This is a genomic window from Cupriavidus taiwanensis, assembly GCF_900250115.1.
Classification (GTDB): domain Bacteria; phylum Pseudomonadota; class Gammaproteobacteria; order Burkholderiales; family Burkholderiaceae; genus Cupriavidus; species Cupriavidus taiwanensis_B.
Genome location: NZ_LT984804.1, coordinates 1,330,849 through 1,385,806, shown reverse-complemented (window position 1 = coordinate 1,385,806; position 54,958 = coordinate 1,330,849). Strand labels below are relative to the sequence as shown.

At 69.8% G+C, this 54,958-nt stretch carries 54 protein-coding genes and 3 pseudogenes (2 of these 57 running past the window's edge); 36 read left to right on the top strand and 21 right to left on the bottom strand.

Annotation, left to right across the window (positions count from 1 at the left end):
- From CBM2586_RS23105 to ampC, 3 genes are all read right to left on the bottom strand, one after another.
- On the bottom strand, window positions 1-1,219 hold the 5' portion of the coding sequence (locus CBM2586_RS23105; RefSeq protein ID WP_115690005.1) for a YncE family protein. 170 nt of this gene lie to the left of the window's left edge; only the first 1,219 of its 1,389 coding nucleotides appear in the window; its start codon is at window positions 1,217-1,219; its stop codon lies beyond the left edge, outside the window.
- Window positions 1,220-1,271: 52 nt separating this feature from the next.
- Window positions 1,272-1,712, bottom strand: a complete 441-nt coding sequence (gene copM, locus CBM2586_RS23100; RefSeq protein WP_115664460.1) for a CopM family metallochaperone — start codon at window positions 1,710-1,712, stop codon at window positions 1,272-1,274.
- A 675-nt stretch (window positions 1,713-2,387) separates the two neighbouring features.
- Complete coding sequence (gene ampC / locus CBM2586_RS23095) at window positions 2,388-3,581, bottom strand: class C beta-lactamase (RefSeq protein WP_115664463.1); 1,194 nt, start codon at window positions 3,579-3,581, stop codon at window positions 2,388-2,390.
- Window positions 3,582-3,776: 195 nt separating this feature from the next.
- On the opposite strand from ampC, the gene phnC reads away from it, so the two are divergent.
- From phnC to CBM2586_RS23075, 4 genes are all read left to right on the top strand, one after another.
- Window positions 3,777-4,631: a phosphonate ABC transporter ATP-binding protein gene (phnC, locus tag CBM2586_RS23090; RefSeq protein ID WP_115690003.1), complete on the top strand. Its 855-nt coding sequence runs from the start codon at window positions 3,777-3,779 to the stop codon at window positions 4,629-4,631.
- Window positions 4,632-4,683: 52 nt separating this feature from the next.
- Window positions 4,684-5,685, top strand: a complete 1,002-nt coding sequence (gene phnD, locus CBM2586_RS23085) for a phosphonate ABC transporter substrate-binding protein (RefSeq protein WP_115664468.1) — start codon at window positions 4,684-4,686, stop codon at window positions 5,683-5,685.
- 104 nt (window positions 5,686-5,789) lie between these two features.
- Window positions 5,790-6,602 (top strand): phosphonate ABC transporter, permease protein PhnE, encoded by an 813-nt coding sequence (gene phnE, locus CBM2586_RS23080; RefSeq protein WP_115664470.1) that lies wholly within the window; start codon window positions 5,790-5,792, stop codon window positions 6,600-6,602.
- A gap of 4 nt (window positions 6,603-6,606) precedes the next feature.
- Entirely contained in the window at window positions 6,607-7,068 is a 462-nt protein-coding gene (locus CBM2586_RS23075; protein ID WP_115690001.1) for a GNAT family N-acetyltransferase, read from the top strand.
- 1 nt (window position 7,069) lies between these two features.
- Here the strand turns inward: CBM2586_RS23075 and phnN are convergent, their stop codons facing one another.
- The 3 genes from phnN to phnF all read right to left on the bottom strand — a co-directional run bounded on the left by phnN (window position 7,070) and on the right by phnF (window position 9,243).
- Window positions 7,070-7,660 (bottom strand): phosphonate metabolism protein/1,5-bisphosphokinase (PRPP-forming) PhnN, encoded by a 591-nt coding sequence (gene phnN, locus CBM2586_RS23070; RefSeq protein WP_115689999.1) that lies wholly within the window; start codon window positions 7,658-7,660, stop codon window positions 7,070-7,072.
- The gene (locus CBM2586_RS23065) at window positions 7,657-8,382 is read right to left on the bottom strand and encodes a DUF1045 domain-containing protein (RefSeq protein ID WP_115664477.1); all 726 of its coding nucleotides are present in this window, start codon (window positions 8,380-8,382) and stop codon (window positions 7,657-7,659) included. The genes phnN and CBM2586_RS23065 overlap by 4 nt, the downstream gene beginning before the upstream one ends.
- Before the next feature lie 126 nt (window positions 8,383-8,508).
- A complete protein-coding gene (phnF, locus tag CBM2586_RS23060; protein WP_115664479.1) occupies window positions 8,509-9,243 on the bottom strand; it encodes a phosphonate metabolism transcriptional regulator PhnF in 735 nt (244 codons plus the stop codon).
- 178 nt (window positions 9,244-9,421) lie between these two features.
- Between phnF and phnG the strand changes: the two genes are divergently transcribed.
- The 7 genes from phnG to CBM2586_RS23025 are packed head-to-tail and all read left to right on the top strand — an operon-like array spanning window position 9,422 to window position 15,358.
- Complete coding sequence (gene phnG / locus CBM2586_RS23055; RefSeq protein ID WP_115689997.1) at window positions 9,422-9,922, top strand: phosphonate C-P lyase system protein PhnG; 501 nt, start codon at window positions 9,422-9,424, stop codon at window positions 9,920-9,922.
- Window position 9,923: 1 nt separating this feature from the next.
- Window positions 9,924-10,541, top strand: coding sequence for a phosphonate C-P lyase system protein PhnH (phnH, locus tag CBM2586_RS23050; protein ID WP_115689995.1), 618 nt, complete (start codon window positions 9,924-9,926; stop codon window positions 10,539-10,541).
- Window position 10,542: 1 nt separating this feature from the next.
- Entirely contained in the window at window positions 10,543-11,703 is a 1,161-nt protein-coding gene (locus CBM2586_RS23045) for a carbon-phosphorus lyase complex subunit PhnI (RefSeq protein WP_115689993.1), read from the top strand.
- Window positions 11,700-12,602: an alpha-D-ribose 1-methylphosphonate 5-phosphate C-P-lyase PhnJ gene (locus CBM2586_RS23040; RefSeq protein WP_115689991.1), complete on the top strand. Its 903-nt coding sequence runs from the start codon at window positions 11,700-11,702 to the stop codon at window positions 12,600-12,602. Before CBM2586_RS23045 ends, CBM2586_RS23040 begins: the two co-directional genes overlap by 4 nt.
- Complete coding sequence (gene phnK / locus CBM2586_RS23035; protein WP_115689989.1) at window positions 12,599-13,375, top strand: phosphonate C-P lyase system protein PhnK; 777 nt, start codon at window positions 12,599-12,601, stop codon at window positions 13,373-13,375. Before CBM2586_RS23040 ends, phnK begins: the two co-directional genes overlap by 4 nt.
- Before the next feature lie 5 nt (window positions 13,376-13,380).
- Window positions 13,381-14,112 (top strand): phosphonate C-P lyase system protein PhnL, encoded by a 732-nt coding sequence (phnL, locus tag CBM2586_RS23030; RefSeq protein WP_115664491.1) that lies wholly within the window; start codon window positions 13,381-13,383, stop codon window positions 14,110-14,112.
- A 28-nt stretch (window positions 14,113-14,140) separates the two neighbouring features.
- Window positions 14,141-15,358: an alpha-D-ribose 1-methylphosphonate 5-triphosphate diphosphatase gene (locus CBM2586_RS23025; protein ID WP_115664493.1), complete on the top strand. Its 1,218-nt coding sequence runs from the start codon at window positions 14,141-14,143 to the stop codon at window positions 15,356-15,358.
- 57 nt (window positions 15,359-15,415) lie between these two features.
- Here CBM2586_RS23025 and CBM2586_RS23020 read toward each other — a convergent pair whose 3' ends face one another.
- Window positions 15,416-16,249 carry an IclR family transcriptional regulator gene (locus tag CBM2586_RS23020; protein WP_115689987.1) on the bottom strand — a complete coding sequence of 278 codons (834 nt, stop codon included), beginning with the start codon at window positions 16,247-16,249 and terminating at the stop codon, window positions 15,416-15,418.
- Between the two features lie 179 nt (window positions 16,250-16,428).
- Here CBM2586_RS23020 and CBM2586_RS23015 point away from each other — a divergent pair.
- Window positions 16,429-17,423 (top strand): annotated as a pseudogene (locus CBM2586_RS23015) (Bug family tripartite tricarboxylate transporter substrate binding protein).
- 87 nt (window positions 17,424-17,510) lie between these two features.
- A complete protein-coding gene (locus tag CBM2586_RS23010; protein WP_115689985.1) occupies window positions 17,511-19,853 on the top strand; it encodes a cytochrome P450/oxidoreductase in 2,343 nt (780 codons plus the stop codon).
- A gap of 9 nt (window positions 19,854-19,862) precedes the next feature.
- Here the strand turns inward: CBM2586_RS23010 and CBM2586_RS23005 are convergent, their stop codons facing one another.
- Window positions 19,863-20,369 (bottom strand): GNAT family N-acetyltransferase, encoded by a 507-nt coding sequence (locus CBM2586_RS23005; protein WP_115664500.1) that lies wholly within the window; start codon window positions 20,367-20,369, stop codon window positions 19,863-19,865.
- Between the two features lie 166 nt (window positions 20,370-20,535).
- On the opposite strand from CBM2586_RS23005, the gene CBM2586_RS23000 reads away from it, so the two are divergent.
- On the top strand, window positions 20,536-21,099 hold the full coding sequence (locus CBM2586_RS23000) for a hypothetical protein (RefSeq protein ID WP_115664502.1): 564 nt from the start codon (window positions 20,536-20,538) through the stop codon (window positions 21,097-21,099).
- 10 nt (window positions 21,100-21,109) lie between these two features.
- Here CBM2586_RS23000 and CBM2586_RS22995 read toward each other — a convergent pair whose 3' ends face one another.
- Complete coding sequence (locus CBM2586_RS22995; RefSeq protein WP_115664503.1) at window positions 21,110-22,015, bottom strand: LysR family transcriptional regulator; 906 nt, start codon at window positions 22,013-22,015, stop codon at window positions 21,110-21,112.
- Between the two features lie 196 nt (window positions 22,016-22,211).
- Between CBM2586_RS22995 and CBM2586_RS22990 the strand changes: the two genes are divergently transcribed.
- From CBM2586_RS22990 to CBM2586_RS22965, 6 genes are all read left to right on the top strand, one after another.
- Window positions 22,212-24,203, top strand: coding sequence for an FUSC family protein (locus CBM2586_RS22990; RefSeq protein WP_115689983.1), 1,992 nt, complete (start codon window positions 22,212-22,214; stop codon window positions 24,201-24,203).
- A 24-nt stretch (window positions 24,204-24,227) separates the two neighbouring features.
- Window positions 24,228-24,446: a DUF1656 domain-containing protein gene (locus tag CBM2586_RS22985; protein ID WP_115689981.1), complete on the top strand. Its 219-nt coding sequence runs from the start codon at window positions 24,228-24,230 to the stop codon at window positions 24,444-24,446.
- Window positions 24,443-25,351: an efflux RND transporter periplasmic adaptor subunit gene (locus CBM2586_RS22980; RefSeq protein WP_115664505.1), complete on the top strand. Its 909-nt coding sequence runs from the start codon at window positions 24,443-24,445 to the stop codon at window positions 25,349-25,351. The genes CBM2586_RS22985 and CBM2586_RS22980 overlap by 4 nt, the downstream gene beginning before the upstream one ends.
- On the top strand, window positions 25,348-26,811 hold the full coding sequence (locus CBM2586_RS22975; RefSeq protein ID WP_115689979.1) for an efflux transporter outer membrane subunit: 1,464 nt from the start codon (window positions 25,348-25,350) through the stop codon (window positions 26,809-26,811). Before CBM2586_RS22980 ends, CBM2586_RS22975 begins: the two co-directional genes overlap by 4 nt.
- Window positions 26,812-26,992: 181 nt before the next feature.
- Complete coding sequence (locus tag CBM2586_RS22970; RefSeq protein ID WP_115664508.1) at window positions 26,993-27,334, top strand: hypothetical protein; 342 nt, start codon at window positions 26,993-26,995, stop codon at window positions 27,332-27,334.
- Window positions 27,335-27,458: 124 nt separating this feature from the next.
- Window positions 27,459-27,794, top strand: a complete 336-nt coding sequence (locus CBM2586_RS22965) for a cupin domain-containing protein (RefSeq protein WP_115664510.1) — start codon at window positions 27,459-27,461, stop codon at window positions 27,792-27,794.
- A gap of 18 nt (window positions 27,795-27,812) precedes the next feature.
- Here CBM2586_RS22965 and CBM2586_RS22960 read toward each other — a convergent pair whose 3' ends face one another.
- Window positions 27,813-28,697, bottom strand: a complete 885-nt coding sequence (locus CBM2586_RS22960) for a LysR family transcriptional regulator (protein WP_115664513.1) — start codon at window positions 28,695-28,697, stop codon at window positions 27,813-27,815.
- Window positions 28,698-28,822: 125 nt separating this feature from the next.
- Between CBM2586_RS22960 and CBM2586_RS22955 the strand changes: the two genes are divergently transcribed.
- Window positions 28,823-29,254, top strand: a complete 432-nt coding sequence (locus tag CBM2586_RS22955; RefSeq protein ID WP_115689977.1) for a VOC family protein — start codon at window positions 28,823-28,825, stop codon at window positions 29,252-29,254.
- Window positions 29,255-29,276: 22 nt separating this feature from the next.
- On the opposite strand, the gene CBM2586_RS22950 is transcribed toward CBM2586_RS22955, so the two are convergent.
- Entirely contained in the window at window positions 29,277-29,600 is a 324-nt protein-coding gene (locus tag CBM2586_RS22950) for a thioredoxin family protein (RefSeq protein ID WP_115689975.1), read from the bottom strand.
- 124 nt (window positions 29,601-29,724) lie between these two features.
- Window positions 29,725-32,070 (bottom strand): ATP-dependent DNA helicase, encoded by a 2,346-nt coding sequence (locus CBM2586_RS22945; protein ID WP_115664521.1) that lies wholly within the window; start codon window positions 32,068-32,070, stop codon window positions 29,725-29,727.
- Window positions 32,071-32,255: 185 nt separating this feature from the next.
- Here CBM2586_RS22945 and CBM2586_RS22940 point away from each other — a divergent pair, with 185 nt between their 5' ends.
- The gene (locus tag CBM2586_RS22940) at window positions 32,256-33,863 is read left to right on the top strand and encodes a fatty acid--CoA ligase (protein WP_115664524.1); all 1,608 of its coding nucleotides are present in this window, start codon (window positions 32,256-32,258) and stop codon (window positions 33,861-33,863) included.
- A 7-nt stretch (window positions 33,864-33,870) separates the two neighbouring features.
- Here the strand turns inward: CBM2586_RS22940 and CBM2586_RS22935 are convergent.
- A pseudogene (locus tag CBM2586_RS22935) lies at window positions 33,871-34,343 on the bottom strand (RES family NAD+ phosphorylase).
- A gap of 123 nt (window positions 34,344-34,466) precedes the next feature.
- Complete coding sequence (locus CBM2586_RS22925; protein WP_115689973.1) at window positions 34,467-35,426, bottom strand: DNA-binding protein; 960 nt, start codon at window positions 35,424-35,426, stop codon at window positions 34,467-34,469.
- A gap of 112 nt (window positions 35,427-35,538) precedes the next feature.
- Between CBM2586_RS22925 and CBM2586_RS22920 the strand changes: the two genes are divergently transcribed.
- A complete protein-coding gene (locus CBM2586_RS22920) occupies window positions 35,539-36,660 on the top strand; it encodes a site-specific integrase (protein ID WP_115689971.1) in 1,122 nt (373 codons plus the stop codon).
- 242 nt (window positions 36,661-36,902) lie between these two features.
- Window positions 36,903-37,328: a hypothetical protein gene (locus CBM2586_RS22915; RefSeq protein ID WP_115689969.1), complete on the top strand. Its 426-nt coding sequence runs from the start codon at window positions 36,903-36,905 to the stop codon at window positions 37,326-37,328.
- Window positions 37,329-37,380: 52 nt separating this feature from the next.
- On the opposite strand, the gene CBM2586_RS22910 is transcribed toward CBM2586_RS22915, so the two are convergent.
- The 4 genes from CBM2586_RS22910 to cls all read right to left on the bottom strand — a co-directional run bounded on the left by CBM2586_RS22910 (window position 37,381) and on the right by cls (window position 40,498).
- Entirely contained in the window at window positions 37,381-37,560 is a 180-nt protein-coding gene (locus CBM2586_RS22910; protein WP_115664533.1) for a hypothetical protein, read from the bottom strand.
- Between the two features lie 77 nt (window positions 37,561-37,637).
- On the bottom strand, window positions 37,638-37,967 hold the full coding sequence (locus tag CBM2586_RS22905; RefSeq protein WP_115689967.1) for a hypothetical protein: 330 nt from the start codon (window positions 37,965-37,967) through the stop codon (window positions 37,638-37,640).
- Window positions 37,968-38,292: 325 nt separating this feature from the next.
- Window positions 38,293-38,937 (bottom strand): TetR/AcrR family transcriptional regulator, encoded by a 645-nt coding sequence (locus CBM2586_RS22900; RefSeq protein ID WP_115664539.1) that lies wholly within the window; start codon window positions 38,935-38,937, stop codon window positions 38,293-38,295.
- A gap of 124 nt (window positions 38,938-39,061) precedes the next feature.
- Window positions 39,062-40,498, bottom strand: a complete 1,437-nt coding sequence (cls, locus tag CBM2586_RS22895; RefSeq protein ID WP_115664541.1) for a cardiolipin synthase — start codon at window positions 40,496-40,498, stop codon at window positions 39,062-39,064.
- Window positions 40,499-40,928: 430 nt separating this feature from the next.
- Between cls and CBM2586_RS22890 the strand changes: the two genes are divergently transcribed.
- Entirely contained in the window at window positions 40,929-41,684 is a 756-nt protein-coding gene (locus CBM2586_RS22890; RefSeq protein ID WP_115664544.1) for a response regulator transcription factor, read from the top strand.
- An 8-nt stretch (window positions 41,685-41,692) separates the two neighbouring features.
- Here CBM2586_RS22890 and CBM2586_RS22885 read toward each other — a convergent pair.
- Window positions 41,693-43,103, bottom strand: a pseudogene (locus CBM2586_RS22885) (diguanylate cyclase); the annotation flags it as partial.
- 246 nt (window positions 43,104-43,349) lie between these two features.
- Between CBM2586_RS22885 and CBM2586_RS22880 the strand changes: the two are divergent.
- From CBM2586_RS22880 to CBM2586_RS22870, 3 genes are all read left to right on the top strand, one after another.
- Complete coding sequence (locus CBM2586_RS22880) at window positions 43,350-44,975, top strand: methyl-accepting chemotaxis protein (RefSeq protein WP_115689965.1); 1,626 nt, start codon at window positions 43,350-43,352, stop codon at window positions 44,973-44,975.
- Between the two features lie 185 nt (window positions 44,976-45,160).
- Window positions 45,161-45,757, top strand: a complete 597-nt coding sequence (locus CBM2586_RS22875; RefSeq protein WP_115664548.1) for an HAD domain-containing protein — start codon at window positions 45,161-45,163, stop codon at window positions 45,755-45,757.
- A 153-nt stretch (window positions 45,758-45,910) separates the two neighbouring features.
- The gene (locus CBM2586_RS22870) at window positions 45,911-46,279 is read left to right on the top strand and encodes a 5-carboxymethyl-2-hydroxymuconate Delta-isomerase (RefSeq protein WP_026163988.1); all 369 of its coding nucleotides are present in this window, start codon (window positions 45,911-45,913) and stop codon (window positions 46,277-46,279) included.
- A 245-nt stretch (window positions 46,280-46,524) separates the two neighbouring features.
- Here CBM2586_RS22870 and CBM2586_RS22865 read toward each other — a convergent pair whose 3' ends face one another.
- Entirely contained in the window at window positions 46,525-46,983 is a 459-nt protein-coding gene (locus tag CBM2586_RS22865; protein WP_026163989.1) for an HU family DNA-binding protein, read from the bottom strand.
- Between the two features lie 337 nt (window positions 46,984-47,320).
- Between CBM2586_RS22865 and CBM2586_RS22860 the strand changes: the two genes are divergently transcribed.
- The 3 genes from CBM2586_RS22860 to CBM2586_RS22850 are packed head-to-tail and all read left to right on the top strand — an operon-like array spanning window position 47,321 to window position 49,721.
- Entirely contained in the window at window positions 47,321-47,671 is a 351-nt protein-coding gene (locus CBM2586_RS22860) for a PepSY domain-containing protein (RefSeq protein ID WP_115664550.1), read from the top strand.
- Between the two features lie 16 nt (window positions 47,672-47,687).
- Window positions 47,688-48,362, top strand: coding sequence for a response regulator transcription factor (locus tag CBM2586_RS22855; protein ID WP_115689963.1), 675 nt, complete (start codon window positions 47,688-47,690; stop codon window positions 48,360-48,362).
- Entirely contained in the window at window positions 48,363-49,721 is a 1,359-nt protein-coding gene (locus tag CBM2586_RS22850) for a sensor histidine kinase (protein ID WP_115689961.1), read from the top strand.
- On the opposite strand, the gene CBM2586_RS22845 is transcribed toward CBM2586_RS22850, so the two are convergent.
- Complete coding sequence (locus CBM2586_RS22845; protein WP_115664553.1) at window positions 49,722-50,219, bottom strand: DUF962 domain-containing protein; 498 nt, start codon at window positions 50,217-50,219, stop codon at window positions 49,722-49,724.
- 214 nt (window positions 50,220-50,433) lie between these two features.
- Here CBM2586_RS22845 and CBM2586_RS22840 point away from each other — a divergent pair, with 214 nt between their 5' ends.
- The 5 genes from CBM2586_RS22840 to CBM2586_RS22820 form a co-directional block, all read left to right on the top strand.
- Window positions 50,434-51,123, top strand: a complete 690-nt coding sequence (locus tag CBM2586_RS22840; protein WP_115664554.1) for a Crp/Fnr family transcriptional regulator — start codon at window positions 50,434-50,436, stop codon at window positions 51,121-51,123.
- 26 nt (window positions 51,124-51,149) lie between these two features.
- A complete protein-coding gene (locus tag CBM2586_RS22835) occupies window positions 51,150-52,016 on the top strand; it encodes an arylamine N-acetyltransferase family protein (RefSeq protein ID WP_115689959.1) in 867 nt (288 codons plus the stop codon).
- A 237-nt stretch (window positions 52,017-52,253) separates the two neighbouring features.
- Window positions 52,254-53,018, top strand: a complete 765-nt coding sequence (locus CBM2586_RS22830) for an SDR family oxidoreductase (RefSeq protein WP_115664558.1) — start codon at window positions 52,254-52,256, stop codon at window positions 53,016-53,018.
- A 97-nt stretch (window positions 53,019-53,115) separates the two neighbouring features.
- Window positions 53,116-54,864, top strand: coding sequence for a class I adenylate-forming enzyme family protein (locus CBM2586_RS22825; protein ID WP_115689957.1), 1,749 nt, complete (start codon window positions 53,116-53,118; stop codon window positions 54,862-54,864).
- 91 nt (window positions 54,865-54,955) lie between these two features.
- Window positions 54,956-54,958, top strand: partial view of an acid phosphatase gene (locus tag CBM2586_RS22820; RefSeq protein WP_115689955.1) — the beginning only. The gene runs 798 nt beyond the window's last position; 3 of the gene's 801 nt are visible here — the first part of the coding sequence; the start codon lies at window positions 54,956-54,958; the stop codon falls past the right edge of the window.

The following is a 54,958-nucleotide window of genomic DNA, read 5'->3' as shown; positions in this document are numbered from 1 at the left end:
CCACCGGCGCCTTCTGCCCGCCCACGTAGACGCTGTATTGCGTTTCCGGCTTCAGCTTGAACAGCGACACCTCGAGCGCGTCGACCACGCCCAGGTTGCGCGCCACCACAAAGCCCTTGGCGTCGCCGCGGACTGGCCTGAGCGCAAGGTTGAGCGGCTCGGTGTTGGCTCTCGGCACCAGGTTGCCGGTGCCGGCGCCGCCCGGCACCGCGTTGCTGACATAGACCAGCGCCTGCGGCGCCTGGCCCACCGGCACGCGTGCGATCACGCGGTGGTCGGCGGTGTCGATCACATCCACCGCGTCGCCGTTCTCCAGGCCGACATAAATGCGCGTGCCGTCGTCGGCCGCCCAGATGCCGTGCGGCAGCGCGCCGACCGGAATGGTCGCGAGCAGCGTGGGGGTGGCGTCGGTGGTGAACACCTTTACCACGTTCTCGCCACCCACGGTCACATAGGCGAGCGTGCCGCGCCCGGTGCGGGCAAAGGCCAGGTGGTTGGTGATGAAGCCGGTATCGAACACGCCCTTCACGGCCAGCTTGTCGGTGTCGATGCGCGTGACCTTGCCCACGTCCTTGTGCGTCATCCAGACTTCCTTGAAGTCCGGCGTGAATTGCAGGAAGGGCGAGAACGGGCTGGCCACGTCCAGCCGCTTTACCACCTTGCGGGCCCTGACGTCGATCACGTCGACCACCGGATTGAAACTGGACACGACGAAGGCAAGCTTGCCCGCCGGGTGGAACAGCACCATGCCCGGTCCCGCCGTGGTCGGGATGCGGCGGGTCTCGCGGTACGTGGCGGGGTCGATGACCGAGATGTAGTCCTCGCCGCGCACCACCACCCAGACTTCCTTGCCATCGGCGGTAAAGAAGCCCTCGTGCGGCGAGCGGCCGATATAGGCGATGCCCTTGACCCGGTTGGTGGCGGTATCGATAAACGCAACCGAGTTGGAGCCATTGGAGATGGCGATCAGGGTCCGGTGGTCCGGGGAAAAACCCAGGCCGTGTACGTTGAGTTCGCCCTTGTACAGCGGCGACAGCACGTCGGGCCGTGCGTTGCCGAGCCGGATCTGGCCCAGCAGCGTGTTGGCGGCGGGGTCGATCACCGACACGGTGTTGCTGTTCTGGTCCGCGGTGTAGACGCGGTCCTGCGGTTGCGGGGCGGCGCTGGCCAGTGGGGCGCCGAGTGAAATGGCCAGGGCGACAAGCGTGTTCTTCTTCATGGCGGCAAAGGAGTTGGATGAGGTTGGCAAGAGGCGCGCGAGCGGCATGGGGTCAGCGCGGCGGGTTGGCCTGGGACGGCTGGGCCTGGTGGCGCTGCAGCCACGCCTGCATCAGCCGTATCTCGTTCTGCTGCTCGGTGATGATGCCCTGCGCCAGGTTGCGCAGCGCCGGATCCTTGCCGTATAGCAGCAGCGCCTTGGCCATGTCGATCGCGCCCTGGTGGTGCGGGATCATCATGGCGACGAAGTCATGGTCGGGAATGCCGTTGGTGGGGGCCTGCGTCATGCCGTGGTGCATCACGCCCATGGCGTCATCGATCAGGCCGGCGTAGGGTTTTGCGGTGCTGGCCACAAAGGGCGGCGGTGCCGCCGCGTGGGCGGGGTGCTGGTGGGCGTTCTCGGCCGGTACGGCAAAGCTGGCGGCCGACAGGCACAGCGCCGCCACGGCGCGTGCCGCGGTGCCGGCGCCATGGCGTGAGGAACTCTGTTGCATCGCGGGTCTCCGGTTGGCCCGGCGCCTGGCGTGTGCCTGGGCTCGGGCGGTTACCTTGCGTATACACGCGGGACGCGGCGATTATTCCCGTCACGGAGGAAAAAAAATTGGTTCGGGTTTTGGGGGGATTTGGTTGTCGTGCTGGGCGGGCGTGCCTGTTTCGCCGGCGTAGCCGGCCACCTACTTCTTGTCCGACAAGAAGTACGCAAGAAACGCGTTGCCTGAGCGGCCGGCTAAGGCGGCGTTGGTGGTTCGAGCGGTGGTGACTTGCGGTGAGGCGGTTGGTGGTTCCACCCCTGCTGACGCTACCTGGAGGTGCCTGGCGTTCGGGGGCGGATGGACGAACCCGACTTTAGGTCGGTGGCAACCTGCTAAGCACGTTATTGGTGGGACGCCTTCGGCTGCTCTGCGCGCGCTCCCGATCGCAGGTCTACTGCTCTGGCACCGAGTGCGTCGCTGCGCTAGCACGGCCTTGTCGCGGGCGAGCCCAACAGTCTATCTCCGCCCGCATGTTTTCTCCCCTCTCCCGCGTGCGGGAGAGGGGCGAGGGGAGAGGGCCGGCGCATCCACGAAGTCGGCCGCATCAATTCTTCGGTCCCTGCACCGTCCCCGGAATTCGGCGATGAACCAAATTTTTGGCGTTGCGGAGCCTGGGCCGCTACCGGCAAGACCCTGTCATGGCTTTCGGTCCCGCGCGGCCTGGCCGTCCAGGTATGTCAGCACCTGGAACGCCGCCTTCACCCGCTCCGCGACCGGGTAGTTCTTGTTCGCCAGCATCACGATGCCGATGCGCTGCGACGGCACGTAGGCGACATAGGCGCCGAAGCCATTGGTCGAGCCGGTCTTGTTGACCAGCATGTCGCTGCGCGCCGCCTGCGGCGGCTGCAGCCGCGCCACCGCATTGGCCTCGAACACCACCTGCGGCGAACTGCCCGCCAGCACGCTGTCGCGCTGCGCCGGCCAGGGGTACATTTCCCAGGCCAGCCCCTGCACCATGTCGCCGACCCTGAAGTAACCGGTGCGGGTGGTGGCCAGCGCGCGCCGCAGGGTCGGGTCCAGCCCGCTGCCGTCGATATTGGCCATGACGAAGCGCATCATGTCGGCCGAGGTGGTCTTGACGCCGTAGGCCTCGGCATCCAGCACGCCGGGCGTGACGCGGACCGGCTTGCCGTCCTTGCCGTAGCCATAGGCATAGTCGCCCATGCGCGCCTTCGGCACCGTGAGGTAGGTGCTGCGCAGCCCCAGCGCGGGGTACAGCGTCTGCTCCATCAGCACCTCGAACGGCTGCCCCATGCTGCGCGCGGCCAGGTAGCCGAACAGCCCGATGCTGGGATTCGAATACTGCCGGTGGCTCCCGGCGGCGTAGCGGGGGCGCCAGTTGCGGAAATAGTCGACCATCGTGCCGGTGTCGGTGACGGTCGCCGGAAACTGCAGCGGCAGCCCGCCGGCCGCATACGTGCCCAGGTCCAGCAGGCTGGTCGCGCCCACGCTGCTGCCGGCGAGCGCGGGCAGATACTTCGCCGCATGGTCGGCCAGCGACAGGTCGCCGCGGGCCTGCGCATAGGCGGCCAGTGTCGCGGTGAAGGTCTTGCTGACCGAGCCGATCTCGAACAGCGTGTCGGCGTCGACCTTGCGGCCGCTCGCCCTGGCGGCGACGCCGTAGTGGAAGTCGTACTGCCTGCCGCCGGCCGTAACGCTCACGGCCATGCCCGGCACGTCGTGCGCCTGCATCACCGGCTGGATCGCCGCGTCGACGACACGCTTGAGCGTGGCCGCATCGACACGCTGCGCGGCATGGGCACCAGCGCCGCACAGCAGCGCCGCGGCGGCGGCAACGGCTGGCACCCTCTTCTCAAGAATCCTGTTCATATCAGCCCGTGGAAGACCTTGATGCGCCGGCAAACAGCGCCGCCGGCGCGGAGAAATAAAACGAGACTTTACCGGCTTCCCGGCCGCGCCCGCCGAAACCGGTGTCCGATGACCGTGCCGGATCGGTCGGCCGGTCATCGTTCTGTCATCCACCCCCGCCAGAATGCGCAGGTCATTCAAGTCAGGGGAGTCGACATGACGCACGCAATTGAAGTCCGCGGGCTGAGCAAATCGTTCCGTGCGGACCGCAAGGCGCTTGACGATGTCACGCTGCACGTCGCACCGGGCGAGATGGTCGCGCTGCTGGGCGCATCCGGATCCGGCAAGTCTACGCTGCTGCGCCACGTGGCCGGCTTTGTCACCGGCGACGCCGGCGCCGGCGAGATCCTGGTCAACGGCCGCCACGTGCAGCGCAACGGCCGGCTGGCGGGCAACGTACGCCAGGTGCGGCGCGAGATCGGATTCGTGTTCCAGCAGTTCAACCTGGTGGGACGCCTGCCGGTGATCACCAATGTGCTGGTCGGCATGCTGGCGCGCGTGCCCAAGTGGCGCGGCCTGCTGCGCATGTTCAGGGCCGACGAAATCCGCAGCGGGCTCGACGCGCTTGCGCAAGTTGGTATAGACGACTATGCCTTTCAGCGGGCCTCGACGCTGTCGGGCGGCCAGCAGCAGCGCGCCGCGATCGCGCGCACGCTGGTGCAGAACGCCAGCGTGATCCTGGCCGATGAGCCGATCGCCTCGCTCGATCCGGAATCCTCGCGCCGCGTGATGTCGCTGCTCAGGCAGATCAACCGCACCCGCAAGGTGTCGGTGGTGGTGTCGCTGCACCAGGTCGACGTAGCCATGCGCTACTGCCCGCGCGTGGTGGCGCTGCGTCATGGCAAGGTGGTCTATGACGGCCCTTCGGCCGCGCTGACGCCGGCGATGCTGCGCGACCTCTACGGCACCGAAGCCGACGAACTGCTGCGCGACGCCGTGCCTGAAGACGAAGGCAGCGCCGCGCCCATGCCGGCGCCGGCGCTGGTCACGATGAACCTGGCCGCCGCCTGAGCGGTTGCCGCAGCCCCGTTCCACCCAAAACCGCTTGCCACCGGAGTTGCCCATGCTTCGCAGAACCTTCATCGCCATCGCGGCCTCGGCCGCGGTTGCCCTGCCCGCCCTGCCCGCCTTTGCCCAGGACGCCAGGAGCCTGAACATCGGCTTTATCTCGACCGAATCGTCGTCCAACCTGAAGACCGCGTGGCAGCCGCTGATCGACGATCTGAGCAAGGCCCTGGGCGTGCCCATCAAGCCGTTCTTCGCCTCCGACTATGCCGGCATCATCGAAGGCATGCGCTTCAACAAGGTGCAGATCGCCTGGTTCGGCAACAAGTCAGCCATGGAAGCGGTGGACCGCGCCGGCGGCGAGGTCTTTGCGTCGGTGATCGACAAGGACGGCAACCCCGGCTACTGGTCGGTGCTGATGGTCAACAAGGACAGCGACCTGAAGAGCGTCGAGGACGTGATCAGGCGCGGCAAGGAGCTGACCTACGGCGCCGGCGACCCCAACTCCACCTCGGGCACGGCGGTGCCGGGCTTCTACCTGTGGAGCGTCAACAAGGTCGAGCCGAAGACGCTGTTCAAGGCCGTGCGCATCGGCAACCATGAAACCAACCTGCTGTCGGTGCTGAACAAGCAGGTCGACGTGGCCGTCAACAACACCGAGAACATGGAGCGCTACCGCATCAACACGGGCAAGAACGCCTATGACCAGGTGCGCGTGCTGTGGAAGTCGCCGCTGATCCCGGCCGACCCGATGGTCTACCGCAAGGACCTGGCGCCCGAACTGAAGAAGAAGATCCAGACCTTCTTCGTCAACTACGGCAAGGGTGCCGACGCGGCGCGCGAGAAGCAGGTGCTGGCGGCGCTGACCTACCAGGGCTTCCGCGCCTCGAGCGATGCGCAGCTGGTGCCGATCCGCCAGATCGAGCTGGCGCGCGAAAAGGCCAAGATCGAATCGGACACCACCCTGGCGGCCGCCGACAAGGAAAAGCGCCTGTCCGACGTGACCCGTCGCCTCGCGGAGCTGGACAAGGCCGCCGCCAGCGCCAGCAGCACGCAGTAACCCGTTCGCTGCCACCACACTGTTCCACCTGTCTCACCGGGGCCGGCGGCCGTCGCCGCCCGCCTCGCACCGCTTTCCAATCCTCGCTGTATCCGGACCGCTCCATGACCGTCTCCGCCACGCCTGGCCTGCCTCCCACGCCCCGAAGCCATGTGCGCCCGCCGCGCACGCCCCTTGCCGTGCCGCTGACCTGGGCGGTGCTGCTGGCCATGCTGGCCCTGTCGTGGCAAGGCGCCGACATGCGCCCACTCGACCTGCTGCGCGATTCCGACAACATGGCCAGGTTCGCGGCGGATTTCTTCCCGCCCGATTTCCGCGACTGGCGCCACTACCTCGACGAGATGCTGGTCACCGTGCAGATCGCGCTGTGGGGCACGGCGCTGGCGGTGGTGATGGCGGTGCCGCTGGGGCTGCTGTGCTCGGCCAATATCGTGCCGGCCTGGGTCTACCAGCCGGCGCGCCGGATCATGGACGCGTGCCGCGCCATCAATGAAATGGTGTTCGCCATGCTGTTTATCGTCGCGGTCGGGCTGGGCCCGTTCGCCGGCGTGCTGGCGATCTGGATCCACACCACCGGGGTGCTGGCCAAGCTGTTTGCCGAAGCGGTCGAGGCCATCGACCCGCGCCCGGTGGAAGGCGTGCGCGCCACCGGCGCCGGCCCGGTCGAGGAAATCGTCTACGGCGTGATTCCGCAGGTGCTGCCGCTGTGGCTGTCGTTCGCGCTGTACCGCTTCGAGTCCAACGTGCGCTCGGCGTCGGTGGTGGGCATCGTCGGTGCCGGCGGCATCGGCACGGTGCTGTGGGAAATCATCCGCAGCTTCCAGTACGGGCAGACCTGCGCGGTGATGATCATCATCATCGTGTTCGTCTCGGCCATCGACATCCTGTCGGCCCAGATCCGCAAGGTGCTGGTGTGATGCCATGCTGACCACCGAAACCTCGCTCGCGCTGCGCGAAGTGCGCGGCTCCGACGCCGAACTGCTGCACCTGTCCGCGCTGCTGGCGGCGATGGACGGCGAAACCCCGCTGCCGCTGACGACCATGCGCGAGCGCTATGCGACCATGCGCCGCTACCCGGACTACCGCTGCTACATGATGGTGGGCGCCGACGAAGTGCCGCTCGGCACCTTCAGCCTGCTGGTGTTCCCGGTAATGGTCCACGACGGGCGCCCCGAGGCGATCGTCGAAGCCGTGGTGGTGGCGCCGGACGCGCGCGGCATGGGCGTCGGCAAGGCCATGATGCGCGAGGCGATGCGGCTGGCGCGCGAAGCCGGCGCGGCCAAGCTGGCGCTGTCATCCGGCGCGCGCCGCCTGCGCGCGCACCAGTTCTATCGCCAGCTCGGCTTTACCGAGCATGGCATCAGCTTCAGCATCGGGCTCTGACTCAGGCTGGCCCGGCCGCCGCGGGCGCGGCGCCCACCAGTTGCGCCAGGGCTGCCACCGCCGTGTCCAGCCCGCCGCTGTTGTCGATCTCGATCAGCCGGCATCCGGGCGGCACGGCGAATGCCTGCCGCGCACGCGCCAGCCGTCTTGCGATCGCGTCTTCGGCCTCGCGTCCGCGCCGGCGCAGGCGCGCCGCCAGCACTTCCGGCTGCACCCGCACATGCACCGCGCACAGCCTGGGGTAGCGTGCCACCGCTTGCGGCAGGTACTCGCGCGAGCCGTTGACGATCACCGTCAGGCCGCGCGCCAGCCACTGTTCGATCTCGATGCCGATGCCGTAGTGCAGCCCGTGGCTGTGCCAGTCCAGCGCCAGGCAGCCCAGCGCCCGGCGGCGCTGGAATTCTTGCGGGGTCAGCGCCACCGAGGCCTCGTTGGCGTCGGCGGCGCGGGTGATGTAGCGATGCGCGATGATGATGCGGTGGTCCGCGCCCAGGCGCTCGCGCAGCGCGCGCAGCAGCGAGTCCTTGCCGCTGCCGGACGGTCCCATCAGGTAGAACAGGCCGTGTCCGTCGGCCACGGTTGCCGCGCTCATGTGCCCAGATACGCCGCACCGGCGCGGTCCACGGTGCTACCGTCGAAGCCGTAATGGCGGGCGACGACAAAGTCCTCGCCGTGTGCCGGCTGCACGAACACGCTGATGCGGTCCACGTGCAACGGCGCTTGCAGCAGCTTGCCGCTGGCCGCTTCGAGCTGCGCGATCGCGGCGCGCTGGCCGGCGACGTCGAGCATGCCGGTCAGGGTGATATGGAACACGAAGGTGCCGAACACATACGGATAGCCCCATGCCTCCGCCATGCGGCGTTCTTCAGCGCTCAGCTGGTCCGGCGCGCGCCTGGCCAGCTCCTGCGCCGAAGGCGGCGCGCGCAAGGGATCGAAGGCCTGCACGCAGGCGTCGGCCAGCGCCTGCATCGGCGGCGAGCCGCCATCGGCAAGCCCCCACGCGACAAAGCCACGCAGCGCGCGCAGCGCCAGCGCTGCGTCGAACGGCGCCTGCCGGCGTGCAAGATCCCGGGCGATGGCATCGACCATCGCGCCGTTGGCGCCGTCGGCAAGCCGGAACGGCGGCTTCAGCGTGGCGTGCAGGCCGTAATGCGCCGGCGCCCTGAGCCACTCCGCCGGCGCGGCCGGCATGCCGGGGGGCGGTGGCAGCGTGGCGCCGGTGTCGGCGTCGCGCCCCAGCCACTGGCTGCCGAAGCTGTGCAGCGGGCCGGAGGGCGACAGGTAGATGGCGTAGCGGTACGCGTCTTGGGTCATGCGGCAAGGTTACCAGCGGCGTCACGCGCGCGCGGGCGCTGACTGCCCCGGTTTGGTGGGGTTGACCGCAGACGGTAGCGCAGGCAGATGACAGCCGGATGTCTAGACCAATCCCGCAAATCCGCCTCAGTCGCGCTCGGACACCGTCAGCTGCACCCAGTCGCCGGCGAAGCGCACCACGCTGTACTGCACCGGGTTGCCGTCGATATCGACGTTGAGCGCCTCGACCTGCAGCACCGGCCGGGTCTTGGGCTGGTTCAGCATCCGCGCCACCGGCGCGCTGGGCATCGCCGCGGTAATGCGCGACCACTTGCGGGTGTAATCGGCAATGCCGAAATGCGCCAGCGCGCGCGATACCGACTGCCTGGCACGCAGCACCTCGTCGATGCCGGGAAAGCGCCTGGGGTCGAAGTAATGCTCGGCCACGTCGATGGTGCGGTCCTCGGCCTTGCCGATCATCTGGGCGTGCAGCAGCTCGGCGGTGCGCGTCAGCCCCAGCTGTTTGGCCACGTCCGGCGCGCGCACCAGCTGGCTGGCGACGACTTCGGTGTGGCCGCGCACGCCCTGCGCCGCCAGGTTCTGCGAGAAGCGCGTGCGGCGGCCAATGGCGTAGTCGATCGCATGCTCCTGCACGAAGGTGCCGCGGCCCTGCTCGATGCGCACCAGCCCGCTCAGCTCCAGCTCGCCCATGGCGCGGCGGATGGTATGGCGGTTCACGGCGAAGCGGTTGGCCAGCTCCGGCTCCGGCGGCAGCTGCTCGCCCGGCAGGTAGAGCTTCTTGCGGATGTCGTCCGCCAGCGCCTCGCCAATCTGGCGCCACACCGCGACGCCCGAACCCCGTTCCACTTCCCGATCAGACATCTTGCGCTGTCCTCTTGTCATCCAGCGTTAACCCATGCCGTGCGATTGTGCCTGAGTCATGCCGCGCCGGCAGCGTGCCCGAGCAATCCCCTGCCCCGTCATGAAACGTTCATTTGGCTATGGTCTAGTGGCTGCGTGTTCGAGCAATGACATCTAAACGTATAGACGTATAGGGGTGATGATGCAAAGCGAAACCGCGCGGCCCGATGTGCCCGCCGCCCATGCCGCCCGCGCCGCCTGGCTGCGGATCCTGGCGACCGCGCCCGCCGAGGCGCTCGACGGCGCCTGCCAACAGCTTGCACAAGCGCAGGCCCTGCCCGCCTACCGGCTGCTGCGCAAGCCCGAGGCCGGCATGGCCATGGTGCGGGGCCGCGCCGGCGGCACCGGGGCACAGTTCAACCTTGGCGAGATCACCGTCACACGCTGCGCGGTCGTGCTGGACGATGGCGCCGCCGATGCCGGCGCGGGCATCGCCTACGTCCAGGGCCGCAGCGAGCGCCATGCCGAGCAGGCCGCGCTGCTGGACGCGCTGCTGCAGCGCCCCGCCTGGCACCAGCGCGTGCAGGAGCTGGTGCTCGCACCGCTGGCCGAGGCACACGCCCGCCGCGCCGCGCACGCCGCGGCCACGGCCGTGCAGACGCGCGTCGAGTTCTTCACCATGGTCCGCGGAGAAGACTGAGATGCATACCAACCAAGCGATGCCATCCACGCCGGCCGCCGCGCTGCTGCCCGGCTTCGACGATCCGGTCGGCGACGCCCAGCAGGTGTTCCGCGCCGCGCTGCAGGCCTTTGCCCACCCCGGCCAGCTGCAGGGGCTGCCGGCCCGCAGCGGCTTGCCCGAGGGCCTGTCGCCGGCGCTGGCCGCATTGCTGCTGACGCTGGCCGATGCCGATACGCCGGTCTGGCTGCCCGCCGGCGTGCCCGCCGCCGCGCGCGCCTTCCTGCGCTTTCACTGCGGCTGCCGGCTGACGGAGGATCCCGGCGCCGCGGCCTTCGTCTGCGTGCCGGCGGGCCATGCCACGCCTGCGCTCACCGACTGCGCGCAGGGCGACCCCGCCTTCCCGGATCGCTCGGCCACGCTGCTGGTGGAAGTGGCCTCGCTGGCCGAGGGCGAGACCCTCACGCTGCGCGGCCCGGGCATCGAGCACACGCAAGCGCTGCGCGTTGCCGGGCTGCCCGCGGGCTTTCGCGCGGCCTGGCGCGCCAACAACGCCCGTTTTCCGCTCGGCGTGGACCTGCTGCTGTCCAGCGGCGACCGGTTCTGCGCGCTGACGCGCACCACCATCGTGGAGGACTGACATGTACGTAGCCGTCAAGGGAGGCGAGCGCGCCATCCTGAACTCTTACCGGATGCTCGATGCCTATCGCCGCGGCGACATCGCGGTGCCGGAGCTGACGCTGGCACAGATCCGCGAGCAGATGCCGCTGGCGGTGGCGCGCGTGATGGCCGAAGGCTCGCTGTACGACCCCCACCTGGCCGCGCTGGCGCTCAAGCAGGCCGCCGGCGACCAGATCGAGGCGATCTTCCTGCTGCGCGCGTACCGCACCACGCTGGCGCGCTTCGGCTATACGCAGCCGCTCGATACCGGCGCGATGCGCCTGCAGCGCCGGATCTCATCGACCTACAAGGACGTGCCGGGCGGCCAGGTGCTGGGCCCCACCTATGACTACACGCAGCGGCTGCTGGATTTCTCGCTCGAAACCGGCCGCGCGCCGCAGCCCGTGGCGGCGGCGCAGGAACCGCTGGTCGCCACCATGCCGCGCGTAACCAGCCTGCTGGAAGCGGACCAGCTGGTCGAAGCCGACGAGGTTCCCGCCGGCGACCCCGCGCCCCCCGACCTCACGCGCGAGCCCCTGAGCTTCCCCGCCGGCCGCGCCGCGCGCTTGCAGAACCTGGCGCGCGCCGACGAGGGCTTCCTGCTGTCGATGGGCTACTCGACCCAGCGCGGGTACGGCAATTCGCACCCGTTCGCGGCCGAGATCCGCTACGGCACGGCCGAGGTGGAGCTGTTCGTCGAAGAGCTTGGCTTCGCCGTCACCATCGGCGAGATCGAGCTGACCGAATGCCAGATGGTGAGCCAGTTCGCCGGCAATGCCGACCAGGCGCCGCGCTTTACGCGCGGCTACGGGCTGGTGTTCGGCTACAACGAGCGCAAGGCCATGTCGATGGCGCTGGCCGACCGCGCCATGCGCGCCGAAGCGCTGGGCGAGGCCGCCGACGCGCCGGCCAACGATATCGAATTCATGCTGTACCACAGCGACAACGTCGAGGCCTCGGGTTTCGTGCAGCACCTGAAGCTGCCGCACTACGTGGACTTCCAGGCCAACCTGGAGTTGCTGCGACGGCTGCGCGCCGGCGGCGCCGGGGCGCCGGACAGCGCCATGCCCGCGTGCGCGGCAACGCCATCGCAAGCACACCCGCAACCACAGCCACAGCCGCATGAGGAGACGCTGGCATGAGCGCCGCCGACACCACCATGGCCGCCGGCATCGCCCGCGACGAGCACTATAACTTCGGCTATCTCGACGAATCGACCAAGCGCATGCTGCGCCGCGCTCTGCTCAAGGCGGTGGCGATCCCGGGCTACCAGGTACCGTTCGGCAGCCGCGAGATGCCGCTGCCGTATGGCTGGGGCACCGGCGGCATCCAGGTGACGGCCGCGATCATCGGCAAGGACGACGTGCTCAAGGTGATCGACCAGGGCTCGGACGACACCACCAACGCCATCAATATCCGGCGCTTCTTCGCCCGCGTCACCGGCGTGCCGACCACCGAGCGCACCACCGAGGCCAGCATTATCCAGACCCGCCATCGGATCCCGGAGACCCCGCTGCGCGCGGGGCAGACCGTGGTGTTCCAGGTGCCGATTCCCGAGCCGCTGCGCTGGCTGGAGCCGAGCGAAGGCGAGACCCGCACCATGCACGCGCTGGCGGAATACGGCGCGATGCACGTCAAGCTGTACGAGGACATCGCCCGCCATGGCCACATCGCCACCACCTACGACTACCCCGTGATCGTCAACCAGCGCTACATGATGCGGCCTTCGCCGATTCCCAAGTTCGACAACCCCAAGCTGGACCGCAGCCCGGCGCTGATGCTGTTCGGCGCCGGACGGGAAAAGCGCGTCTACGCGGTGCCGCCCTACACCGCCGTCAAGAGCATGGATTTTGCCGACCACCCCTTCACGGTGGAGTCGTGGGCCGACTGCTGTGCGCAGTGCGGCGCCACCGACAGCTACCTGGACGAGATCATCACCGACGACGCCGGCACGCGCCGGTTCGTGTGCTCGGATACCGAGTACTGCTCCGACCGCAAGGCGACGCAGGCCGTCAGGACCGCTGCCGGAGGCGCGCAATGAGCGCCGCCCCGCTGCTGTCGGTGCGCAACCTGACGCGCACCTGGGACGGCCTGCACGGCTGCCATGACGTCAGCTTCGACCTGTATCCCGGCGAGGTGCTGTGCGTGGTGGGCGAGTCGGGCTCGGGCAAGAGCACGCTGCTGCAGGCGCTATCGATGCGGGCGCCGGCGCAGCGTGGCAGCGTCAGCTACGCCATGCGCGAATCCGGCCTGACCGACCTGGCCACCTTGTCCAGCGCACGCCTGCGGCTGCTGGCGCGCACCGACTGGGGCTTCGTGCGCCAGCACGCGCGCGACGGCCTGCGCATGCAGGTCAGCGCCGGCGCCAATATCGCCGAACGGCTGATGGCCGTGGGCGAGCGCCACTACGGCAACCTGCGCGAAGTCGCGGGCAACTGGCTGGAGAAGATGGAGATCGACCTGGCGCGGCTGGACGACGTGCCCGGCACCTTTTCCGGTGGCATGCAGCAGCGGCTGCAGATCGCGCGCAACCTCGTCACGCACCCGCGCCTGGTGTTCATGGACGAGCCCACGGCGTCGCTCGATGTGTCGGTGCAGGCCCGCCTGCTGGACCTGCTGCGCCGCCTGGTGGCGGACCTGGGCCTGGCCGCGGTGCTGGTCACGCACGACCTGGCCGTGGCCCGGCTGCTGGCGCACCGCACCCTGGTGATGCAGGGCGGTCGCGTGGTCGAGCAGGGCCTGACCGACCAGATCCTCGACGATCCCCAGCATCCGTACACGCAGTTGCTGGTTTCTTCCATCCTGCAGGGCTGAGCACGATGCACGCAGAACAACCGCAGAAGCTGGTCGAGGTGCGCGGCCTCGGCAAGATGTTTACGTTGCACAACCAGGGCGGGATCCGACTGCCGGTCTTGCGCGCGATCGATTTCGATGCCGCGCGCGGCGAATGCCTGGTCCTGTCCGGGCCGTCCGGCACCGGCAAGAGCACGCTGCTGCGCTGCCTGTACGGCAACTACCTTGCCACCGAAGGCAGCATCCGGCTGCGCGATACCAGCGCCGACGGCGCGCCGTGGGTCGAACTGGGCCACGCCAGCGAGCAGCGCGTGCTGCGGCTGCGCCGCGACGTGATCGGCTATGTCAGCCAGTTCCTGCGCGCGATCCCGCGCGTGGGCGCGCTCGACGTGGTCGCCGATCCGCTGCGGCAGCGCGGCGCCGGCGCAGACGAGGCGCGCGCCCGCGCGGCTGAACTGCTGGCGCGGCTGAACCTGCCGCGCCGGCTGTGGGAGCTGCCGCCCGCCACCTTCTCGGGCGGCGAGCAGCAGCGCGTCAACATCGCGCGCGGCCTGATCGGCGGCCATCCGATCCTGCTGCTGGACGAGCCCACCGCCTCGCTCGACCCCGACAACCGCGCCGTGGTGGTCGCGCTGATGCGCGCAGCGCTGGCCGAGGGCCGCGCGCTGATCGGCATCTTCCACGACGAAGCCGTGCGCGATGCCGTGGCCACACGCCTGCTGCCGCTGCAACCGGCCACCACTACCGCCCCCGCCTGAACCGAACACGCCCCGAACGGAGCAAGACATGCCTGCGACCTACCTGACCCACGCCACCCTGGTGCTGCCGGACCGCGTGCTGCATGACAGCGCGCTGCTGATCGAGGATGGCCGCATCGCCGCGATCGAGCCGGCACCCGCGGCCGTGCCCGCGCATGCCGCCGTGGTCGAACTGCATGGCCACACCGTGATGCCCGGCCTGGTGGACGTGCATTGCGACGCCATCGAGAAAGAGGTGGAGCCACGCGCCAGCGTGCTGTTCCCGCTGGACTTCGCGGTGGCGCAGGTCGACCGCCGCAATGCCGCGGCCGGCATCACCACGCCTTATCACGCACTGTCTTTCGCCGGCAACCAGTTCGGCGTGCGCAACGTCGACACCGCGGCCACGGTGGTGCGCACGATCGCCGCCTATCGCCAGCACAGCCTGGTCGACAACCGCATCCACTGCCGCTACGAGGTCACCGACGCCGGTGCCGTGCCGGTGCTGGAAGCGCTGATGGCCGCAGGCGTGGTCGACCTGCTCTCGGTGATGGACCACTCGCCCGGCCAGGGCCAGTTCAAGACCCTGGACGCCTACCTGGCCTACATGATGGGCAACCACGGCATGAGCCGCGACGCCGCCGCCGATGCCGCGCGCCAGAAGGCCGCCGCGCTGGAGGGCGCGCACGAGCGCGTCAACCGGCTGGTGGCCGCGGCGCACGCGCTCGGCATTCCCACCGCCAGCCATGACGACGATTCACCCCAGCGCATCGCCGCGATGCACGCGCTGGGGGTGCGCATGAGCGAGTTTCCGATCAACCTGGAGACGGCGCAGGCGGCCTGCGCGCGCGCGCTGCCAACCATCCTGGGCGCGCCCAACGTGCTGCGGGGCAAGAGCCAGAGCGGCTCGATGCGTGCCATCGACGCGATCCGGGCGGGCGCCGGCAACATCCTGTGCTCGGACTACCAGCCCTCCACCCTGATCGCCGCCGCGTATGCCGCCGGTCGCCAGGCCGGGCTGCCGCTGAACCGGGCGCTGGCGCTGGTCACCGCCCACCCCGCCGATGCCTGCCAGCTTGGCGACCGCGGCCGCCTGGCGCCGGGACTGCGTGCCGACGTGATCGCCGTCTCCGAGGTGGCCGGCCAGCCGCTGGTCACGCACACGTGGTCGGGCGGGCGACTGGTGTTTGCGGCGGGCTATCCGTCGCTGCGGCCCGCCGCCGATGCGGCCATGCCGCGCGGGACGGCGCTGCGCGCGGTGGCGTGACCGCGGAAGTGGCCAGCGCCTGCCCGGCGCTGCGCCCGGATGCGTCGGCCGCAGTGGTCACGCCGCGGGGTTGAACCCCAGCGCCGCGCTGACCGCGCGCGCCTCGTGCCGCACGGCGCTGCCGATGGGCCCGTCGATGGCGGGGTCGAAGCCGCCGGTGGCGCCCAGCGCGGTCAACACCGCGCACACGCGCCCGGTGTAGTCGCGCACCGGCGCGGCCACCGCGCTGATGCCGGTCAGGTTGGTGTCGCGCACCCAGGCGCAGTCATCGGCCTGCACGGCGCGGCGCAAGGCGCCGATGGGATCGCGGGCATCGAGCTGCGCCAGCCGCGCCGGGCCGGCGGCCGCCAGTTCTTCGCGGGCCTGCGCCTGCACCTGCTTTTCATCGAGCAAGCCCAGGAACACGCGCCCGGTGGCTGACCACAGCAGCGGCATCACCGAGCCCGCGCGCACGTTCACCGTGACCGGCAGGCCCGGCTCCTCGAAGCGCATGATGGTCGGGCCCTTGTTGCCCATCACCGCGACAAAGCAGGTCACCTCCAGGGTCTCGCGCAGCCGCACCAGCGATGCCTCGGCCAGCCGGATCGGATCGGCCTGGCGCATCGCGGCCATGCCGATCTGCAGGGCCTCGAAGCCAAGGTGGTACTGCTGCGTGCCCGGCTCCTGCGCCACCAGGTCTTCTTCCACCAGGCTGACCAGGTAGCGGTGCACCTTGGCCGGGCTTTCGTCGATGTGCGCGGCCAGCGCGGTCAGGCTGGCGCGTCCGCCGAGGCGGGCCAGGCCCTTCAGTACGGCCATGCCGGTGATGGCCGACTGCACGCGCTGGCGCCGTTCGCGGGGGCGGGTGGCGGTGGTCTCGATGACGGGTTCGGGACTTCTGGATCGGGGCATGACGGGACGGAGCTATGCGACTGATGCGGGGGTTCACGGCGACAGCGGACGATGCCACACCGTGACGGGGAGCCGGTTCAAGGTTAACCCGCATTCAATCATTACGCAATGCGTATATGATTTACGCAAATCAGAAAACCCGGGCCAGGACCCGGTCCATCCTTCAGGAGACAAGAACCATGCCCCGCCCCCGCTTTGCTCTTGCCGTGCGCCTGTCCCTTGGCGCGCTGACCTTGCCGATGCTGGCCGCGAACGCCGCCCACGCCGCCGATCCCTATCCGCCAAGCCGATCCGCTGGATCGTCCCGTACGCTGCCGGTGGTGGCTCGGATTTCCTCGCGCGCACCATCGGCCAGGGCCTGTCGGCCAAGGTGGGACAACCGGTGGTGGTGGACAACAAGCCCGGCGGCAATACCGCCATCGGCGCGGCCGAGACCGCGCGCGCGGCTGCCGACGGCTATACCGTGCTGTCGGCCGACAACGGCACGCTGGTGTTCAATCCCGTGCTGTACAAGTCGCTGTCCTACAGCCCTGCCAAGGACCTGGCCCCGGTGACGCTGCTGGGCCGCTTCCCGATGATCCTGGTGGTCGGTGCCGGCAGCCCGGCCAAGACGGCCAAGGAATTCATCGCGCAGGCCAAGGCCACGCAGGGCGGCATCAACTACGGCTCGGCCGGCGCGGGCAGCCCGCACCACCTGGCGATGGAGCTGCTGAAGGTGGAGGCCGGCCTGCCGATGACGCATGCGCCGTACCGCGGCGCCGCGCCCGCGCTGTCGGACGTGGCCGCCGGCCAGGTCGCCGCGATGATGGTGGACTACGCCGCCGGCGCCGGCTTCATCAAGGGCGGCAAGGTGCGCCCGCTGGCCGTGGCCAATGCCACCCGCCTGCCGCAGCTGCCGGAGGTGCCGACCTTCGCCGAGCTGGGCTATCCGCGCGTCGAAGCCGCCGCGCTGGTGGGCATGGTGGTGCCGGCCGGCACTCCGCCGGAGGTGATCAATGCGCTCAACAAGGACGTGGTCGCGGCCATCCGCGAGCCGGCCGTCAACAAGCGGCTGGTGGACTTCGGCGTCGAGCCCGTGGGCAATACGCCGGCGCAGTTCAGCGAGCTGCTGCGCAGCGAGTCCGGCCGCTGGACCAGGCTGATCCGCGACCTGAAGATCACGCTGGACAACTGAGTCCGGACGCAACACCGGCTGGCCTGCGGCACGCCCGGACGGCCAGCGCTTTTTGCCAGGCATCGATGCCTGCCAGGAGTCCGTAGCATGACCATCCCCTCCCCCGGCGCCGCCCGCGGCGGCTGTCCGATCGACCACAGCACGCTGACCGCACCCAACGGCTGCCCGGTCAGCCACAACGCGGCGCAGTTCGATCCCTTCGGCGACGGCTACCAGCAGGACCCGCCCGAATACGTGCGCTGGTCGCGCGAGCAGGAGCCGGTGTTCTACAGCCCGCAGCTGGGCTACTGGGTGGTCACGCGCTACCACGACATCAAGGCGATCTTCCGCGACAACCTGACCTTCAGCCCGTCGATCGCGCTGGAAAAGATCACCCCCACCGGCGACGAGGCCAACGCCGTGCTGGCCAGCTACGGCTACGCCATGAACCGCACCCTGGTCAACGAGGACGAGCCGGCCCACATGCCGCGCCGGCGCGCGCTGATGGCGCCGTTCACGCCTGCCGAACTGGCGCACCACGAGCCGCTGGTGCGGCGCCTGACGCGGGAGTATGTCGACCGCTTTATCGACGATGGCCGCGCCGACCTGGTCGACCAGATGCTGTGGGAGGTGCCGCTGACGGTGGCGCTGCATTTCCTGGGCGTGCCCGAGGAGGACATGGACCTGCTGCGCCAGTACTCCATTGCCCATACCGTCAACACCTGGGGCCGGCCGAAGCCGGAAGAGCAGGTGGCGGTGGCGCACGCGGTGGGCAACTTCTGGCAACTGGCCGGCCGCATCCTCGACAAGATGCGCGCCGACCCGTCCGGCCCGGGCTGGATGCAGTACGGGCTGCGCAAGCAGAAGGAACTGCCCGAGGTGGTGACCGACTCCTACCTGCATTCGATGATGATGGCCGGCATCGTCGCCGCGCACGAGACCACCGCCAACGCCTCGGCCAACGCCATCAAGCTGTTGCTGCAGCATCCGGACGCGTGGCGCGAGCTGTGCGAAGACCCCGCGCTGATTCCCAATGCGGTCGAGGAATGCCTGCGCCATAACGGCTCGGTGGCGGCGTGGCGCCGGCTGGTCACGCGCGACGCAGAAGTGGGGGGCATCCGCCTGCCGGCGGGCAGCAAGCTGCTGATCGTGACCTCGTCGGCCAACCATGACGAGCGCCATTTCGCCGACGCCGACCTGTTCGATATCCGCCGCGACAACGCCAGCGAGCAGCTGACCTTCGGCTACGGCTCGCACCAGTGCATGGGCAAGAACCTGGCGCGCATGGAGATGCAGGTTTTCCTGGAAGAACTGACGCGCCGGCTGCCACATATGCGCCTGGCCGAGCAGACCTTCACCTATGTGCCCAACACCTCGTTCCGCGGCCCCGAGCACCTGCTGGTGGAGTGGGACCCCGCGCACAACCCGGAGCGCCGCGACCCCGCCTTGCTGGTGGTGCGCCAGCCGGTGCGCATCGGCGAGCCGTCGGCGCACACCATCGCCCGCACGGTGGTGGTCGAGCGTGCCACGCCGGCCGCCGACGGTGTGCTGCGGCTGCGGCTGGTGGCGCCCGACGGCAAGCCGCTGCCGCGCTGGGCGCCGGGCTCGCATATCGACGTGGAATGCGGCGACACCGGGCTGTCGCGCCAGTATTCGCTGTGCGGCGACCCGGACGATGCGGCGGCGCTCGAGATCGCGGTGCTGCGCGATCCCGCCAGCCGCGGCGGCTCCGCCTGGCTCCATGGCAGCGTCAGCGCCGGTGACCGCCTGCGCATCCGCGGCCCGCGCAACCATTTCCGCTTCGACGAGCAATGCGGGCGGGCCATCTTCATTGCCGGCGGCATCGGCGTGACGCCGGTGAGCGCGATGGCGCGCCGCGCCCGCGCGCTCGGCATCGACTACGAGTTTCACTATTGCGGGCGCTCGCGCCGGGCCATGGCCATGCTCGACGAACTGCAGGCGCTGCACGGTGCGCGGCTGCAGGTCCACGCCAGCGACGAAGGCCGGCGCGCCGACTTCGGCAAGCTGCTGGCGCAGCCCGACCCGCACACCCAGATCTATGCCTGCGGCCCGCAGCGACTGCTGGATGCGCTGGCCGAATGCTGCGCGGCATGGCCGGCAGACGCGCTGCGGGTCGAGCATTTCGTCTCGCGGCTCGGCACCCTGGATGCATCGCAGGAGCAGCCCTTTACCGTGGAGCTGAAGGACTCCGGCCTGGTGCTGGAAGTGCCGGCCGGACAGACCCTGCTGGGCGCGCTGCGCGGCGCCAATATCGACGTCCAGAGCGACTGCGAGGAAGGCCTGTGCGGCTCGTGCGAGGTGCGTGTGCTGGCCGGCCAGGTCGATCACCGCGACGTGGTGCTGACGCGCGTCGAGCGCGACGCCAACCAGCGCATGATGGCGTGCTGCTCGCGCGCCTGCGGCGGCGGCCGGTTGGTGCTGGAACTCTGAGCGCCGGCCTCAGGCGGTGGCGTTGAAGGCGTCGTGATAGCTGACCGTACCGACCGCAGGGGCGCCGTCGAAGGCCAGCGCCTGGAAGTATTCCGGCGGCACGCCCGGCAGCACCAGTCCGGGCTGCGCGGCAAAGCCGAAGCGGCCGTAGTAGGCCGGCTCGCCCAGCACTACGCAGCCGGCCGCACCCTGGCGGCGCAATGCCGCCAGCGCGGCGCGCACCAGTTGCGCGCCGATGCCCTGCCCCTGCCGCGGCGGCACCACCGACAGCGGCCCCAGTCCATGCCATGCGGGCGCGCCGGAAGATATCGCGACCGGCGAGACCGCAACGTGCCCGACCAGCGCATCGCCGTCCTGCGCCACCAGCGACACCGTCAGCTGGCCGGCCCGGCGCAGCGCATTGACGATGAACGCCTCGGTCTGGCTGGCATGCGGTGCGCTCAGGAAGGCGGCAGTGGTCAGCCGGGCGATGGCGTCGGCATCGGCTGGTACCTCGGGGCGGATTTGCAGGGGCATGGCGATGGAGGCGGCGCGCAGGTCGGGCGGAACCGCGATTCTACCGCTGGCATGCCGGCACCGGCACGGCAAGCGCGCCGTTGCAACGTAGGACAAAGCCTGACAACGGCGGCAAGGACACAGGGCTAAAGTAGCAGCGCACCCGCCGCCCCGTTCTGTCTGCGTCATGCCCCCTTGCCCCGCCGCCGTCCACGCCGTTCCCGCCCCTGCTCTCTGCCGCTGGCGCCGCCCCGCCGTCCACCTCGGGCTGTCGTTGCTGGCGACGATCCTTGCCATTCCCGCCACGCAGGCCGCCACCGCGGCCGCGCCGCCGCCGCTGTCGGAGCTTGCCACGCTGCTGCTGGGCACGGTGCGCGGCAAGCCGACCGGCATGCGCGGGGTCACGCGCCTGACGACCGGCGACGCCGACCGCCAACTGCGCCTCGCCTGCCAGGAGCTGATGCGCGCGGGGCCGGTCGACCTCGACGACACCACGCGCTTTGACGGCTGCGTGGCCAGGCCCGGCAAGATCGTCGATTTCCACCTGAAGGTCTCCGGCATCGATGCCGGCCGCGACGACACCCGTGATTTCATGGCCACGGCCAAGCCGATCCTCGAGCGCGGCATCTGCCGCAACCCGGATGTGCCGGTGCTGGGCAAGCTGGGGATCCGGCTGCGTTATCACTATGCGGCGGGGCCGAAGCCGCTGGTGCTGCTCGACATCCCGCCCGACCAGTGCCGCGGCAAGTGAGCCGGCTGGCTCAGCCCGCGCGCCCGTTGCCCAGCACCTCTTCGCACACCGCCAGCCACGCCCGCGCGGCGTGCGACAGGTAGCGTCCCGGCGACCAGATATGGGCCATGGTCCAGTCGACCGCGGGTTCGGTCAGGCGCGCCATGGCCAGTGTGTCCTGGGCCTGCAGGCGCTCGGCCAGCGGCTGGGGCAGGAAGGTGGTGCCCAGCCCCGCCGCCGCCATCGACGCCAGGAAATCCCAGTGCCCGCTGCGCGCCACCACGCGCGGCTCGATGCGGGCCTCCAGGAAGGCCTGGCGCAGCTTGCGCGTCAGCGAGAAATCCTCGGTCAGCATCACCAGCGGCTCGTCGCGCAGCGCCGCCAGCGACACCGTGCGCCCGCGCGCCCAGGCCGCCTTGCGCGGCCCCACCGCCCAGATCGGATGGCGGCCGAACTGGCGCGTTTCCAGCGCCAGGCCGCTGTCGCCGGGCAGCACCGTGGCGCCCACCTCGAGCTCGCCGCTGGCCACCAGTTGCTCCACCACCTGGCCGCCGTGCTCGTCCAGCGTCAGTGACAGGTTGGGATAGCGCTGCCGGAACGCGCTGACCGCCGGCGAGAAAAACAGGTTGACCATCGGCGGGATGCCGACCGTCAGCTGCCCCCGCCCCAGCGACGACAGGTCGGAGACCTCCAGCGTCAGCCGGTGCACCACGCCCAGCGCCTCCTGGCCGCGCTCGTACACCACGCGGCCGACATCGGTCAGGCGCACGCTCTTGCCTTCGCGGATCAGCAGCGGCTGGCCGACTTCATCCTCGAGCTGGCGGACCATCTTGCTGATGGTCGACTGGGTCACGAACAGCGACGAGGCGGCCTGGGTAAAGCTGCGCAGCCGCGCGGTCTCGACGAAATAGCGCAGCGCGCGGATATCGATGGGCATGTTGGCGTGAAGGACGGACGCGCCGCCCCATGAAGAATACGAATGAACAAACCAATATTAAATCATGAAGGGAATGCGAAAGGTACGGCTACACTTCGCTCCCAACATGTCGCCCCGGCCCGGACCGCGCCCCCAATGAAGCGCGGAGCGGCAGGCGGCGGCAAGCGCCCCCAACTTCCCTACAAGACCCCGCTCCATGGCTAGCTGGCCGAATGCACGACAGTGGCTGTTCTCGCTGAAGGCATTCGCCGCCGCGATGCTCGCGCTCTACATCGCGCTGGCGCTGGGCCTGGCGCGGCCGTACTGGGCCATGGCGACGGTGTACTTCGTCTCGCACCCGCTCACCGGCGCGACCCGGTCCAAGGCGGCGTATCGCGTCGCCGGCACCGTGCTGGGCGCGACCGCCGCGGTGGCGACGGTGCCGCAACTGGTCAATATGCCGATCATGCTGATGGGCGCGATCGCGCTGTGGATCAGCGTGCTGGTGTACCTGTCGCTGCTGCAGCGCACGCCGCGCAGCTACGTGTGCCTGCTGGCGGCCTACACGCTGCCGATCGTGGCCTTGCCGGCGGTGAGCCAGCCGGCGCAGATCTTCGATATCGCCGTGGCACGGATCGAGGAGATCGTGATCGGCATCGTCTGCGCCGGACTGGTGGGCTCGGTGGTGTTGCCGGCCAAGGTCGCCCTGGCGCTGCGCGCGCGTGCCGAGACCTGGCTGGCCGACGCCGCCGCGTGGGCCTCGGACCTCCTCCTTGGCAGCCCGCGCGCCGACCACAGCCGCCACCGGCTGGCCGCCGACATCCTGCAACTGGACCAGCTGATCAGCCAGCTGGCCTATGACACCGAAGGCAGCCACACACTGCGCCATGCGCGCGCGCTGCGCCGGCGCATGACCATGCTGATGCCGCTGCTGTCGTCGCTGGACAGCGTGCTGCAGGCGCTGCGCTGCCACCCCGGCGGCATCCCCGCGGACCTGCGCGCGGCGCTGGCGGCGACGGCCGCCTGGCTCGCCGGCGACGCCGCCACCGCGCCTGCCGCCGCGCACGCAGGCCTGGGGCGCGCTTCCGGGCCCGGCCCGGGCGGCTGGCATGAGCGCCTTGCCGCCACGGCGCTCGACCAGTTGCAGCGCCTCTGCGCCCTGTACGGCGAATGCCGCGCCCTGCAGCAAGGCATCGGCGACCACCGCGCCGGCACGCCGCTGCCGCGCGGCGAGGCCGGGACGGAAGCCGCGGGCCTTCACCATGACCACGGCATGCTGCTGTTCGGCGCCGTGTCGAGCGGACTGGCGGTGTTCTGCGCCGGGCTGCTGTGGATCTTGTCGGGCTGGGAGGATGGCGCGGGAGCGGTGGTGGTGGCTTCGATCGCGTGCTGCTTCTTTGCCGCGGTCGACGAGCCGCGGCGCATGGCCGGCGCCTTCGTGCGCTGGAGCGCGATCTGCCTGCTGATTTCGTCCGGCTACCTGTTCCTGGTGGTGCCGCATGCGCACACCTTCGAAGCGCTGGCCGCGCTGCTGGCGCTGCCCTATCTCGGCATCGGCCTGCTGATTTCGCGGCCGGGGTTCCAGCTGATCGCGATGCTGCTGTCGGTCAACACCGCCGCCTTCGCCAACGTGCAGGCGGTGTTCGACGCGGACTTCCTCGCGTTTTTCAATACCTGCCTGGCCAGCGCCGTGGCCATGCTGTTCGCGCCGCTGTGGTCGGTGGCGGCACGCCCGTTCGGCGCGCGCGCCGCGGCACGGCGGCTGGTGCGCGCCAGCTGGCACGATCTGGCGCAGGCCGCCACGATGCGCGCCAGCGATGGCGATGCGCGGCTGGGCGCGCGCATGCTGGACCGCCTGGGCCAGCTGGTGCCGCGCCTGGGCGCGGCCGGCGATCCCTTGTCCGCGGACGGCTTCCATGCGCTGCAGGTCGGCTATTGCGCGCTGGCGCTGCACCAGGCGCTGCCGGAGCTGCCGCCGCCGGCGCGCAAGCTGGTGCGCCGCGTGCTGGCCGCGGTGGCGCGGCATTTCCGCGCCCAGCTGCGCGCGGGCCGGCGCGTACCGGCACCGGCGGGCCTGGGCGCCGCCGTGGACGAGGCCATGGCAGCGGTGGCGGCGAGCGGCCACGCCGGCCAGCGCGGCACGCTGGGCGCGCTGGTGGTGCTGCAGGTCACGCTGCTCCCGCTGTTGGCCATGTCCCCGTCCCGCTGATCCACACGAGCTGCGCTGCACCTCATGCTTAGTGAAATCGACCTCTACGGCGTGTTCGTCCCCGGCGTGCTGGTGCTGGCCGTGCTCGCCTTTGCCGTGGCCACGGCAATCCGCATGGTGCTCGCCGCACTCGGCTGCTACCGCCATATCTGGCACCGCTCGCTGTTCAACCTTTCCCTCTATGTGATCGTCCTGGGCGCCGTCGCCGCCGTGTTTGCCGCGCTGCCCGGACTGCCATCATGACCTTCCGACTCCGACCCTTGCTTCCGGTGCTGCCGACTCTGCTGGCCGCCATTGCCGCGCTGCTGGTGCTGCGCCACCTGTGGGACTACTACACTGCTGCGCCCTGGACCCGCGACGGCCATGTGCGTGCCGACATCGTCCAGGTGGCGCCAGATGTCTCGGGGCTGGTCACGCGCGTGCTGGCGCGCGACAACCAGTACGTCGAGCGCGGCGAAGTCCTGTTCGAGATCGACCGTGACCGCTACGCGCTTGCCCTGCAGCAGGCGCAGGCAACGCTTGCGACCCAGCGTGCCGCGCTGGCGCAGGCGCGCCGCGAAGCCGCGCGCAACCGCGAACTGGACGGCGTGGTCGCCGCCGAAGTCGCGGAACAGGGGCGTGCGCGCGTGGAGCAAGGCCAGGCCGCGCTGGCGCAGGCCGAGGCCGCGGTCCGGCTGGCCCGGCTGAACCTGCAGCGCACCAGCGTGCGCAGCCCGGTGGCGGGCTATCTCAACGACCGGCTGCCGCGCCTGGGCGACTACGTGTCGACCGGGCGGCCGGTGCTGTCGATGGTCGATGCCGGATCCTTCCACGTGGAAGGGTATTTCGAGGAAACCAGGCTGCACCGCATCCATGTCGGCAGCACGGTCGACGTGCATATCATGGGCGAGCCCCGCCACCTGCGCGGCCATGTGCAGAGCATCGCCGCCGGCATCGAAGACCGCGACCGCAGCGCGGGTTCCAACCTGCTGCCCAACGTCAATCCCACCTTCAACTGGGTCCGGCTGGCGCAGCGCGTGCCGGTGCGCATCGTGCTGGAAGACGTGCCCGCCGACGTGCGCCTGGTGTCGGGGCGAACCGCCACCGTGGCGGTGCGCGAAACGTCGGCAGACGGGGGCGCCGCGCGCAGCGCGGGGCCGCGATCGTGAGGCCGCGCCGTGCCTGGGCGGCGTGCCTGTGCGCATGCCTGAGCGCCTGCACCACGGTGGGACCGGACTATCGCGTGCCCGATCGCGCGGCGGTGCGCGAGGCCGCGGCCAATGGGCCGTTGCAGGCAGCACAGGCACCGCACGTGGCGCTCGCTCCCGTGCCCGACGACTGGTGGAGCCTCTATGACGACGAACGGCTCGACCGGCTGGTCACGCAGGCGCTGGCGGCAAACACCGACATCCGCGCGGCCGGCGCCAACCTGCGTCGCGCGCTGGCGCTGCTGCACGAAGTCGAAGCCGAAAACCTGCCGCAGGGCAGCGCCGGCGCCGGCGTGTCGCGCGCGCAGTTGTCGGGGGAGAGTTTCTTGCAGCAGGCCCAGCCACCGGTGTTCAACCTGGGCGACGTGGGCCTGGGCGCTTCCTACCTGATCGACTTCTTCGGCAAGCTGGCGCGCGCCGACGAGGCCGCGCTGGCCGGTGCGCAGGCCAGCGAGGCGACACTGGACCTGGTGCGCGTCACCGTGGCGGCGCAGACCGTGCGCGCCTACGTGCAAGGTTGCGCCGCCACGCATGACCTGCACGCAGCCACGCAACAATTGGCGCTGCAGCAGCGCACGCTGGATGCCACCCGCCGCGTGCACGCAGCGGGCCGCGCCGGGCCCGCCGAGGTGGCGCGCGAACGTGCCCGCACCGAAGCGCTGCGCGCCGCCCTGCCCCCGCTGCAGGCTGCGCGCAGTGCGGCGCGATACCGGCTGGCGATGTTGCTGGGCCAGGCGCCAGCGGCGCTGCCGGAGGCCGATGTGGCCTGCGAGGCCGAGCCCGTGCTGCGCGCGCCGCTGCCGGTCGGCGACGGCGCCGCGCTGCTGCGCCGGCGGCCCGATGTGCGTCAGGCCGAGCGCGAACTCGCCGCCGCCACCGCGCGCATCGGCGTGGCCACGGCAGACCTGTATCCATCGATCCGCATCGGTGCCAGCGCCGGACTGACCGGCGTGCTGAGCCACCTTGGCAGCGGGCCCACGGCGCGCTGGAGCCTGGGGCCGCTGCTGAGCTGGAGCTGGCCCACCAATGGCGTGCGGCATCGCATCCATGGCCTCGAAGCCGATGCGGATGCCGCCCTGGCGCGCTTCGACGGCGTGGTGCTGCGCGCGCTGCAGGAAACCGAGACCGCGCTGGCGGCCTACCGGCGTGAACTGGAACGCCACGCGGCCCTGCATGCCGCCGCAGAGCACGCCGCACAGGCCGCGCGGCAGCAGCGCCGGCTATGGGCGGCGGGGCGCTTGCCCTATCTGGCGCAGCTCGACGCCGAGCGCGACCTCGCCGCCGCCGAGGCGATCCTGGCGACCTCCGCAGGCGCGGTTGCCGCGCGGCAGGTCGACCTGTTCCTGGCCCTCGGTGGCGGCTGGCAAAGCGCGCGCAGCCTGGCCGCCGCTCCCCGCATCGATAATGAAAAAAACGACTGAATCATGGAAAGTTAAATCATCACCTGAATAGATCCGGGTGACTACACTTCGTCCCGTGCCGCGCGAAACCCCAGGCGCGGCACCGCCCCAAAGGCGAATCCGGACGGCGCAGGCGGCAAACCCGCCAGGCTTGCGCGGCCCCGTACGGGCCTATCGTTCTCCAATCTGAAAAACAGCAGACATGCACAAAAACGCTCTCAAAGCCCTTCTTGCCACGTCCCTCTGCCTCGCAGCAATCAACGCCGCCACCCCCGCCATGGCGCAAGGCCTGAACGATCGCGGCGTTGCCGCTGACCGCCACGGCTACGCCCTGCACAACGGCAAGCGCGACCCCTTCACCGACGGCGCGCGCGTCGACGGCCAGCGCGACCCCTTCACCGATGGCGCGCGCGCCAATGGCCAGCGTGACCCGTTCACCGATGGTGCCAACCGCGCCGCCGGCCTGGATGTTGCAGGACTGGACCGCAGCGGTGTTTCCGCGGCGCCGGCCCATGGCGGCGCACGCGCTGGCGCCGCGGCCTGATCTGGCGGCGACACCACGCTGCGTGCTACTGATGCGCGCCCTCCGGTGCTAGATTGAGAAGGCGTGCCGTCGCCCGGCGCCGGCGCGCCTGACAAGCCACCCCACCAGACGCGAGGAGCCGCGCATGTCCCTTCCCCATCTTGCTTCCGGACAGATCGCCAGCGTGCTGCCCCTGGGCGCGCGGCTGGACCAGACCGCCACCCAGGCCCTGTTCAAGGAAGGTCCCCTCGAAGTGATGCGGCTGGTGCTGAAAGCCGGCAAGCATGTGCCGCCTCATGCGGTGGACGGACCGATGACCGTGCAATGCCTCGAAGGCGAGGTCCGTGTCCGGGTCGACGGCTCCGAACGCCAGCTGCACCAGGGCGACCTGCTGTACCTGGGACCTTGCGTGCGCTACGACGTGACGGCGGTGTCAGATGCTTCGGTGCTGGTGACGATGGTGTTGCCAGGCAGCGTCTGAGCCTGCACTAAGCCTTCCCTAAGCCTCGCCTCGCTGCCAGCGCGCGCTCGCCGCGACGAAGGCATCGATCAGCGCCGCGACCGGAGCGCGGCGCAGCGCCGCTTCACGCACCAGCACGCCCACCTCGCGATGCAGCGGCCCGCCCGGCAGCGGCACCTGGATCACGCCGGCCGCCTCGCGCAGCGGCACCAGCTCGGCCGGAATGATCGCGCAGCCCAGGCCCGCCGCCACCATCTGCAGGATCACCGCGGGCTCGTCCAGTTCCATCCCCTCCCTGACCCAGAGCCGCTGCCGCTTCAGGTAGCGGTCCACCAGCTGGCCGCCGGTGCTGTGGCGGTTGTAGCGAATAAACGGCAGCGCCTCGAGCAGCGCGCGCAGCTCCTGCGGCGAGCCCGCCGGCGCGATGCCGACGAAGCGCTCCCGCACCAGCGGCACCCACTTCAGGTCGGGCGGCAAACCCAGGCGCGGCCGGATCAGCACGGCCACGTCGAGTTCGCGCGCATCGACCTGCGTCAGCAACTGGGTCGACATGCCGGGCACCACGTTGACGTGGGAGTCCGGAAAGCGCTGGCGGAAATGCCGCATCGCCTCCGCCAGCAAGGTGGCCTGCACCGTGGACACCGCGCCCAGTTCGACCGGCGCGGCGTCGGCGTGCGGGCCGGCGCGGTCCTTCATCGCGGCGTAGAGCTCGACCAGGCGCCGTGCCTCCGGCAGCAGCCGCTGCCCGGCTTCGCTGAGCGCGACCGACTTGCCGGTGCGCTCGAACAGGCGGCAGTCAAGGTCTTCCTCGAGGCGCCGGATCTGCGTGCTGACGGCCGACTGGGTCAGCGCCAGCCGCGCCGCCGCGGCGGAAAACGATCCGCTTTCGGCAGCCGTCAGGAAGGTCTGGAAGTAGCGGATCATCTATCGAATTTTTTGATGCTCAGGGCAAAAATGATTCGCTTCATATTACGGCTTGTGCTGACTACAATCAATCCGCTGGCCGCTCCCCGGCCCGCCCGGAACCTCTCCCTCCACAAGACAGCCCCATGAGCACGACTCCCCCCATCCCCTTGTTCCACCTGGCGTTTCCCGTGCGCGACCTGGCCGAGGCGCGCAATTTCTATGGTGGCCTGCTGGGCTGCCCGGAAGGCCGCAGTTCCGACGCGTGGGTGGATTTCAATTTCTATGGCCACCAGGTGGTGGCGCACCTGTCGCCCGAGGAATGCGGCCATCGTGCTACCAGCGCCGTCGATGGCGACGATGTGCCGGTGCGCCATTTCGGCGCGATCCTGCCGATGGACCAATGGGAGGCGCTGGCCGTCCGCCTGCGCGCGGCCGGCACGCAGTTCGTGATCGAGCCGCACGTGCGCTTCAAGGACCAGGTTGGCGAGCAGGCCACCATGTTCTTCCTGGACCCGTCGGGCAACGCGCTGGAGTTCAAGGCCTTTGGCGACCTGAGCCAGGTGTTCGCCAAATAAGCCGGCGCCAGCCCGTGGCTGGTCAGGCGATGCGGCGCATCGCTTCGCGGATCGGCTCGGCCTCGGTCGGACGCACCAGCCTGGCCACTTCCTGGCCGTCGCGCAGGAATACCAGCGTCGGCCACAGCTTGATGCGGAACGACCGGCCCAGCGGGCGTCCGCTGCCGTCTTCGATCTTCAGGTGGCGCAGATCGGGATGCACGGCAAAGGCCTCCGCCAGCGCCGGCTGGGTGCGCTGGCAATAGCCGCACCACGGCGCGCCGAACTCCAGCACGGTGGCGCCGGACAGCGTGTCCACTTCGGTGCGGCTCGGCTCGGTGGCGGCATAGTGTTGGGTCATCGGCATGGTGTTTCCTTTCGGTTGGCGCGTGATGGTCTGCCAGCCAGATTCGTTCCAGGCCGGCGCGAGGCCGACGTGAGGCGGGCTTACGGCAGCAGCATGCCGCATCCGCGGCGCCACCGTGTAATTTCTACGCCGCCGGCGCGATTTCGCACCTGCTCTCCCACCCGATTTCCCACCACGACGGCAGCAGCTCCCGCACCTCCGGCGCGGCAAAGCGATCATCGATCAGATACAGCACGCCCTGGTCCTGCTGCGTGCGAATCACCCGGCCGGCCGCCTGCACCACCTTGCGCAGCCCGGGATACAGGTAGGCATAGGCGTAGCCCTGGCCGAACGCCTGCTCCATGCGCGCGCGAAACTGCTCGTTGACGGGATTGAACTGCGGCAGCCCAAGCGTGGCGACGAAGGCGCCGATCAGGCGCTCGCCCGGCAGGTCGACGCCCTCGGCAAAGGCGCCGCCGAGCACCGCAAAACCGATGCCCTCGCCGCCTTCCGCAAAGGCCTGCAGGAACGCCGCCTGCGCGGCTTCGTCCATGCCCCGCGCCTGGACCCAGTGCGGGATCTCCGGGTGCGCCGCGGCAAAGCGCGCGACCGCCTGCTGCAGGTATTCGTGGCTGCTGAAGAAGGCCAGGTAGTTGCCCCGGCGCGCGCGGAACTGCTGCGCCATCAGCGCCACGATCGCCGGCAGCGACTGCGCGCGCCGCGCATAGCGGGTGGAGATGCGCGCGGCAATGCGCACCGACAGCTGGTCGGCCCGGAACGGCGCTGGCACTTGCACGCGTGCGCAATCGGCCGGCAGGCCCAGCGTGTCCAGGTAAAAGCCCGCGGGATCGAGGGTCGCGGAAAACAGCGTGACCGAATGCGCGGCGGCAAGCCGCGGGCGCAGGAACGGGGCCGGGATGACATTGCGCAGGCAAAGCCGCGCATGGTGGCCACGGCGGCGCGGCGCGCGCTGGATATCGAACAGGGAATGCGCATCGAGCTGTTCGGCCAGGCGGCCGAAATGCAGCGCGTCGAAGTAAAATCGTTGCAGCGCCGGATCATGCGCGCCCGGATGCTCTGTCAGGTAAGCCAGCGCCGCCTCACAGCATTCGTCCAGCGCACGGCGAAAGACCGCGGGCACCTCCGGCAGGACCTGGTAGGCTTCATCGCCCTGGCGCGCAAGAACATTCCACTGGCGCGCGAGCCGGGCCAGCGGCCGGGCCAGCGGCGCCGGCGCGCCGCGGCGCAGGTCGCGCAGCGCTTGCGGATCCAGCTCGGCCGTGTACATCGCGCGGCCGCGCTCGACCAGATTATGGGCCTCGTCCACCAGCACGCTCGCGCGCCAGCCATTGGCGACGGTCAGCGCATACAGCATCGCGCTGCGGTCGAAGTAGTAGTTGTAGTCGGCCACCACCACGTCGCTCCACCGCACCAGCTCCTGTGCCAGGTAGTAAGGGCAGATCGCATGCTCGCGCGCCAGCTCCCGCACCGCGCTCCGGTCGCGCACCGGCATGGCGCGGGCCGCTTCGCGCGCGGCCGGCAGGCGGTCATAGAAGCCGCGCGCCAGCGGACACGATTCGCCATGGCAGGCCAGTTCAGGATGTTCGCAGGCCTTGTCGCGCGCGGTCAGTTCGAGCACGCGCAGCGGCTGCGCGCCATGGCCGCGCAGTGCTGCGGCGGCGTGCAGCGCCACCCCGCGCCCGGTGGAACGCGCCGACAGGAAGAACACCTTGTCGAGTCCCTGCCCCGGCATGGCCTTGAGCACCGGGAACAGCGTCCCGACCGACTTGCCGATGCCGGTTGGCGCCTGCGCCAGCAGGTGGCGACCGGCGCGGTTGGCGTTGTACACCGCCTGGGCCAGTTCGCGCTGGCCCGGGCGGAAACCCTGGTGCGGAAACGCCAGCTGCGCCAGCGCGGCATCGCGCGCCTGCCGGTGCGCTAGTTCGGCCTGGGCCCAGTGCAGGAAGCGCTCGCACGACTCGACAAAAAACGCCTCGAGCGCCGGCGCGTCGAAATGCGCCACGACCGGGTGCTCGCGCTGGCTGACGATGTCGAAATAGACCACCGCGATCTCCAGCCCGGGCAGGCCCAGCTTGCGGCAAAGCAGGCAGCCATAGATTTTTGCCTGGGCCCAATGCAGGTGGCGGTGGTTGTCCGGCACGGCGGCGTCGCCGCGAACCGTCTTGATTTCCTCCAGCCGGTTGGCGGCGGGATCGTAGCCGTCGGCACGGCCCCGGACTCGGAGTGGACCGAAATCCGCGGACAGCGCCAGCTCCGCCTGATAGCCCGCGCCGCGCCGGCCGGTGACGACGCCATGGCCCGCGACCCCTTCCTGCGCCGACGGCGTCGGCACGAAGCGCAGGTCCAGGTCGCCCGCCTTGGCGGTGAACTCGCACAGCGCACGGACGGCGACGACGTACGCGGGCTGCGCCGGCGCGGCGGACGGTGCGGGCGTAACTGGAGGGGGCGAGGTGACGGCGGACACAGACAAAGGGCACGGCGGAAACTGTACAAATATACAGTAGCGGCCTGGCCGGGAAGCGGCGTTACCGCTCGACTGGCATAAAGAAAGAGCAAATCGTTATTTCCATGTGCCCCGCACGCCGCTCTATATTGTCCGGCTGACAAGACAACAACGCCTGCCTGCCCGGCAGCGGACATGACCGGAGCCCGACCTTGACCCGCGGCATCACCCTTGGCGACACCCTTGCCTGGCCCGCGCGCAACCTGCCGCACAAGACCGCGCTGGTCAGCGGCATCGGCGCCGCACGGCGCGCCTGGACCTATGCGCAGCTGGATGCCGAGGTCAATCGCCACGCGCATGCCTTGCAGTCGCTCGGCATCGGCAAGGGCGACGTGGTGGCGGCCTTCCTCTACAACACGCCGGCTTTCGTCTTTACGCTGCTGGCCACGGCCCGCCTCGGCGCGGTATTCAACCCGGTCAACTACCGCCTGGCCGCGCAGGAGCTGGCCTACATCCTCGACGACGGCGGCGCCAGGGCGGTGCTGTTCGAACGGGAAGGCGCGGCCGTGGTGGAAAAGGCCGCCGAGCTGGCGCCTGGCACCGCACTGCGGATATATGCCGGCACCGAGGCCGCCACCGACACCGACGCCGACACAGACGCCAAACCCGCCTTCGCTACGCACCGGCTCGATACGCTGGCGGCAGGCCAGCCCGACACGCCGCCGGCGGTGCAGGTCGATGAGAACGACCCCTGCATCCTGATGTACACCAGCGGCACCACCGGCCGGCCCAAGGGCGTCATGCACAGCCATCGCAGCAAGCTGCAGCACAACGCAATGATGCACCAGGCCATGATGCTGTCGCGCGAGGATGTTGGCCTGTCGATCGCGCCGCTGAACCACACTGCCGAGCTGCACACCAGCTTCCTGCCGCGCCTGCAGGTCGGTGCCACCCAGGTGCTGCAGCGCCGCTTCGACGCAGGCGAGGCCTGGCAACTGGTGCAAGCCGAGGGCGTCACGCACTTCTTCGCCGCGCCGACCATGATCGGCATGCTGCTCGACCATCCGGACGCCGGAAGCCGCAACCTGTCCTCGCTGCGGCTGGTGGAGTATGGCGGCGCATCGATGGCGCCGCACCTGATCCGCGAATGGGACCGCAAGGTCGGCGCCGGGCTGGTGCAGGTGTACGGCACCACGGAAATGGGACCGTGCATGTCGGTGCTCTACCCGCATGAGCAACTGAGCCGCGCCGGCTCTGCCGGCCTGCCCGCGCTTGGCCACGAACTGGTGGTCGCAAGGCTGCGCGAGGACGGCGCACCGACCGATCCGTCGCAGCCTTGCGCGCCCGGCGAAGTCGGCGAAGTGCTGGTGCGCGGCCCGTGCATGATGCAGGGCTACCTGAACCGCCCGGACGCCAACGCGCGCGCGCTGGCGCACGGCTGGTACCACACCGGCGACCTCGGCAGCGTGGACGACGACGGCTACCTGTGGATCCGCGACCGCATCGACTACATGATCAATTCCGGCGCCGAGAACGTCTATCCGCGCGAGGTGGAAGACGCCCTGATCGAACATCCCGGCGTGCTCGAAGTCGCGGTGCTGGGCGAGCCCGATGCCACCTGGGGCCAGGTGGTCGGCGCCTATGTGGTGGCGCGCGGCGAGGCCGCGCTGAGCGCGGCACAGCTCGATGCCTTCCTGCTGCAAGGCGATCGGCTGGCGGCCTACAAGCGCCCGCGCCGCTACCATTTCCTGGCAGCGCTGCCCAAGACCACCAGCGGCAAGATCCAGAAACACCTGCTGCGCGCGGGCGGCGCGGCCTGAACCTGCCTCAGGCCAGGCGTGCGTCGTACTGCCAGCGGCGAACAATGGTATCGGCCAGCCGCCGGGCCTGCGCATGCAAGGGGTTGATCAGCACGTTATGCTCTTCCGGGATCACGATGGCGGGCACCAGCAGCAAGGCGCTGGTGCTCGCCCGGACCCACGCCTCGCCGGTGTCGGGGCTGGTCTTGCCGGCGGGAATGGCGTCCCGGCCGACCGGCGCGCTCGCGGCGGTCAAGTGCCTTGCCGCGGCCCACAGGTCATCAGGGATGTCGATCCGGACCAGGTAGCGGTTCAGCGGCAGCCCGGCCGAACCCGGGTGGACCAGCGTTTCCAGGCAAGCCAGCGCGTGCTGGACGCGGCATAGATCAGGAGCGTTCCCTGCCGGTTCCAGCTTCCGCCGGTGGCCCCGGCACCGGCGCCGCTGGCGTCGTCCGCGGTGTAGAGTGGCGTGTCGGTCGCGATGCGCCAGGCCGGCCTCAAGCGTAGGCCCCGCTCAGCATCCTGGCCACCAGGTCAGAGACGATGCGCTGGCCCGCGATGGTATCCATCAACTCGGCGGACGTTGCCCGCCCAGCGCCGGCAACGGCGGGAAGCACCGGTCGGCTACAGTCCGCGGCCACGCCGTCGCCCTTTGCCGACCGATAGCGCAACGCGGGCCGGCCGGCTGCGCCGGGGCGGCGCTCCGGCGGTGGGGGATTCAGCGGGTGCCGCGCTGGCCTGCTCCCGGTACTCCGCGAGCAGGCTTTCCCGCTGGCGCACCCGCTCTTCCAGCACCGCGATGGCCTGGCCAAGCCGGCTCATTTCGCTGCCCTGGCGCGACGCTGCTTCCGCAGCCCGCGCCAGGCGTTCGACCGCCGCCTTGCGTTCGGCCTCGACCAGCTTCTGCGCTTCCCTGGCGGCCACGCGCGCCGCATCCAGTTCCAGCGCCATGCGCCGCTCATTGGCGGCGGTGCGCTGCATCAGCGTTTCGCGCTCCTGGTCCCATGCCGCCCGCCGGGCATCGAAATCGCTCTGCATGGCCTGGCGCCCGGCCAGCGCCGAGGCATGCTCGGCGCGCAGCGCTTCGGCTTGCTGCTGCCATCTGGCCGCAGCGGATTCGGCCCGCACGGCGCGCTCGGCCGCCTCGTCGCGCGCCCGGGCCAGTTCCGCCATGGCAGCCTCCGCGCCCTCGAGCCGCGCCTGCATGAGCTGGCGTTCCTGTGCCAGCGCCTCGCGCTCCTGCTGCAGCGCCGTGCCGGCCTCCGCCAGCGCGGCTTGCCGCTGCGCCAATGCGGCTTCGGCCGAAGTCGTGGCGCTTTGCAGCGCTGCCTCCCACAAGTAGCGTGCGGCCTCGATGACCGGTTCGGGGCAGCCCGGCGCCGGCGCGAAGCCCTGCCGATCCTGGATCCGCCCTCCCAGCGCAGCAAACCAGGCATCCAGGTGCGGGCTGACCGTGTTCGGCGAGCCTCGCCCCAGATGCAGGCGGATGCGTTCGATGGTGGGCCGCTGGCCAGCCTTGAGCAGGCTGTCGGCGGCCTGCCAGACGTCGTCGCGGGTGATGCCTCGGCTGCGGAGCGTTTCCATGAGTGAAATCGGGCGGCTACTTAAAAATCACAAATAAGGTTCGATAATGGAGGCTTATCGATTGTTATCCTCTATCATCGTATGATATATTACAATATACATCATATTTAATATGATCAGAATTCGAGACGCCCACGAGGCCTACTTCCCACCGATTCCCGCTGATGTCGACTTACCGGCCCCGCTCCGCACGTCCCAACTGGATCCTCTCGCCGAGCAGGCGGCCAACGCGTTGCGCCGGGAAGGCGAATCCCGAAACACCGTGGCCAGCTACCGGTCCGCATTGCGCTACTGGTCTGCCTGGCATGCCCTGCGCTACCGGCAGCCGGTGCGGCTTCCGCTTGCGCCCGCCGTCGTTATCCAGTTCATCGTCGACCACGCAACGCGCCAGACGCCGCAGGGGCCTGTCTGCGAAATGCCCGCGGCGATCGACCAGGCGCTGGTCGCTGACGGATGCAAGGCACGACCCGGCCCGCCCGCGCTGTCCACGCTGACCCACCGACTCGCGGTCATCGCCAAGGCGCACTTGTTGCAAGGCCTGCCCAACCCGTGCGCCGATGCCGGCGTGCGCGAGCTGATGGCCAGCACCCGCCGCGCCTACGCGCGCCGTGGCCACCGCCAGGCACGCAAGGCCGCCCTGACGCGCGCGCCGCTGCTGCGCCTGCTCGGTACCTGCGATGACTCGCTCGCCGGGCTGCGCGACCGCGCGCTGCTGCTGTTCGCGTGGGCCAGCGGCGGGCGGCGGCGCTCGGAGGTCGCGCGCGCCACCATGGACAACCTCACACGCATGGGGCCCGGGGACTTTGTCTATGTGCTGGGCTGGTCGAAGACCAACCAGTCAGGCGGCGAGCACGCCGATACCGCCAAGCCTGTCACCGGCGCCGCCGGGCAGGCGCTCGAGGCATGGCTGGCCGCCGCGGGGATCGAACACGGCGCGCTGTTTCGCCGCATCCGGCGCGGTGGACATGTGGGAGAAGGCTTGTCGGATGCGGCGGTCAGCCGCATCGTCAAGGCGCGTTGCGCGCTGGCGGGGCTGGACGGCGATTATTCCGCGCATTCGCTGCGCTCGGGCTTTGTCACGGAAGCGGCGGCGCAGCAAGTGCCACTGGCTGAAACCATGGCCATGACGGGCCATGCCAGCGTATCGACGGTGGTGCGTTATTTCCGCGCTGCGGATGCGCGGCGCTCGCGCGCGGCCGACCTGCTGGCACCGGATGCCCCCGATAGCCCCTGAGCGACTCGCCATGTCCGCCAACCATGCGCCGCAGCCGGCGCAAATACGGGTATTTCGCTAGCCGGCGCCTCTGGCTCGCCCTGCGGGGCCTGCCTATACTGGCAGGCGCGCGGGACAGTGCCGGCACCGGCCGGACGCCGCGCACGGAACATCCGGCAGACAGTCACCGCCGCGCGAGCGCTGGCGGTACAGGCGCGCGACGACGCACCGCTGCCCGGACCCGATCCAGTGGAAACGCGGAGATGGGCATGCCCAACGAACAATTCCTCGCCACGCAGGAAACGCGCCGCTCAGGTCTGAAGGCGCTGCGCGCGGCCCTGCTGCAGGTTCACAAGGAAGTCATCGGCCACGACCGGGCCCAGTATGAACGACTGAACGGTCCGATTCCGGCCGGCCTGTTTGTCCAGCTGGTGACTGAAGACAAGTACTTCCGCTGGCTCGACCCGCTGTCGCGCCTGATCATCGAGATCGACGAAGAGCTGGAGGCCAAGGAACACCACGACGACACCTGCCGTGCCGTCGGGCGCGCCGCCGAAAAACTCTTCAGCGACGGCGCCGACCCCGCGTTCCGCAAGCGCTACCAGGAAGCGCTGCAGGACGAGTCCGGCGTCATCGTCGCGCATGGGCGGCTGATGTCCGTGATCGGGCAGCTGCGCCAGTTGCCCTAGGGCAGCCGCGCATCCGGACGCAAGACTTCCCCGCGCTTTACGTCCCCGCGCTCTACGTCCCCGGCTTCGACTTCCCGGGCCGGCGTGGCACGTCGGTGTCGACCGCGATCGGGTCGCTGGCGGGGAAGGTTTCCTGCAGTGCCTCATCCAGTTCGCGCTCGATCCGTTCGTCGCGGGAGGGCTGCTGCGCGGGCTTGGGCTGAGGCTGGTGCTTCGGTGCGGGCTTGCTCATGGCGATAAGGCTCCGTTGGCGACCGTGAATCGATGGTAACCCCATCGGCACGGCCTTGCCATGCGGACGCCTGTCGCTCAATGGCCTCTCCCGCCACCTCCTCTGCCCCCGCCATGCCCGCCGCCGTGCCCGCCGCCATGCCAGCCGCCATGACCGCCGTGGCCGTGACCATGCCAGTGATGACCACCGCCCCCGCCATAGATGAAGGCGAAGCTGCCATAGGCGGGCCACGGACGGTAGTACGGATAGCCGTATGCCGGATAGGCGGGATAGGCCGGGTAGGTCTGGTAGTACGGCGTCGACACCGTGTATGCGGGATATGCCGGATACGGATCGCCGGCATACGGGTACGCCACGCACCCCGCCAGCGCGGTCGCGACGAGGATCACTCCGAGTCCGTATTGCATGATGCCCCTCCCCACCGTCAGCGTTCAGCCGCCAGACCTGGCTGGCACGGAAGTTAGACCGCGCGGCGGGCTTTGCATTCCGGCGAGCCGCCCCGGCCTGACGCGGCGGGCCAGGCCATGGGCGTGCGGGTGCCTATATCGGGACAAATTAAAGGCATATTTAAGAAGTGTCCGATATTCACATGAGAATCAACGGAATACATTGTCCTTGCACCCGACCCTGGGTGTCCGACAGAGCCAGGTTGCCCCCCTTCCTGGCTCCTTACGTTGCCACGATGGTCCCCGCCATCGTGGCATTTTTTTATGGCGCGGTAACTGGCCCGAGCTACAAGCCCTGTTCGACCATGTCGAGCACGCGCTGGCCGAGGATCTCCGCCTGCTCGCTGGCACGGCTGCGCAAGGGGCCGTCGATCAGCAGGATCGCCAGGCCGTGCACGGCGGACCACGCCAGGTATTCGGCGCCCGGCCGGCGCTCGGCCGGCAGCACCCCCGCCTCCACCAACTGGTCCAGCGCCGCGCCCAGCAACTGAAACGGGTTCAGGCCGCTGTTGCCCGCCTTGGCCGGGTCGGCGTCGTCCTCCACCTCGTCCGGGACCGAGAACGCGGTGCGGAACAGGCCGGTTTCGGTGAGGGCAAAGCGGAGATAGCCCGTGCCGACCGCGCGCAGGCAGGCGCGGGCATGCGCGGCGGCGCCACGGCCCGGGCGCAGCCCGCCGATTTCGGCCTCCATGGCGATCGCCAGCGCGGACAGGGCCGAGGCGCGCACCGCCTGCAGCAAGTCTTGCCGGCTGGCGAAATGGCGGTACGCGGCATTCGGCACCACGCCGGCGCGCCGCGTCGCTTCGCGCAGCACGATGGCGTCGGGGCCGCCCTCGCGCGCCAGGTCGATGCCGGCGTCGAGCAGCGCACGGCGCAGGTCGCCATGGCGGTAGGTCGCCCGTGCGGGCGGTGCGGAGGCTGCCCGGTTCATGCGGGCCTCCCGGAAAACAAATGACAGTTCATGATGTGCAGAGTCTTATAGTGAACAGTGTACACAATCAAACTGTCACAGGCTCGCTGCATCCACGATGTGAACGGCGCTGGCAGGCCGCGGCTCAGAGGATCGGCGCGAACAGCGTGGCGACGTGCATCGCCACGCGCAGCGGTGCCGGCGCGGCCAGGAACTCGTCCACGCCGACGCGGCGGGCGTGCGCGAAATCGGCTTCGAGCATTGCCGCCACCTGCGCCGCAAAGCCCGCGTCGGCCGTCATCACCATCAACTCGAAATTGAGCCGGAAGGAGCGGTTGTCCAGGTTCGCGGTGCCGATGGCGGCGGCCTCGTCGTCGATCAGGATCACCTTCTGGTGCAGGAAGCCGGGCTGGTAGCGGTAGATCTTGATGCCCGCGGCAATGGCCTTGTGGGCGTACAGCGTCGAGGCGGCATAGACCACCAGGTGGTCTGGCCGAGCCGGGATCAGGATGCGCACATCCACGCCACGCAGCACCGCCAGCCGCAGCACCGCGAACACGGCCTCGTCCGGGACGAAATACGGCGAGGTGATCCACAGCCGGTGGCGCGCCGACTGGATGGCCTCGACAAAGAACAGCGAGCAGGTTTCCTGCGCATCCGCCGGCCCCGACGGCACCACCTGGCAGGTCATGCGCCCGCCCGCCTCCGGCGGCGGCATCAGCAGATGCGGCACCTCGCGCGCGGCCCAGTACCAGTCTTCGGCAAAGGCCATCTGCAAGTCCAGCACGGCGCTGCCGCGCAGCGCGATATGGGTGTCGCGCCAGGGTGCCAGCGGCGGACGCTGGCCCAGGTATTCGACACCGACATTGTGGCCGCCGATAAACGCTTCGCAGCCGTCGACGACCACCAGCTTGCGGTGGTTGCGGAAATTGAGCTGGAAGCGGTTGACGAATCCGCGATGCGTGGAGAACGCCTTCGCCTCGACCCCCGCATCGAGCAGCGTGCGCACGTAGCGGCGCGACATGGCATGGCAGCCGATGCGGTCGAACAGGAAATACACCTTGACGCCAGCCTGTGCGCGCTCGCACATGAGCGCCTGCAGGCGCCGGCCCAGCGCATCGTCGTGGACGATGAAGAACTGCACGATCAACACCTGGCTGGCGCGCGCCATCGCCGCGAAGATCGCCTCGAAGGTCTGTTCGCCATCGATGAGCAGGCGCACATCGTTGTTGGCCAGGCACGGCATGCCGGTCAGGCGCGGCAGCGCGCGCATGCAGGCCTGCGCCGGCGCGTGGACCACGCAGGCGCTGCGGGCCTCGCGCTCGGCCGGGGTCATGCCGTGGCGGATTTCGCGCAGCCGGTCATCGTTGAAGCGGCGCGCGTCGACATAGCCGGCGAAGGTGCTGCGCCCGAAGATCAGGTAAGGCACCAGGGTGAAGTACGGCATCATCAGCAGCGAGCCGGCCCAGGCGATCGCCCCCGGCGCGGTGCGCACCGTCATGACGGCATGCAGCGCGGCCACCACGCCTACGACGTGAAAGGCCAGCACGATGATGGCAATGACACTCGGGCTCTGCAGCATCGGTGGGCTTGTGTCCGCTGACCGGGTCGCGATGCGCGCTATTTTGGCACAGCACGGTCCGGATGTAGGCACCGGTTGCCCGCGCCTGCCGGCGCTGCCTCCTTTTTTGGCACACCGATGGCATGACGGTGCCAGGCCGCTGTCAGGGCCGCGTCGCCCTGCTTGTCCACAGGAACTGTGGACAACTTTCCGTAGCCCCGGAAGCTGCCGGCGCTTCGCGCTCCAGTCCGCCTCGACCACGAGGAACCACGAAAATCGACAGATATTTCAGCAATGTCTGATTGTTTTTCAGACCGCACTTTTAATACGCTTTCTGGCTAGGCAATGCGGTGCGATCGAGGTGCCGTGGCCAGGGCTGTCCGACAGCGGCCCGGCGTGCATTGCCGGCTCTCGCCTTACGGTTCGTATCCTGCCCTGTGGTCCGCCTTCGATGAATATTGCGCTGCTCATGGGCTTTTCGCCCCAACTCCGTACCGTGGCCGAACTGCTGGAGGGCGCCGGCTTCCGTTGCCGCGTGTTCGGGAGCGGCCGCGAGCTGATCCACCACATCAGCCAGGAGCGGTACGACATGCTGCTGATCGACGATGCCCTGCCCGACCTGCCGGCGCTCGAGGTGGTGCTCGCCGTGCGCAGCGCGCGCTCGCGCGATGTGCCGATCATCCTGCTGGCCGCCGACAACAGCGAAGACAAGCTGGTCGATGCGCTCGACGCGGGCGCCGACGACTACGTTTGCCGTCCGCTCAATGCGCGCGTGCTGCTGGCGCGCATCACGGCATTGCGCCGGCGCGTGACCGGCGAGCGCGTGCGCCAGGGCCTGGTGGTGCAGGCCGGCCCCTACCAGCTCAACAGCATGGGCCGCTTCGCCACGCTGCACGGCGAGCGCATCGCCATGACGCCGAAGGAATTCGACCTGGCAATGATGCTGTTCTCGAACGTCGGCCGTGTGCTGGCCGCCGATCGCATCCAGCAGGCGATCTGGCGGCATGAGTTGCCACCGCTGTCGCGGGCGCTGGCCGGTTTGATTTCGCGGCTGCGCAAGACCCTGCGCATCGGCGTGGCCAACGGCATCGTCATCAAGGTGGTCTACGCGCACGGCTACCGGCTTGACGTGCTGGAAGAGAGCATCGCGCCCCGGTTGCCGAAGCCGGCGGCGCGGACCGCCGTGCCCGGTCCCTCGGGCAACTGAGCCGCGCTACGCCGCAGCGTCTGCGCCAGGGACAGGAAATCGAGCACCGCCATGCCGTCGGCGCAGCGCTTGGCCTCGCGCTTGGCCGCGGCCGCCGCGGCACCGATCTGCTGGCTGCCCAGGCGCTGCAGGCCGGCCACGCCCTCGCCGCTGACACACACTACGCCCACCGCCATCGATACCGGCGGAAAGAACACCGGCCGTCCGTGCCGGTCTTCGCCATGCATGCCGCCGGCGGCGCGGTCGGGCGGCGCATACATCGCGCGCGCGGCATCATTGAAGCGCAGGATCGCGGCCCGCATGCGCGCGGCCCAGTCGGCGCTCTGGTACAGCACCTGGAAATCATAGCCGCCCACGTGGCCCAGAAAATCCCGGGCCGGGTCGCACGCCTCGGCCAGGATCGCGGCAGCGCCCTTCAGCATCTCGTCGCCCTTCCAGTAGCCGTACTTGTCGTTGAAAGGCTTGAAGTGGTTCAGGTCGACATAGCAGGCATGGAACTCGCTGGCGGCCTCGATCAGCCGTTCGATATGCTGGTTCAGCGGGATATTGCCCGGCAGGAAGGTAAGCGGGTTGGCGTAGCGCGCTGCTTCCATGCGCACTTCGGTGATCGCCCGGATCAGGTCGGCACCGGTCCCCAGCCCGATATAGCGGCCCTGGTCGGTGATCACGAAGCCGTCCGCGAGCGAGCGCGTGTTCTCGCCCGACAGGATCTGCGCCATGTCCTCGAGGCTGGCACGCTGGTCGAAGCAGGCCGGATCGCGGCTGGCCATGGCGATGCAGGCCTTCTTGCCATAGAGCTCGCGGTGGAACGGCGCGGCGTAGCGGTCGATAAAGGCCTGGCGGCCGATGATGGCCAGCGGCCGTCCTTCGTCGTTGACGACCGCCACCGCCTGCAGCTCGGGCTGCTCCTGGAAGGTGCGCAGCACCGCATCGTTGCTGGCCGCGGGCGACACCGTCGGCGCCGGCCGCAGCAGCCGTCCCGCAGTGATGCCGGACCAGCCCGAGTGCACTATCTGCGGAAACACGGCAATGCAGCGCGATGCCAGCGACTGCTGTACATGCAGCGCGGCCTGCGCCGCCGGCTGCGTCACCGGCCGTCCCACGTAATAGCCCTGGGCGCCGGAAGCCGCGCCACGCGACCAGCGCGGTGCGCGCCGCTTCCACCTCCAGCGCGATGGTGGCGGGAACGCCTTGCGCCAGCCGGAACAGCGCCTCCGGTGCCGCCCACGGCGAGCCCACGGGCCCGCGGATCAGCGCTTCGTAGCCTAGGATGGCGCCGCTGTCGGCCTGTACGATCGGTTGGAATACAGCGTGCAGCGGCGGCAGACGCGTCGGCGCAGGCACGGTCCCGCCCGGGGCAACGCTGGCAGCGTCGGGCGCGTGGTCGTGCCGGGGCGTGGCGACAGTCAGGCCATTCATAGGGAGCAGGCGGGGGATTGGTGCGGAAGCGAGCGGGGCGAGGCGCGGCCCACATTTCATGACATCCACATGACGGCACGATTGCAGTCCATATGGCGCGGGTGTCACGTTGACGTCATGTTGATCGACGACGATCCGGTGCGCCGCAGCGACCGTCCCATACAGAGGACGGCGCCAGCGGCAAATCGGGTCAAGCCCGGGCTGCGCAGGCTGGTCAGGCCGGTGCGCCCGTCTGGAGTCATCTCCGTGTTGCAAGTTTTCAAGACATCCCTGCCCGGCCAGCGTCGGGGAGCCGCCCCCGCGCGCTGGCTGGCGCGGCTGGGCCGCCTGCCGCTGGTAGCGCGCCTGTGCGCCGCCTTTGCCCTGGTCTACCTGTTCGGCGCCGCAGTCGGCCTGACCGGTATCGCCAACCTGGTCTCGATCAAGGCGCGCACCGATACCCTGTACCAGCACGATATGCACGGCGCCATCTCGGCGGAGCGGGCGCAATCCGCGCTGGCCGCGCTCGGGCGCGCCCAGCTGGCGCTGACCATGGCCACCAGCAGCACCGAGCGCGACGGCGCCGCAGACGAGATCGCGGCGGCGCTGTCGCAACTCGATGCGGCCCTGGCCGGCGTGCGGCGGGCCGCCCCGGCCCAGGCGGAGCCACTGCTGCGCGAACGCCAGCGCGCCAGCGAGCTGGCCCAGGCCTACGTGGCGTTGCTGCGCAAGCAGCCGCTGGATCCGCTGCAGTTCGACAGCGCGGTCTCGGTCGACGGCCATTTCGTCACCGAGCAGTTGCAGCGGCTAAGCCGCCAGGTCGAGGCCGTGCGCCGCCAGCAGGAACGGCAGGCCGCCGCCACCGTCGCCAGCGTGGCCGCCAGCCAGCTGCGCGCGCAGGCCTGGATGGCGGCGCTGCTCGGCGCCAGCCTGCTCGCTGCCGCCGCGCTGGCGTGGATCGCCGCGCGCAGCCTGCGCGCCGAACTGGGCGGCGAGCCGCGCGATGCCGCCGACATCGCCCGCCGCATTGCCGCTGGCGACCTGACCGCCCCGATCGCGTTGCGCCCCTCGGACCACAGCAGCATGCTGCACCATGTGGCCGGCATGCGCGATCAGCTGGCCGGCGTGCTGGCGCGCATCCAGGCCAGCGCCAACGAGATCACCGCCGCCAGCCAGCAGATCGCGGCGGACAACCAGGCCCTGTCGGCACGTACCCAGCAGCAGGGCAGCGCGCTCGACGCGACCACTGACAGCATGCAGGCGCTGGCGGCGCACGTGGCCGCTGCGCATATGCAGGCCACCGAATCGAGCGCGATGGCCAGCGCGGCCCGCGTCGCCACCGATGACGGCGCCGCCGTGGTGCAGCGCATGCGCGGCGCCATGGATGCCCTGCACGGCCATTCGCGCCATATCGCCGAGATTGTCGGCGTGATCGAAAGCATCGCGTTCCAGACCAATATCCTGGCGCTGAACGCCGCCGTGGAGGCCGCGCGGGCTGGCCCGGCGGGCCGCGGCTTTGCCGTGGTGGCGCAGGAAGTGCGCGCGCTGGCACAGCGCAGCGCCGAGGCGGCGCGCGAAATCGGCGGCATCGTCGGCAACGCCACGCATGAGATCCAGCAAGGCGCCAGCCTGAGCGGCAGCGTGGTGGCGGCGATGGAGCGCATTGCCGCCACCGTGGGCCACAGCCATGCGCTGGCCGAGGGGTTGCGCACGCTCGCTGACGAGCAGGCGGACAGCGTGCAGGCCGCCAGACAGGCGGCCGCGCAACTGCGCCAGACGGCCCGGCAGAATGCGACGCTGGTCGACGAACTGGCCGGCCAGGCGGCACGGCTCGACCAGCAAGCCGCGGCGCTCGCCGGCGACGTTGCACGTTTCCGCTTCCAGCAGCCGTGACCGGGCAGTCGCGGCAAAGATGTGTCGGGTCGAAACATTTGTCATGACGACGTAACCGGCATTTACGTCTTCCGCGACGAAGTTACAGATATGTTGCAACTGAACCCGCCCTGGTAACGTGACAGCCCGGTTGCGGCGAGTAACCTTGCTTCACACCAACTGAACTGGCACCCGCACAGGAAACCATGGCTGAACGACTCATCATGCTGGACGTACCCGGCGTCCTGTACTCCGACCGCTCCCGCGCCCGCCTGGGCGGCATTCCGGATTCGGGCACGCCGCGCGACGTCAGGTACTTCGACCCGGTCGCGCTTGGCTTCGTGCGCAGGCTGTTCGGCGTGGCTGGCGCCCGTGTGGTGGTATCCGACGCCTGGCGGCGGGGCACCCCGGCCGCCATCCTGCAACAGCTGGACCTGCAGGTCGAAGCCATGACCCCGCCGACCGCCGGCGGCCATGGCGCCGAGATCGAAGCCTTCTTCGCCCAGGGCGCGCGCCCCGTCCATTACGTGATCCTTTCCTGCGCCGCGGCCGAATCGATGCCCGAGGCGCTGCGAGAGCACCTGGTCACGGTCGACCCGGCGCTGGGCCTGACCCTGGCGAATTTCCAGCGGGCCCTGGATATCCTGGGCGTGGCCTGCCCGTCGACGGTCATGCCGGCGCCCAAGCTGGATGCGGGCCTCAAGGCCAAGCTGGCGCAACTGCAGCAGCTGGCACGGGACAACCCCGCCCGCTTTGGCAGCGCGCTGGCACCCGCACGCGAAGTGACGGCGGTCCACGCCTGAGCCGCCGCTGCCCCGCCGTTCCCCAACGGGGCGCCCACGGGCGCCCCGTTTTGCATCAGGCGACTTCGCTCGGCCTGGCCTGAGCGGCGCGGCGATCCCGTATCATGCTCGCTGTCGCCGGCCCCGTGCCGGAGCCTTGTGCCAGGACCCGCCATGCCTCACCTTGTCATCGAACTGACTGAAAACACCCGCCTGAACTGTTCGCAGGAAGAACTGCTGGACGAGGCCAATGCCGCGCTGCTGGCTTCCGGCCAGTTCCAGGAGGCGGACATCAAGTCGCGCTGCATCACGCTGTCGACCTACCGCCAGGGCATCGACGCCGTCGAGCGCGCCTTTGTCCATGCGCGCCTGTCGATCCTGGACGGGCGCGATACCGCCGTGCGCCAGGCACTGGCGCAGGCGGTCTGCGATGTGATTGCCGAAGCCGTGCGCTCCGGCGGCGGCACCGGACAGAACGTGCAGGTGTCGGTGGAAGTCTGCGAGATGGCGCGCGCCACCTACGCCAAGCAATTGGTGGCCTGATGCGCCACGCCGTCGGGCGGCCGCCCAATAAAAAACCCGCGGCCATTGCGGCCGCGGGCGGAAGCTTCAGGAAGACTCCGGAAGCTCTGTCATGGGGAGCGCCCCCGCACCCATGACGTAGTCGATTCTAGGTGGGCGACATGGCCACCGACTTGACCTGGATTAAATGCTGCCGGATTGATGCCGGCGGCCAGAAAAAAAAGGAGCCGGCAAGCGGCTCCTTTTTTCTGGACAACTGGCGCAGATCAGGCTGCGGCGTCCTTCAGCTTCTTCAGCGGACGGACCTTGACCTTGACGCTGGCCGGCTTGGCCGGGAACCAACGCTCTTCACCGGTGAACGGGTCCTTGCCGAAGCGCTTCTTCTTGGCCGGCACTTGCTGCGCCGTGACCTTCAGCAGGCCGGGCAGCGTGAACTCGCCAGCGCCCTTCTTGTTCAGCGCGCCGACGATGGTGTTTTCCAGGTGGGCCAGCACCGTCTTCACGGTTTTGGCTTCCAGTTCCGTCTGGGCTACCAGGTGAGCGACCAGGCTCGACTTGTTGAAGGTGTCCTTCAGCGGGCGCGCAACGGGCGCAGCGGCGGGAGCAGCCTTCTTGGCCGGCGTGGCCTTCTTGGCGGCAGCCTTCACGGGTGCCTTGGTTGCCGCAGCCTTCTTGGCGGCGGGCTTGGTTGCAGTCTTCGCGGTCGGTTTCGCTTTGGTCGCCATATCGATATTCGTAAGTTGAACAGATGGATGCCGGCAGGTGTTATGCATTGCTACTGAGTGTTGCGCAGTCGCCTGGTCGACGCCCACTGAATCATAGCGGAAAGTGCCGTAAGTCAAGGGGTTTTCATGCATGCGACGCGTAAAACCCGGTGAAAACCCCGGGTTTTGTCGCGGCTTTGCCTCAGTGCAAGCGCGAAAGCGGTCCACGTCCCCCCGTTTTGGCATGCGCGGCCCACGGCGCGCAACGCTGCGCGAGCGTCCGCATGCTACCGTTCGCGTCCCGCATTGAGTGTTCCGTTCAGCCCGCATTCAGCTGTTTTGATGCAAACTCCGAGCCATGAACCCTTGTTTCCAGGCCTTTCTGCGCCCGTGCGCGCTGGTGGCCGCCGCGCTGATGGCACTGGCGGCGGTCCCCGCCGCGCACGCCGACAAGGATGCCGATCGCGCGCGCGCCGCGGTGCAGTCCGGCGAAATCCTGCCGTTGTCGCGCATCCTCGAGACCGTCTCGCGCCAGTACGCCGGCGACGTCATCGGGGTCGAGCTCGATCACGACGACGGCATCTGGCAGTACGAGGTCAAGCTGCTGCTGCCCGGTGGCTCGGTGGCCAAGCTCAAATACGATGCGCGCACCGCCGCCCTGCTCAAGGCCAAGGGACGGGGGCTGGAAGGCGCGCGCCGCAAACCCTGACCCGGCAACGACAACCATGCGCATCCTGCTGGTCGAAGACGAAACCGCCCTGGCCGTGCAGGTCCGTGCCAGCCTGGCCGACGCCGGCTATGCCGTCGACACGGCCGCCGACGGCCTCGACGCCTGGCACCTGGGCGCGGAAGAACCTTACGACGCCGTCATCCTCGACCTCGGCCTGCCGCGGCTGGACGGACTCTCGGTGCTGCGCCGCTGGCGCGCCGCGCAGGTCAACGCGCCGGTGCTGATCCTGACCGCGCGCGACAGCTGGACCGAGAAGGTCGAGGGCATCGACGCCGGCGCCGACGACTACCTGGCCAAGCCCTTCCGCATGGAAGAGCTGCTGGCGCGCATCCGGGCGCTGATCCGGCGCGCGCACGGCATGCCGGCGCCCGAACTGCGGTGCGGCCCGGTGCGGATGAATCCGCGCGCCGGCACGGTCAGCGTGGACGGCACGCCGGTGGTGCTCACCGCCCATGAATTCCGCGTGCTGGATTACCTGATGCACCACCCCGGCGCGATCGTCAGCAAGACCGCGCTGACCGAACACATCTACGCGCAGGACTTCGACCGCGACAGCAATACCATCGAGGTCTTTGTCGGCCGCCTGCGGCGCAAGCTCGGCGTCGACATCATCGAGACCGTGCGCGGCCAGGGCTATCGGCTGCGCCCTCCGTCGCAGGCGCGCGCCTAGATGCCGGTGCGCCTGCGTCGCTCGCTTGCGCTGCGCCTGCTGGCGGTGGCGGCGATCTGGCTCGCCGCGGCGCTGGGGGTCGGCGGCTGGCTGCTGTCGGCCCTGTTCGAGCGCCACGTCAACCAGGCCTATGTGCGCCAGCTCGAGCACCAGCTCGCCAGCCTGGCCGCGGCGCTGGACTGGAGCGCCGACGGCAGGCTGGTCCTCAACCGCAGTCCGGCCGATCCCCGCTACGAACTGCCCTATTCCGGCGCCTACTGGCAGGCGCGGGCGCCAGGCGCGCTGCTGCGCTCGCGCTCGCTGTGGGATACGGAGATGCCGGCGACGGTGCTGCGCCGCCCGCGCGACGCGGCGGACGCCCCGGATGGAATCGCCGAGGTGCGGTCGGGCCCGAACCACCAGTCGCTGCTGGTGGTTTCCCGGCAACTGGTGCTGGCGTCGGCCGATACGCCGGTGGAAATCTCGGTGGCGCTCGACCGCACCGAACTGCGCGCCGCGCGCCGCAGCTTCGACCGCACGCTGGCCTGGTCCCTGACGGCGCTGGGGCTGGGCCTGATGCTCGCGGTGGCGGCGCAGGTGCGGTTCGGCCTGGCGCCGCTGGCACGGCTGCGGCGCGCGCTCGGCACTATGCAGGCGCGGCGCGAGGCGCGCCTGGGCGGCGCCTGGCCCGCCGAGGTCGAACCGCTGGTGAACGAAATCAATGCCCTGCTGGCACGCAATGCACAAGCGCTGGAGCGCTCGCGCCGCCAGGCCGCCGACCTGGCGCATGCGGTCAAGACGCCGCTGGCGGTGCTGGCCAACGAGGCGGCGGCGTTGCCCGGCGCCGCGGCGCAGGCCGTCTCGGGCCAGGTCGAAGCGATGCGGCGCCAGGTGGACCGTCACCTCGCGCGCGCCCGTGCCGCCGGCGCGGCCGCCGCCCGCGGCGAGCGCATCGACGCCGCGCCCGCGGTGCGCGAGCTGACGCGCGCGCTGGCGCGGCTGCATCGTGAACGGGACCTGGAACTGACCGTCGACGGTGGCGGGCATTTCGCCGGCGACCGCCAGGACCTGGTCGAGCTCCTGGGCAACCTGCTCGACAACGCCTGCCAGTGGGCGCGTACGCGCGTGCGCGTCACGCTGCGGGAGGACGCTGGCGTGCTGGAAATCCTGGTCGAGGATGATGGCGCGGGGCTGCCGCCCGAGGCGCAGGCGCTGGCAACGGCGCGCTTCGGCCGGCTCGACGAGGCCGCCGCCGGCAGCGGCCTGGGCCTGGCCATCGTCACGGAAATCGCGGCCCTGTACGACGGCAGCCTGGCGCTGGCAACGAGCCCGCTGGGCGGTCTGGCGGCCCGTTTGCGGCTGCCGGCGGGGCAGCCCTGATCAGTGCGCGCGGGCAGCCATGGCGTCGCGCGTAGCGCGCGCCAGGCCCAGTGCAAAGGCCGTTTCGGCGACCAGGAACAGCGGGCCGATCAGCAGCCCGACCAGGTCGTCGACGAAAGCCGGCTTGCGCCCTTCGTAATAGTGGCCGATGAACTGGATCACCCATCCCACCACGAACAGGCCGACGCCGAGCGCGAGCCACCAGCTCGTCGGCATCGCCGCGATATGCGCGCCGGCATAGAGGAACACCGCAAGGATCAGCGCCATCGCCACGCCGAAGCCCAGCGACAGGCGCAGGTAGAACAGGCACGACAGGATATACAGCAGCATTGCCGGCGTCAGCACGGCGTTGCCGTCGCCCAGTGCCAGTGCCGGCCGCGCCAGCAGCGTGGTCACCGCCAGCACGATCATCGGGATGCCGATGAAATGCGTGAAGACATTGCGCGGGTCGCGATGGTAGGCGGCGTAGTTGGCGAGATGTTCGATCAGGGTTTTCACGGAGGCGTCTCCTGGACTGCGCTATGGCGCGCGCGCGTCGGGCGCGAGGTGGATTTATAGTAGTGGGCGCGCACCGGACGGTCTGTCAGGTTTTTGACATTCCGCCAGGCGCGCCGACATGGAGACCGGCATGCGGCTGGCGAGCCCGCCACGCCACGCCCTCCTCGCCCCACACCACCCCAAGGCGCACCCCCGAGACACGATGTCCAGCCCGATGTTGCCATGCAGCGACCCACTTGCCGCGGTGCGTGCGGGCGCGTGGTTCAGCCAGTTGCCGACGGCGCTGCGGCAGGCGCTGCTGGAGGACGGCAGCCTGCGCCGGCTGGTTGCCGGCGAGACCCTGTTTGCGCGCGGTGACCGCTTCGATGGCCTGTATTGTGTCGCCAGCGGCACCATGCAGATCCACGCCAGCGGCGCATCGGGCAAGGCCGCGGTGCTGGGCCTGCTCGAGCCCGGCAGCTGGTTCGGCGAGATCTGCCTGTTCGATGGCCTGCCGCGCACTCATGACGCGCGTGCCGCCAGCGCCGCGACGCTGTGGCACGTGCCGCGCGCCGCCCTGGCGCAGCGCCTGGCGCAGCAGCCGGCATGGTGGCAGGCGTTCGGGCAACTGCTGGCGGCCAAGACCCGCGAGGCCTTCCACTATGTCGAGGAAGCGCAGCTGCTGTCGCCGCCGGCACGCGTCGCGCGGCGGCTGGCGGCGCTCGCGCATGGCTACGGCAGCCTGCCGCGCGCCAGTGCCACGCAGCGGGTGCGCATTGCGCAAGAGCAGCTGGCGCAGATGCTGGGCCTGTCGCGCCAGACCGTGAACCATGCGCTGCGCGAACTGGAGGCGCGCGGCCTGCTGCGCCTGCAATACGGCGGCATCGAACTGCTCGACCTGCCCGCGCTGGAAGCGCTCGACTGAGCGCACCGTACCGGAGCCCCGACACCATGACCACCCTTGACGCAGCACAACTCGACGCATGGCTGGCGCGCCTCGGCATCGACGCGCCGCCCTCGCCCACGCTGCAAGCGCTGGACGCGGTGCTGGCCGCGCACCTGGCCAGCGTCCCATTCGAGAACCTCGACCCGCTGCTGCGCCGCCCGGTGCGCATCGACCTCGAGGCCGTGTTCGACAAGCTGGTCACGCGCGGGCGCGGCGGCTACTGCTTCGAACTCAATACGCTGCTCAGCGCCGCGCTCGGCGCGCTAGGCTATGTGGTGACGCCGCTGGCCGCGCGCGTGCGCTGGGGCGTGCCGGACCACGTGATCACCATGACCTCGCACATGCTGCTGCGCGTGGAAGTGGCCCATCGCAGCTATCTGGTCGATGTCGGCTTCGGCGGCCCGACGCCGTTCCGCGCGATGCCACTGTCCGAGCCGGCCGACGATGGCTTTCCCTACCGGCTGGTGCCGTCCCCGGTGCCGGCCGGCGCCAGTGCGTTCCACAACTACGACCTGCAGGCGCGTGGCGATGCAGAGTGGATCCCGGTCTACCGTTTCGACCTGACGCCACAGGCTCCGGTCGATTTCGAGGCGCGCAACTGGTATGTCTCGACGCATCCGGACAGTGTCTTCCTGCAGCGGCTGATGGCCGCGCGCACCGATGGCGGCACGCGCGTGACGCTGGCCAACGGCGAACTGGCCGAGCGCGCCCCGGACGGCAGCGTGCGCCGCACGCATCTGCCGCATGCCGACGCCGTGGTGCAGGCCCTGTCCGAGCGCTTTGGCATCGTGCTGGACGACGCGCTGCGCCAGGGCCTGAGGGCTGCGCTGCCCGGCTTGCTGGCGCCTGCGACGCCGCCCGCGGGCAACTGAATCGCTGCGGCTCCGCACCGCAGCATCGGCTCCATGCACCGCGCGCATTGCCAGCAGAAAGAATGCTGATAAGGCCTGTAACCGCCACCCGGTGCTGTGGACGCGGCCATGGCCGCGCCACATAATGTCCCGGCGATGCGGCCTGCGGGCGCGTCCGCAGGACCACAGCGCGGCACCCCGCCGCCAGCACAAGCCGGGCAGCAGCGCTGACGCCGGCGCAGCCATACAGGAGACTCCATGTCATTGTTCGATCTGACGGGCAAGGTTGCCATCGTCACGGGCTCTTCGCGCGGCATCGGCCGCGCCATCGCCGAGCAGATGGCCGTACAGGGCGCCAAGGTCGTGATTTCCTCGCGCAAGGCCGAGGCCTGCCAGGAAGTAGTGGATGCCATCAACGACCGCCATGGTGCCGGCACCGCGATCGCGGTCCCGGCCAACATCTCTTCGAAGGACGACCTGCAGCGGCTGGTCGACGAGACCAACCGTGCCTTCGGCAAGATCGACGTGCTGGTCTGCAATGCCGCGTCCAACCCGTACTACGGGCCGATGAGCGGCGTATCGGACGACCAGTTCCGCAAGGTGCTGGACAACAACGTCATCTCCAACCACTGGCTGATCCAGATGGTGGCGCCGCAGATGATCGACCGGAAGGATGGCTCGATCATCATCGTGTCGTCGATCGGCGGCCTGCGCGGCTCGCCCACCATCGGCGTCTACAACATTTCCAAGGCCGCCGACTTCCAGCTGGCGCGCAACCTCGCGGTCGAGTTCGGGCCGCACAATGTGCGCGTGAACTGCATCGCGCCCGGGCTGATCAAGACCGACTTCGCGCGCGCGCTGTGGGAAGATCCCGAGCGCTACAAGCAGTCCACCCAGGGCGCCCCGCTGCGCCGCATCGGCGAACCCATCGAGATCGCCGGCGCGGCCGTGTTCCTGGCCTCGGCGGCCAGCACCTTCATGACCGGCCAGGCCATGGTGGTGGACGGCGGCGTGACCATCTGAGCCTTTGACGCAAGCGTTGCCAGGCGGCCGGCGCCAACTGCGCCGGCCGCCTTCCTGCATTTCCCTCAACCTGCAGTGCAGTTCCGGGAGGCAGTCCATGTCGAGCAATCCGCAGTCGGCCGGCACCTGGCCGGTCATGTCGCTGGCCGAGGCGCACGCCCGCCTGACCGCGCCGGGCGCGCCGTTCGAAACCGAGACGCGCGTGATCCGCGGCATCCCCACCACGGTCTGGAAGAACGCGCCGCCCACGCTGCGTGAGCTGCTGCTGGCCACGCGCGCGTTCGCCGGGCGCACCTTCGTGGTGTACGAGAACGAACGCGTCTCCTACGATGCGTTTGTGCGCGCTGCCATCGCCATGGCCCACGCGCTGGTGCGTGACGGCGTGCGCAAGGGCGACCGCGTGGCGCTGGCCATGCGCAACCTGCCCGAATGGCCGGTGGCGTTCTACGGTGCGCTGCTGGCCGGCGCCATCGTGACTCCGCTCAATGCCTGGTGGACCGGCCAGGAGCTGGAATATGGCCTGGCCGATTCCGGCAGCCGCATCGCGATCGTCGATGCGGAGCGACTCGACCGCATCCTCGAACACCTGCCGGGCTGTCCGGCGCTGGAACGCATCTACGTCTCGCGCGCCGGCGCTGCCCCGGCCGAGCCGCGCGTGACGGCGCTGGAAAGCGTGATCGGCGCTTCGGCGAGCTGGGCGGCGCTGCCGCAGCAGGCGCCGCCTGCGGTCGACATCGACCCCGACGACGACGCCACCATCTTCTATACCTCCGGCACCACCGGCAAGCCGAAGGGTGCGCTCGGCACGCATCGCAACTCCACCTCGGTGGCGGTGGCCGGTGGCTTCAGTCCGCTGCGCAACCTGCTGCGCCGGGGCGAACCGATCCCGGCGCCGGATCCGGCCGCGCCGCAAAAATCGATGCTGCTGGCAGTGCCGTTCTTTCACGTCACCGGCTGCATGGCGGTGCTCAACGGCGCCATCGCCACCGGCGGCAAGATCGTGCTGCTGCACCGCTGGGACGCGCTGCGCGGCATGGAGCTGATCGAACGCGAGCGCTGCACCGCGGCCGGCGGCGTGCCGACCATCGCATGGCAGATCCTGGAGCATCCCGAGCGCGGCCGCTTCGACCTGTCGTCGCTCGAGAACATCAACTACGGCGGCGCGCCGGCCTCGCCGGAACTGGTCCGGCGCATCCGCGAGGTGTTCCCCATGGCCGCGCCCGGCATTGGCTGGGGCATGACGGAAACCTCGTCCACCTTCACCAGCCACAGCGCCGAAGAATATGTGACGCGCCCGGACAGCAGCGGCCCGGCGCTGCCGATCGGCGAAATGAAAGTGGTGGACGGCCGCGGCCAGGCGCTGCCGCCCGGTGAAACCGGCGAACTGATGGCGCGCGGCGCCAACGTCGTGCGCGGCTACTGGAACAAGCCCGAGGCCACCGCCCAGACCTTTGTCGACGGCTGGCTGCGCACCGGCGACATTGCCCGGCTGGACCAAGAAGGCTACGTCTATATCGTCGACCGGATGAAGGACATGCTGATCCGCGGCGGCGAGAACATCTACTGCATCGAGGTGGAAAGCGCGCTGTACGAGCACCCCGCGGTCATGGACGCCTCGGTGGTCGGGCTGCCGCACCGGACCCTGGGCGAGGAGCCGGCTGCCGTGGTCAGCCTGAAGCCGGGCATGCAGGCGAGCGAAGCCGGGCTGCAGGATTTCGTGCGCGAGCGGCTGGCAGCGTTCAAGGTGCCGGTGCGTATCCTGATTTTCCACGAGATGCTGCCGCGCAATGCCAATGGCAAGATCATGAAATCGAACCTTCGCAAGCTGTTCGACGCCGCCACGTAAGCCACGGCGGCGCGACCGCATCGATCCGAGCCCTCATCAGGAAGACAAAGTGACGGACCAAGCCAAGCCGGATTCCTCCCGCTCCCAACCCATG

What these genes read in the sequence shown, in the direction of transcription:
- CBM2586_RS22970 (WP_115664508.1), top strand. Translation starts at nt 26,993, where the DNA reads ATGCACAAAAACGCTCTCAAAGCCCTTCTTGCCACGTCCCTCTGCCTC.
- CBM2586_RS22955 (WP_115689977.1), top strand. Translation starts at nt 28,823, where the DNA reads ATGAGCACGACTCCCCCCATCCCCTTGTTCCACCTGGCGTTTCCCGTG.
- CBM2586_RS23025 (WP_115664493.1), top strand. Translation starts at nt 14,141, where the DNA reads ATGCCTGCGACCTACCTGACCCACGCCACCCTGGTGCTGCCGGACCGC.
- CBM2586_RS22915 (WP_115689969.1), top strand. Translation starts at nt 36,903, where the DNA reads ATGGGCATGCCCAACGAACAATTCCTCGCCACGCAGGAAACGCGCCGC.
- CBM2586_RS23045 (WP_115689993.1), top strand. Translation starts at nt 10,543, where the DNA reads ATGTACGTAGCCGTCAAGGGAGGCGAGCGCGCCATCCTGAACTCTTAC.
- CBM2586_RS22990 (WP_115689983.1), top strand. Translation starts at nt 22,212, where the DNA reads ATGGCTAGCTGGCCGAATGCACGACAGTGGCTGTTCTCGCTGAAGGCA.
- CBM2586_RS23065 (WP_115664477.1), bottom strand. Translation starts at nt 8,382, where the DNA reads ATGACCCAAGACGCGTACCGCTACGCCATCTACCTGTCGCCCTCCGGC.
- CBM2586_RS22855 (WP_115689963.1), top strand. Translation starts at nt 47,688, where the DNA reads ATGCGCATCCTGCTGGTCGAAGACGAAACCGCCCTGGCCGTGCAGGTC.
- CBM2586_RS22840 (WP_115664554.1), top strand. Translation starts at nt 50,434, where the DNA reads ATGTTGCCATGCAGCGACCCACTTGCCGCGGTGCGTGCGGGCGCGTGG.
- phnH (WP_115689995.1), top strand. Translation starts at nt 9,924, where the DNA reads ATGCATACCAACCAAGCGATGCCATCCACGCCGGCCGCCGCGCTGCTG.
- CBM2586_RS22985 (WP_115689981.1), top strand. Translation starts at nt 24,228, where the DNA reads ATGCTTAGTGAAATCGACCTCTACGGCGTGTTCGTCCCCGGCGTGCTG.
- CBM2586_RS22830 (WP_115664558.1), top strand. Translation starts at nt 52,254, where the DNA reads ATGTCATTGTTCGATCTGACGGGCAAGGTTGCCATCGTCACGGGCTCT.
- phnD (WP_115664468.1), top strand. Translation starts at nt 4,684, where the DNA reads ATGCTTCGCAGAACCTTCATCGCCATCGCGGCCTCGGCCGCGGTTGCC.
- phnK (WP_115689989.1), top strand. Translation starts at nt 12,599, where the DNA reads ATGAGCGCCGCCCCGCTGCTGTCGGTGCGCAACCTGACGCGCACCTGG.
- ampC (WP_115664463.1), bottom strand. Translation starts at nt 3,581, where the DNA reads ATGAACAGGATTCTTGAGAAGAGGGTGCCAGCCGTTGCCGCCGCCGCG.
- CBM2586_RS22900 (WP_115664539.1), bottom strand. Translation starts at nt 38,937, where the DNA reads ATGAACCGGGCAGCCTCCGCACCGCCCGCACGGGCGACCTACCGCCAT.
- CBM2586_RS22850 (WP_115689961.1), top strand. Translation starts at nt 48,363, where the DNA reads ATGCCGGTGCGCCTGCGTCGCTCGCTTGCGCTGCGCCTGCTGGCGGTG.
- CBM2586_RS22875 (WP_115664548.1), top strand. Translation starts at nt 45,161, where the DNA reads ATGGCTGAACGACTCATCATGCTGGACGTACCCGGCGTCCTGTACTCC.
- CBM2586_RS22950 (WP_115689975.1), bottom strand. Translation starts at nt 29,600, where the DNA reads ATGCCGATGACCCAACACTATGCCGCCACCGAGCCGAGCCGCACCGAA.
- CBM2586_RS23005 (WP_115664500.1), bottom strand. Translation starts at nt 20,369, where the DNA reads ATGCCCCTGCAAATCCGCCCCGAGGTACCAGCCGATGCCGACGCCATC.
- CBM2586_RS22925 (WP_115689973.1), bottom strand. Translation starts at nt 35,426, where the DNA reads ATGGAAACGCTCCGCAGCCGAGGCATCACCCGCGACGACGTCTGGCAG.
- CBM2586_RS23020 (WP_115689987.1), bottom strand. Translation starts at nt 16,249, where the DNA reads ATGCCCCGATCCAGAAGTCCCGAACCCGTCATCGAGACCACCGCCACC.
- CBM2586_RS23000 (WP_115664502.1), top strand. Translation starts at nt 20,536, where the DNA reads ATGCCCCCTTGCCCCGCCGCCGTCCACGCCGTTCCCGCCCCTGCTCTC.
- CBM2586_RS22870 (WP_026163988.1), top strand. Translation starts at nt 45,911, where the DNA reads ATGCCTCACCTTGTCATCGAACTGACTGAAAACACCCGCCTGAACTGT.
- CBM2586_RS22980 (WP_115664505.1), top strand. Translation starts at nt 24,443, where the DNA reads ATGACCTTCCGACTCCGACCCTTGCTTCCGGTGCTGCCGACTCTGCTG.
- phnG (WP_115689997.1), top strand. Translation starts at nt 9,422, where the DNA reads ATGATGCAAAGCGAAACCGCGCGGCCCGATGTGCCCGCCGCCCATGCC.
- CBM2586_RS22910 (WP_115664533.1), bottom strand. Translation starts at nt 37,560, where the DNA reads ATGAGCAAGCCCGCACCGAAGCACCAGCCTCAGCCCAAGCCCGCGCAG.
- copM (WP_115664460.1), bottom strand. Translation starts at nt 1,712, where the DNA reads ATGCAACAGAGTTCCTCACGCCATGGCGCCGGCACCGCGGCACGCGCC.
- cls (WP_115664541.1), bottom strand. Translation starts at nt 40,498, where the DNA reads ATGCTGCAGAGCCCGAGTGTCATTGCCATCATCGTGCTGGCCTTTCAC.
- CBM2586_RS22920 (WP_115689971.1), top strand. Translation starts at nt 35,539, where the DNA reads ATGATCAGAATTCGAGACGCCCACGAGGCCTACTTCCCACCGATTCCC.
- CBM2586_RS22995 (WP_115664503.1), bottom strand. Translation starts at nt 22,015, where the DNA reads ATGCCCATCGATATCCGCGCGCTGCGCTATTTCGTCGAGACCGCGCGG.
- phnN (WP_115689999.1), bottom strand. Translation starts at nt 7,660, where the DNA reads ATGAGCGCGGCAACCGTGGCCGACGGACACGGCCTGTTCTACCTGATG.
- CBM2586_RS22825 (WP_115689957.1), top strand. Translation starts at nt 53,116, where the DNA reads ATGTCGAGCAATCCGCAGTCGGCCGGCACCTGGCCGGTCATGTCGCTG.
- CBM2586_RS22960 (WP_115664513.1), bottom strand. Translation starts at nt 28,697, where the DNA reads ATGATCCGCTACTTCCAGACCTTCCTGACGGCTGCCGAAAGCGGATCG.
- CBM2586_RS23040 (WP_115689991.1), top strand. Translation starts at nt 11,700, where the DNA reads ATGAGCGCCGCCGACACCACCATGGCCGCCGGCATCGCCCGCGACGAG.
- CBM2586_RS22860 (WP_115664550.1), top strand. Translation starts at nt 47,321, where the DNA reads ATGAACCCTTGTTTCCAGGCCTTTCTGCGCCCGTGCGCGCTGGTGGCC.
- CBM2586_RS22905 (WP_115689967.1), bottom strand. Translation starts at nt 37,967, where the DNA reads ATGCAATACGGACTCGGAGTGATCCTCGTCGCGACCGCGCTGGCGGGG.
- phnL (WP_115664491.1), top strand. Translation starts at nt 13,381, where the DNA reads ATGCACGCAGAACAACCGCAGAAGCTGGTCGAGGTGCGCGGCCTCGGC.
- CBM2586_RS23010 (WP_115689985.1), top strand. Translation starts at nt 17,511, where the DNA reads ATGACCATCCCCTCCCCCGGCGCCGCCCGCGGCGGCTGTCCGATCGAC.
- CBM2586_RS22965 (WP_115664510.1), top strand. Translation starts at nt 27,459, where the DNA reads ATGTCCCTTCCCCATCTTGCTTCCGGACAGATCGCCAGCGTGCTGCCC.
- CBM2586_RS22835 (WP_115689959.1), top strand. Translation starts at nt 51,150, where the DNA reads ATGACCACCCTTGACGCAGCACAACTCGACGCATGGCTGGCGCGCCTC.
- phnC (WP_115690003.1), top strand. Translation starts at nt 3,777, where the DNA reads ATGACGCACGCAATTGAAGTCCGCGGGCTGAGCAAATCGTTCCGTGCG.
- CBM2586_RS23075 (WP_115690001.1), top strand. Translation starts at nt 6,607, where the DNA reads ATGCTGACCACCGAAACCTCGCTCGCGCTGCGCGAAGTGCGCGGCTCC.
- CBM2586_RS22865 (WP_026163989.1), bottom strand. Translation starts at nt 46,983, where the DNA reads ATGGCGACCAAAGCGAAACCGACCGCGAAGACTGCAACCAAGCCCGCC.
- phnE (WP_115664470.1), top strand. Translation starts at nt 5,790, where the DNA reads ATGACCGTCTCCGCCACGCCTGGCCTGCCTCCCACGCCCCGAAGCCAT.
- phnF (WP_115664479.1), bottom strand. Translation starts at nt 9,243, where the DNA reads ATGTCTGATCGGGAAGTGGAACGGGGTTCGGGCGTCGCGGTGTGGCGC.
- CBM2586_RS22890 (WP_115664544.1), top strand. Translation starts at nt 40,929, where the DNA reads ATGAATATTGCGCTGCTCATGGGCTTTTCGCCCCAACTCCGTACCGTG.